Below are 57671 nucleotides of genomic sequence, written 5' to 3'. Positions count from 1 at the left end.
GCTGGAACGCGGTCCCCTGGTACCTCGGCCCGGCATCCCGCAAGCCCACGGCCGGCGAGCTCGAGGACGGCGGAGAGGCGCTGCAGCGCCTGATCGGGCTGCTGCCCGACCTGCACACGGTCGTGGCCCTCGGACGCGCAGCGCAGCGCGCGTGGCGCGATCACGCGCGCGTCGGCTCGGGTCGTGGCATTCGCACGATCGAGACGTGGCATCCGTCTCCGCTCGCCCTCAACACGGCGGGCCGCCGCGAGGACCTGGTGAGCGCGCTCGCCCGCGCGCAAACCGACTGGCGCGCTCAGGCGGCGCCCGAGGAGATGCACGTGGACGTCGACGCCGACGGCCGACGCGTCGCGGTGTGGTACTCCGACTTCCACGGCGACCGCATCGACGTCAATCCGACGTGGTGGGACGTGCTGCTGAAGGCGAGCTGACCCGGCCGCACGGCTGCGGTGCGGTGGTTGGGCGAAATCCATCCCATCCGTTTCGCCCGGGGCTCCGAACAGGTGGTGGACGCGAAAACGTCGCGTCGTCACCGAAGGAGGTCGCCCCATGGGCTCGTCACCGAACCGTCTCGTCGCCACGATCTTCGGCGCCGTCTACCTGCTCGTCGGAGTCCTCGGCTTCGCTGTCACCGGCGGCGTCGGGTTCCTGGCCACCGACGGCGGTCTGCTGCTCGGCGTCTTCGCCGTCAACCCGCTGCACAACATCGCCCATCTGCTGATCGGCGGCGCGCTGCTGGGCGCCGGGCTCGCCGGCGCGCGGGTCGCACGCGGCGTGAACACCGCCGTCGGAGCCACCTACCTCGCGCTCGGGGTCGTCGGCTTCTTCCTCGTCGGCACGCCGGCGAACATCCTCGCGCTCAACGTGCCGGATCACTTCCTGCACCTGGCGAGCGCCGTCGTGCTGCTGGGCGTCGGTCTCGGCACCGAGCGCGCGGCCACGCGGCCGGCGACGGCATGACTCCGCGGCGCCGGCCGGGGGCGACCGGTGCGGCCGGGGGGCTCGCACCGTCGTGGCCGGCGCCCGCGTCATGGGGGGCAGGGCTGGTCGCGGCGGCGGTGGGGGCCGCCGCCGCGACCGGCGTGCCCGACGCCACCCTCGGAGCGCGCGGTGTCGGGGTGGCGCTCGTCCTCCTGGGGGTGGCCGCCATCGCGTGGGGTGCCGCGCTGCTCGTGCGCGGTCGCGTGCCGCTGCCGCGCACGGCGACGGCATCCGCTCTGGTTGGGGTGTTGCTGCTGGCGACGCTCCTCCTGCTCGAGCCGATCCGCACGAGCGTGTACGCGGTGGCGCTGGGCGGGGCGCTCCTGGTCGCCACGGCGCTCGGGATCACCCGGGCGACGCGACGCTCGCGAACCACCGCCCCGCTGCGCATGCCGGTGCTGCTGGCGGCGGCGGCACTCCTCGCCGTCACGGTCACTCCCGCGCTCGGGGCGACGCAGGACGCGGTGCTGCGGCAGGACGACGGCTCGGTGGTCTCGGTGCCCGCCCACGAGGGGCACTGAGACGAGGCGCGGCGATGTCCACCCGTCTTCGCGCCCGGTCGTGGGGCATGCTAGGGGGCATGGTCGTCGACGGGGTTGAGGTGCCCGAAGACGGCGACGTGCCCGCCGATCACGTCGGCGAGCTGCTCGACCAGGTCGCCGGCGGCGACCAGGATGCCTTCGCCCGCCTGTACGACATGCTGTCGTCGCGGGTGTTCGGGCTCATCCTGCGCGTGCTCATCGACCGGTCGCAGAGCGAGGAGATCCTGCAGGAGGTCTTCTTCGAGGTGTGGCAGTCCGCGGGCCGGTTCCGCTCCAGCCGGGGACAGGGCCGGGCGTGGGTCATGACGATCGCGCACCGCCGGGCCGTGGACCGCGTGCGGTCCTCGCAGGCGACGACCGATCGGGACATGCGCGTCGGGTTCCGCGACCTCGACGTCGCGCACGACGGCGTGGCCGAGCAGGTCGAGCTGCGCATCGAGGCCGAGCGCGTCTCGGATGCCGTCGCGGCCCTGCCCGACGCCCAGCGCGAGGCCATCACGCTGGCCTACTACGGCGGATACAGTCAGAGCGAGGTCGCGGCGCTGGTCGGGGCTCCGCTCGGCACGGTGAAGACACGGATGCGGGACGGATTGGCCCGCCTGAAGGACGGGATGGGGGTGCCGCGATGACCGAGTCGGAGTTCGCCGAGCTGGCCGCCGGCCACGTCCTGAACGCGCTGTCGGATGCCGACGAGCGCCTGTTCCGGGCCGAGCTCGAGCAGCATCCCGAGTGGGCGCATCACGTCGAGGACGCGTTCACGTCCGTCGACGTGCTGGCCGAGTCCGTCGAGCCGGTCGCTCCCCCGCCCGCCGTGCGGTCGGCGCTGCTGGAGCGGATCGCGGCCGAGCAGCGCGAGGCGGATGCCGAAGCGACGCGCGACGAGGACTTCGCCGCCGCGGGCCCCGCGCCGACCGATGCTGTGCCGGTCCAGGCCGAGCAGTCCGTGCAGACCAAGCAGCCGGTCCAGGCCGAGCAGTCCGTCCAGGCCGAGCAGCCCGTCCAGGCCGAGCGGTCCGTGCCCACCGAGCAGCCCGTCCAGGCCGAGCAGTCCGTGCCCACCGAGCAGCCTGCGCCGGGCGGCGAGCACACGACACCCCGCCTGCGCACGCGCGGGCGCCGCGGACCGCGACGGCTGTTCGTCCTGGCCGCCTCGATCGTGGCCGTGCTGGTGCTCGGCTTCGGCACGTTCGTGGTGACGCAGCAGCTCGTGCGCCCGGCGGCGGTGGTCGCGCTGGAGCGGATCGACCAGGCGGGCGACGCGCAGACGGCGACGGTCGAACTCGCCGACGGCGGTCAGGTGACCGCGCACTGGTCGGTATCCGAGGGTCAGGCCGTGCTCGTCGCTGACGGCCTGCCGGTCGTCGCCGACGACGAGACGTTCGAGCTGTGGTTCGTGCGCGACGGCGGCGCCGTCTCGGCCGGCACGTTCGCGGCGGGCACCGACGGCGACGCGACCACGCTCCTGGCCGGGACGTACGAACCCGGGGACGTCATCGCCGTGACGGTCGAGCCCGAAGGCGGGTCGCCGACCGGCGCCCCCACGTCTGACCCGATCCTCGCGATCACCACCTGACGGCCCCGCCGCCGGCGCGACGCGCGCGATGCGATGCCGAGGAGGGGGCGGCGGGCGGATGTCCCCTTCCTCTTGTCACGCGCGCCGTTTCGCGCTTCTCTATACCCAGATAGCAGTTGATGTACCCAGTCCAACCAGCGGTGCTCCTGTGCTCGTTGGATGCTCCATCCCTCCCCCGAACACGAGCATGAGCACCGAGAGGCACCACCATGAAGCTGCTGCACATCGTCGCGAGTCCCCGCCTGGACGGGTCGAACACCCTCCGGGTCTCGACCGCCCTGCTGGAGGGCCTCGCCGAACGCGTGCCCGACCTCGAGGTCGAGACCCTCGACCTGTTCCAGCGCGACCTGCCGGCCGTCGCGGGCGACAACATCGAGACGAAATACACCCTGATGATGAACCAGCCGATCGATCGCGCGCACACGGAGTCGTGGGCGCAGATCGAGCGCGAGATCGAGCGATTCCGCGCCGCCGACGCCTACCTCGTCACGGCGCCCATCTGGAACTTCGGCATCCCGTACACGCTGAAGTACTACATCGACTGCATCGTGCAGCCGGGGTACATGTTCCGCTACAACGAGCAGGGAACTCCCGAGCCCCTCGTCCTCGGCAAGAAGATGGTCGTGTCGCTGTCGTCCGGCGGCGACTACTCCGATGCCAGCCCGATGCGCGCGCTGAACTTCAACGAGCCGTACCTGCGCACGATCTTCGGGTTCATCGGCATCACCGACGTCACCTTCATCAACGCGTACGCGATGGACATCGCGCCCGACATCCGATCGGCGTCGCTCGACGGTGCCGTCGCCGACGCGCGGCGCGTGGCCGAGGACGACACCTGGCTCACCGTCGGCGCCGCCGCATGACAGGGAACATCGTCCAGCTTCCCAACCCGCGATCGAGGACGCCCGCGGTCCTGGCGCTCGTCCTCGCCGTCGCCGGCCTCGCCCTGTCGACGGTCGTCACGATCGCCCTCGCGTCGCTCATCGAGACCGAGGACCTCTACACGCCCGCGATCGGCGTGCTGCAGCAGATCGTGTTCTTCGTCGGCGTCGCGGCGGTCGCGGCATCCGTCGTCCTCGCCGGCATCGCGCTGCTGAACCCGCGGTTCGGAGGCCGGGCTGCCGGCGTCGCGGCGCTCGTGATCGTCAGTCTCGGGGTCGCGGCTGCCCTGGGGATCGCGGTCGTCGGGGTCGCCACGTCCGCCGGCTGAGCTCCCTTCCGACGGGATCGGGGCGACTCGCGGGGCAATCGGGAATGCGAAAACCCCCCGATCGCATTACCTTTAGTCGGGCGTGTCAGCACCCGAGCCGACATGCGGCGCACTTGCGCCCGATGAGAGGAACACCCGTGCACCACCGTTTCGATGCCATCACCGCAGACGACCTGCGTGACGTCGGCAGCGTCAAGTGGACGCGCTTCCCCGACACGATCGGCGCGTTCGTCGCAGAGATGGACTTCGGTGTCGCACCCGCGATCCGCGAGGCCGTGGCGTCGTCGATGGAGCGCGGGCTGACCGGGTACCTTCCGGCGGGGCTGATCTCCGACATGGCCGCGGCGACCGCGCAGTGGTACACCGACAACTACGGCTGGGACGTCTCGGCCGACGCCGTGCGCAACCTTCCCGACGTGGTCACCGCCTACCAGGTCGCCATCGAGTCGTTCACGCCCGAGGGCTCGGCGATCATCGTGCCGACGCCCGCGTACATGCCGTTCCTGACGGTGGGCGCCATGATGGGCCGCGAGGTGATCGAGGTGCCGAGCATCGAGGTCGACGGCCGCATGACGATGGACCTCGACGCGATCGGCGACGCGTTCGACGAGGGTGCCGGAATGGTCGTGCTGTGCAACCCGCACAACCCGCTCGGCACCGTCTTCACGGTGGACGAACTGCTCGCCCTCGCCGAGGTCGTCGACGCCAAGGGCGGACGCGTGTTCTCGGACGAGATCCACGCGCCGCTCGTCTACCGGCCTGCGCAGCACATCCCGTACGCGTCGCTGTCGGAAGCGGCCGCGTCCCACACGATCACGGCCACGTCGGCCTCGAAGGCCTGGAACCTGCCCGGCTTCAAGGCCGCTCAGGTGATCCTCTCGAACGAGGCGGATGCCGAGGTCTGGAAGACCGTCGAGATGCGCGCCCAGCACGGCACCGCGACCGTCGGCGCGATCGCCGCCACGGCCGCGTACCGCGGTGGCAAGGAGTGGCTCGACGAGGTCGTGGCGTACCTCGACGGCAACCGCACGCTGCTGAAGGAGCTCGTGGACGAGCACCTGCCGAAGGCGCACGTCACCGAGCCCGAGGGCACGTACATCGCGATGATCGACTTCCGCGCCTACGGCATCGAGGGCGACCTCGCCGAGTGGTTCCGCGAGAAGGCCGGCGTCTCGATGACCGACGGCGCCGCGTGCGGCCACGCCGGAGTGGGCTTCACGCGCTTCGTCTTCGCAATGCCGCGCCCCCTCATCCGCGAGGCCATCGAGCGGATCGCCGCCGCGCTCGCCGAGCACGCCGTGGCCGAATCCGCGGATGCCGATGCCGGCGAGCACACCGATGCCGACGCCCCGGTCGACGAGGCCGAGGTCGCAGCCTAGGCGGAATCCCGCCTCTGCCCCGGCGCGACCGTCTGGCTCACCTGACGTCTGCCGCGCGGGAGCCGGTGGACTCACCATCCACCGACGCCACCGCCACGCTCAGCTGCGGAAGAAGTCCGTCGCGGCCTTCGTCCACAGCAGGATGAGGCCGATGACGGCCAGCAGCGCGTTCACCCAGAACGACCAGACGCTCGCGCCCGTCGCGTTGAAGGCGCCGACGACGGCATTGATGAGGTTGAGCGAGAACACGATGGTCGCGATGATGCGGGCGGCGCGGTTGCCGCTCCACAGCCCCGCACCGACGATGATCGTGATGAGCCCGAGGATGCCCAGGATCCAGCCGGTGATCGCGAGGACCTGCCCTTCCGTCCCCGTGATGAGCAGCAGGATGCCCGTGATGACCTGCAGCAGGCCCGAGATCCAGGCGAGGATCGAGACGAGGGTGACGCCTCCGGGGCGGCGGGACGTGGCCATGAGAGCTCCTATCGGATGCGAGTGAGGCTCACGCTAGCGGGCTGACGCGCGGTCCGCCCAGGGTTGGCACGGCGTGCCGCGCGCTGCGAGCGGCCCACACCCTCCGGCGGCGGGCGATTCGGCCGTGCAGGGCATGGCAGACTCATCCGCGTGGGCGCCCGTTCGCCCGCCGGATCGCGTGCGAAGGAGCCGCCGATGACCTCACTGCCACCCACGTCCACGACCGAGGTCGACGTGTCGACCGGGCGCATCCGCGGGACCGCGGCCGACGGCATCCGTCGCTTCCTCGGCATCCCGTACGCCGAGCCGCCGTTCGGCGAGCGCCGGTTCCGGGCACCCGAGCCGCGGGCGCCGTGGGAGGGCACGCTCGACGCGATCGTGTTCGGGCCGGCGGCGCCGCAGACGCCGTACCGGGGTGCCGTGAGCGAACTGCTGCCGAGCGTGGAGGCGTGGGGCGAGGACTGCCTGACGGTGAACGTGTGGAGCCCGGATGCCGCGGCCGCTGCGCCGGTGGTGGTCTGGATCCACGGCGGAGCGTTCGAGCGCGGCGCCCCGAGTCTCGCCGGCTACGACGGCACGCCGTTCGCGCGCGACGGCGTCGTGTTCGTGTCGATCAACTACCGGCTCGGGTCAGAGGGCTTCTCGGTGCTCGACGGGGCGCCCCGCAATGTGGGCCTGCGCGACGCGGCGCTGGCGCTGGAGTGGGTGCACCGCGAGATCGCGGCGTTCGGCGGCGACCCCGACCGCATCACGCTCATGGGCGAGTCGGCGGGCGGCTCGATCGTCGCGGCGCTGCTGAGCATGCCCGACTCGGCGCGCCTCGTCGCGCGCGGGGTCATCGAGTCGGGGCCGCTCGAGGTGCAGCCGCCCGAGAGGGCGGGGCGCGTCACGCGCGACCTCGCCAAGCGTCTGGGCGTGGAGCCCACGCGCGCCGGGTTCGCGTCCGTGCCGCCCGGGCGCCTGCTCGAGGTGCGCGCCGAGCAGGCGGCGGGCTCGAACCCACTGCAGGGTGCGCCGGGCTTCCAGCCCACGATCGACCCCGACTCGCTGCCGGTGTCACCCCACGAGGCGCTGGTCATGTCGGACGTGCCGCTGCTGATCGGCGCGAACACCGACGAGTACCGGCTGTGGTTCGCGCCCGAGGTGCTCGCCGGAATCGGCGGGCTGAAGTCGTGGGTCGCGCGCACCGCGCTGCGCATCCCGCGCGCCGCGACGCGCGCCGCTCGGGCGGAGTGGCCGGATGCCTCACCCGGCGAGCTGCTCGGCCAGCTCGTCACCGACCGGATGCTGCGCGCCCCGCTCACGCACCTCGCCGGGGCGCGGTCCGCGCCGACGCACGTGTTCGAGTTCGCGTGGCAGAGCCCCGTGCGCGACCTGCGCGCGGGGCACGCCGTCGAGCTCGGGTTCGTGTTCGACGCGCTGGCGGAGTCGACGAGCCTGAGCGGGCCGGATGCGCCCCAGCACCTCGCCGACGAGATGCACCGCGCGTGGGTGGACTTCATCATCGGTGGCGACCCGGGGTGGGAGCCGTACGGAACCGGACGCGCGGTGCGCGTGTTCGACGTGGAGTCGAGCACGGTGCCGCAGCCGCGGGCCTCGATCGTCGACGCGCTGAGGTAGCGGACCCCGGCGCCGAGTCTCGGGCGGCGTTGCGCGGTCGAGCGACCCGGCGCCGGCAGCGGTGATCGGGCTGCGCCCGCGTCAAGGCAGCGCGGGCGCAACCCGGCCAGGTGTCAGGGCGCGATGTTCTGGTTGAGGTGGAACAGGTTGCCCGGGTCGTACTCCCGCTTCACTGCACGCAGCCGGTCGTAGTTCGCCCCGTAGCTGGCCGCGACCCGCGACTGGTCGTCCTGCGACAGGAAGTTGACGTAGCCTCCGCCGAGCCCGGTCTCTTCGATCGCGGCGTGGTAGTCCTTCACCCACGCGATGTTCGCGTCGTTGTCGACGGGGTCGGGCCACATGCCCGCGATGACGAGCGCGAACTCGGCATCCCGGTGCCCCCATGCCGTGGCCTCCGGCGCGACGTCGTGGCACGCCCCGTTGATCGGATAGAAGTGCACCGTCGAGTTGACGATCGGCACCTTCGAGCCGTGCTCCATGTGCAGGGCGATGGTCTCGGCGGTGAGCCCGTCGAGGAACGCCGCCTTCCAGTAGTGCTGCATGCCCGGGGGAAGCAGCGGGTCGAAGGCTCCGCACAACGCGTCGTACGGCATCATGCCCACGCCGTCGGCGACCGGGGACGCGACGTCGCGGAAGGTCTGGACGAGCCTCTCGCCGTCGGCCTCGGATCCGTTGTGGCAGAAGACGACCGCGACGAAGGGCTCGCCGACGCGGTTGGCGGGGACGAACGGCAGCGGCGGCGCGATCTGGAAGGCGGCGAACAGGCCGAACTCGCGCGGTGCCGTGCGGACGAACTGATCGTAATGCGCGAGGATCGCGGGACCGTCGTCGAGTTCGAAGAACATCGGCCCGCCGTAGATCTGCGAGACCGGATGCATCGCGAACGTGAACTCCGTGACGACGCCGAAGTTGCCTCCGCCGCCGCGGAGTGCCCAGAACAGGTCGGGCTCCTGATACTCGCTCGCGGTGACGACGCGTCCGTCGGCGAGCACGACGTCGGCCGAGACCAGGTTGTCGCACGTGAGGCCGTACGCCCTCGCGAGGTAGCCCATGCCTCCGCCGAGCGCGAGCCCGCCCACTCCCGTGGACGAGACGACGCCGGCGGTGGTGGCGAGCCCGTGCGGGGCGGCCGTCCCGTTGAACTTGCCGAGCGTGGCGCCGCCGCCGACCGTGGCAGTGGAGGCATCCGGGTCGACGGTCACATCGTTGATGCCGCTCAGGTCGACGACCACGGCGCCGTCGCCCGTGCCGAAGCCGGGCACGCTGTGGCCCCCGCCGCGCACGGCGAGGTCGGCGCCGGAGTCGGATGCCGCACGGACCACCGCTGCGACATCCGCGGCGTTTCGGCAGTGCACGACCGCGGCGGGCCTTCGGTCGATCATGCCGTTGAAGACGCGGCGGGCCTCGTCGTATTCGGCATCCCCTTCCTTCGTGATGATGTCTTCCAGGGCGCGCGGCAACGCGTCGATGACGGATGTGGACATGAGTTCCAACTCCCCAGTCGGGTTGACAGCCATGGCGGCGGCGCATCCCCCCAAGAACGTCGTCGTCCCTGGCGCTCACGATCCTCGTCGGGTGCGAACGTGTCAAGAGGTCCCGCGTGCACCTCGAGGGGCCGTGGAGCTCTCCGCTCTGCGGCCCGATGAGCGGAACCTGCCGCGCGTGCCGACCCCGCGCGGCGGTCGCCGAAATCAGGCGTCCGGTACGGGCACGGCGCGCAGTTGCAGCGCGTCGATGCCCTCGAAGTCCGCGGGGTTGCAGGTGTAGAGCGGCACGCCCTCGGCGAGCGCCGTCGCGGCGATGAGGGCGTCGAATGCCCGTGCTCGTCTCTTCCTGCCCGACCTCCGGAGGTCGGCCGCGATTCGGCCGAAGGCCCGAGCGGATGCCGCATCGAACGGCAGCGGATCGAAGTCGGCCTCAGCCTGCTGCAGGTGCAACTGGCGTGCCGCGCGCTCGGCCGGGTCGTCCGTCACCAGCGGACCGACCGAGAGTTCGGCGATCGTCACTGCGCTCACGAGTGGTTCGTCCGGCAGCGTGGCGGGATCGAGCCGCCCGAGCAGCACGACCACGTTCGTGTCGATGAGCCCGCGGTCGTCGCTCACAGCGACATGTCCACGGATGCATCGACGTCGGCGCGCAGGGCGTCCGGATCGATCGGCGGCAGATGGCGGCGGCGCACCACGAGTTCGGAGGCCGAGAGCCCCTTCTTCGCCAGGGGCCGAAGTTCGGCCACCGGAGCGCCGTCACGTGTGACGACCACAGCCGAGCCCCGTGCGACGTCATCCAAGACCGCGCCCCCGTGGTTGCGCAGGTCTCGCACCGTCACCGTCTTGCGTGACTCCATGGCGGGGATAGTATCACCGGTGAGACAGTGCGCGTCGGAGCACGGTCGTCGGTCGCGCCGCGCCTCGGCTAATTCCGCACGGGACAGGCCACGCATCGTTCACTCATGCAGGGAGCCTGGCGCAGCACGAGTCGGATACTCCTCGGCATCCGCCATTCGGTGAGAACATGCCCGGAGCTCGCATCTGGGGAGAATCGGCCGCAAGTCGCGGAGATCATGACGGGCACCGAGGGCTCGAGGCAGACTCCGCGCGCGCCCGTCACGCCGTAGTCTGACCCGCGTGAGCGACTACGACATCATCGAGATCGGCGCCCCCGACCAGTGGTACGACTACTTCGGCGGCTTCACTCCCGACCGATCGCGTGACGGCCGCCGCGTCGTCGACCATGACATCGACACGCAGTTCATCGGCATGACCGCGAACACCTACGAGCCTGGCGAAGAGGCGGGTTACTGGCACACGCACGCGCAAATCGAGGAGTTGTACGTGTTCCTCGCCGGCACCGGCCAGATGGGACTCGACGACGAGGTCGTGGATGTGCGCGCCGGCTCGGTCGTGCGCGTGGGCCAGGGAGTCTGGCGCACGTGGCGTTCGATGCCCGACAGCCCGGGCCAGCTGCGGTGGCTGTGCATCCGCGCGGGCGGTGGCCAGATCGCGCACATGCCCGACGACGCCGAGCGTGATGTGGATCGCCCGGCTCCGTGGTGAGCTGAGCGCCGTACTGCCTCGTATCCGTTCGCGCCTCGCAGAAGCGCCCACGGCCACTCGTCGTCGGCCGGGCACACCGAAGCCACCACGATGGGGCACGGGTCTCGTAGCGTCAGGCTCGGTTCAGAAGGGTGCGTCGCTGGCGTCCGACGGCCGGAAGACCGGGACGCGTCTCTCGGGTTTCACGACGTACTGCCTGCCGGAGGGGGAGGTCCATTCGATCGCTCCCCCGCTGCCGGGGACTTGTCGTATTCGCCACCCGCCGTGGTGCTTGATCGTGTGATGGCCTTTGCACAGCGGCGCGAGATTGTCGAGCGAGGTCGATCCGCCGTCGGCCCACGCCAGGGTGTGGTCGATCTCGCACCGCGACGCCGGCATTCCGCATCCGGGTCCCATGCACCGATCGGCGCGCCACTTCACGAGGTCACGGATCATCTTCGGCGGCTCGTACCGGTCCCGACCGACCGACAGCACCATCCCGGTCTCCGGATGAGTCAGCACCCGAGTCCAGTCCCGGGCCTGCCCGCAGAGCTCCCGCGCCCGCTCGAGCGGGATCGGGCCGACACCCTCGACCACCGCCGGGTCGCCGCCGCCGGTGTCGCCGGACAGCACCGACAGCGCCGGCACCGTCACCACGACAGTCGGCCGGATCCCCCGCGCGCTCCGCGGCAGACTGTCGGTGTCGCCGTCGATCAGCAGGTCTCCGACCACGTCGGCACGTACCTGGTCGAGGGTGCGCTCCTCGCCGGGCTCTGCCGTGATGGCCTTGGCCTTCGCCGTGATGCGTCCCTCGATCGCGCGTGCCTCGACCGCCGGCATGTACGTGTGGAGCCACGCCATGCTGTCCTCGACGTACTCGACCGCCACACGCCGGCTCTTCACGGCCTCGACGTGGCGTTCCGCAAGCGTCTGCGCCCGCTCGGTCTCGATCAGCTTGTGCAGCGCCCGCCGGAATTCGGCGACGGTCTTCGCTTCGGCGATCGCGAGGGCCCGCGGCACGATCTTCTCAGCCAGCACGGGCTCGAGCACCTCGACAGCCGTGACGAGACAGCGGGCGTGGGCATCCGTGATCAGCCCGTACCCGAGCGAGGTGAGTACCGCCGGGTACCGATGCACGAGCGCCTCGGCGACGGCCATCATGCCACCGGCGACGGTCTCGCTCACGCGCAGCGCGGCCGACAGCTCGAGCCGCACCGACCGCTCGACCACCGCCGCGATGGAGTTGCCGTACCGCGCAGCATCCGCAATGGCACGAACACGGAGCTGTCGATGCGGTGGTAGCGCTCGGCGGCGTACACCGACTCCATGCTCGCTGTCTCGACCACGAGACTGATGTCGTCGGGGATATAGGGCTCATCGTCCGAGGACCGACGGGCGGCGAAGTGCACGCCGACATCGCCGGCAGCGTGGGCCTCGTCGAATGCCTCTTCCTCGGTCATACTCTGACTCTAGAACATACCTACGACATTGAAACGAGGTCTCCAGCCCCGCACCGGTCAGGTGGGCCGGCGCGGCACGGACTCATGAGCACGTCTCGACGAGACCATCCGCGGACCCCGAGCGGGAGACATGAACGTGCGGAACGCCGCCCGGGCGACATGCGCAGCTTCTCCGCCCTGCGGCATGGCAGGCGGATGCCGCCCGTCACGCGCAGCCGGCATCCGCCCGGCATCCCGCGCACCTCGAGAGCGCTCACTCCTCGGTCACGGTCACCCCGAGGCCGCCGCGATCCCCGCGAGCCGCTCGTCGTCGCCTGCTGCGGCGAGCCCCACGGTGTCGCGGAAGGCCACGCGGACGGTCGCGAAGACCATCTCGACGCAGTAGTCGAACGGATCGCTGGCGACCATGAGCCAGGTGCCGCGGGTGCGCCCGACACCTTCCCCGATGATCTCGAACGCGATGCGGGCGAGCCCGTCAGGGTCGGTGGTCACGCCGAGGTCGGCGAGGAGCCGGCGCCCCACGGCCGGCGCGATGCGTCGGCGCGCCTCGCTGATGAACGCTTCGCGTTCGTCTTCTGAGACGTAGCGGACGGAGCCGGCGGTGTAGACGGCGGTGAGGAAAGCGCGGAGGCGGTCGTCGCTCCACGACGATTCGTAGGTCATGAGATTCTCTCGCGAGGCCCCGGCACGCGGCGGTGCGGGGAGGTGTGAACGGAACGGGAGTCGATCGGCGGATGCCGAACGGGGCGGCCGGCGGGCGCGCCGACGAGCGCCGAGGCCTCAGGCCAGGCGCAACTCCCATTGCCTCGCGGTGAAGAGATCGCACCGCGCGCGAGATGTGACGAACACGAGGGAGAAGTTAGAGGATCGGCCTCAGCGCGGTCAAGACCTCACGGCGAGCTCGCAGGCAGACGGGACCAGCGTCCGAGGCGCGGTTTGCGCGCCGCGAGCGGGGTGACGAGCCGCGCGCGCGATCGCCCATCGGCTCGTCGGATGCAGATGCGGTCTGCTCGATCGACGTACCGGAGCGTATGCCGCCGGCGCAGGAAACTCTGCATCCGGCGGCACTCGACGGCGTCCGCGATCCGGCTCCGGTCTCGTCCGCGCTACTCCTCCCCGACCTCCCCACCCTCGAGCGCGGGGCGGGAACTGGCGTTCGCGATGCCGGAGAGCTCGTCGTCATCGCCGACGCGACGCACCGATTCGCCGTACGCCCGGGTCAGTTCCCGTGCGACGAGGTCGGTCAGATAGGCCCAGGGGTCCGAGCTCGCGAGCAGCCAGGTGCGGCGGCTGCGGTCTTCCCACCCGGTGTCCTCCAGCACTTCGAAGGCCACGAGGGCGACCCCGTCGGCGTCGACGGATGCGCCGACGCCCGCGAGCACGCGGCGCTGCACACCGGGAACGAGACGGATGCGGGCCTGGCGCAGGAACTCGTCGCGCTCGGCGTCTTCGATGGGAGGCGCGAACATCCCGCCGCGCAGGAGGGTGAGGAACTCGCGGAAGCGCTGGTCGCTCCACAGGGAATCGTGCATGTCGTGTCGTCTCTCGCGTCAGCCGTGCGCGAGCGCGCACGGACAGTGAACAGAACAAGGACGGCCGACGGCGTCGACCGCAACACTCAGCAGGTCGCCGAGCATTGACTCCTTGGATCGCCGGCGCGAAGGGACGCGCGCGAGAGGTCGTTCACGAGTGACACATCCGCGAGGCTACGGCACGCCTCTGACATGCGGCAAGGACGTCCCGCGGAGCCGCAAGCCGCCACTCGCTCCACCCCACTCCGACCGCGTTCAGTCCGAGCTCGCCCAGGGAGACGGCAGCCCAAGGATGTCGAGGGCATGCTCGTACTTCGTCGCGAGCTTCTCGCGGTCGTCCTCGCGGAGTTGCGCTACGCGATCGGGCTGCGCGTTGTGCGTGATGTGCGCGTACTTGACCCGCCGCGCCACCTCGTCGTCACGGATGCGCGCGTAATACGCTTCCTCGTCCGGGGCCCGGCGCGTGAGTAGCTCGACAACCTCGACGATCTCCGAATGGATGCCGGCATCGAGCAGCGCCTGCGGCGAGAGGATCGTGTCTTCGAGCACGTCATGCAGCCAGCCCGCGCAGTGTTCGACCGTTTGGGTGTCAGTGTCGAACTGCGCGGCGACCGCCTTCGGATGCTCGATGTACGGCACACCCAGCTTGTCCTTCTGGCAACGGTGCGCGATCGTCGCGATGGCGCTCGCACGCTCGACCTGGGCCAGCCGCTCGTCGAGGGGTAGCTCGGCGACGGGCACGCGGCTTGCGGCATCCGGCCAATTGGCGTCCGCCAGAGGGAGAAGGTAGTCAGTCACCTGCTCCCAGGTCTTGAACTGAGCGTGACCGAACCGGATCAGCTCGCCCTCGAACTCGCCGGCACCGTTGTGGAGCCGGTCGTCGATGAGGAAGTCACCGTGGTTCAGGTTCTTGTGGTGCGACAGGATGAGTCGCTTCCACGCCGGCGACGTCTCTTCGTCGCCCAGGTGCAGGTGGACCCACTCGATCTTGTGTTGCCACGCAGACGGGTTCTTCCAGGGCGCGGTCGACAGGATGTAGGTGTCGAACACCTTCGACAGCTTGCGTTAGGCGTCGATCGCACCGGGCACCGGAGGCATGACGGCGAACAAGCCAGGGATCTCGTCGTAGCGTCCGTGATACTTCTCGAGAATTGCGGGATCAATGCCGTCGAGCTTGGCTCCGAAATCCACCAGTCTGTTGTCCATGTCGATGTACAGGATCTTCTTGCGCATGCGCGTTTCCTCCCCCTCCGCCCCTCAGTGCGCGATCTCGCGCAGGGCGAATCTCTCGGCGACGCTTCCGCGCAGCCATGTCCAGATGATCTCGGCGACCTCGGCCGGCGTCACGACGACATCCCGCGGTTCGTAGATCGCCATCAGTCGTCCGTCGTCGCGCGCGTAGCGGCGACCCCGTCGCATGCCGGCACGGATGCTGTGCACACGGCGCGCGTAGCATTCCGGCCCGGGCATACCGTTGACCTCGACGATCCAACCGCCCGGCACACGCATGCACTGCGCCCACGTGGAGCCGTGCCGGCGCCGCACGACCGCCCAAGCGCCGTCGTCCGCGAGTGTCATGACATTGGCAGCGAGCTCGTCAACCCCCCTGAGTGTGTTCTCGACGCTGCCCCGCGGGCACCACAGGACCGGTGCGCTCGTGCCGGGCTGGGCGTGCAACCACGCCTCGACGTCGGCGCCGACTTGCCCAGCCTCGAGCGGCGCAAGCCCTGGGGGCGCAACCTCAGCCGGGGAGGGCTTCACCGGTGCGGGCCCGATCGGCGACATCCGTGCAAGCCCAGCCTCCTTCACCGCCGTCTCGACGTTCCGCGCCGTCGGCACGCCGCTGACGCCGCGCACTGCGCCCCTGGGTGCGACACCCACCGGCATCCACATCTCACTCATCCGTCTCTCCCCGTCATCCACCCGCCGCCGGACGGGCCCCCGCCAGCCGCGCAACGGCCTCGCGCAGGAACCCCGCCGGATCGAAGTACGGCAGCACCCGCTCCACGCCCGCCCACGCGTCGCCCAGCGCGACGCCCCGGTGCCGCGCCGCGTACAGCGCCGCGACCGCCGAGGTCCGCGACCGCGCCTCGGCGCAGTGCACGAACACCTCGGTCCCCTCGGCCCGAAGTTCGGCGATCACGTCCGCGGCTTCGCGCAGCGTCACGTCGACGCCGAGGTTCCGATCGGGCTGATCCACGAGCCACACCCGCACCGACTCGAGCCCCTCGGGCACCTCGCGCACCCCGACCCGGCAGAGCGAGACGACCGCGCCAACCGAATCCGGAAGCATCCCGAGCGCACTCTGCGACCCGAGCCACACCCCGGAATCGTGCGGATGCCGCACCGGCGCCGTGTGCCGGAACCCCGGCTGCAACGCCGTATCCCCCGCCGGCCACCCCGCGCTGTCCGACCCGCCGCGCCGCGCCGCGAGCACCGCCAGCCGCACCAGGTCGTTCGCACGCAGCCCCGGCCACCCGTGGATGCGCCGCTGCCACGACGGCGGGATCTGCGACACCCCGAATCGCGCCCCCGCGAGCGCCCCGGCAATCGCCGCGACGGTGTCGGTGTCACCGCCGCCGCGGATCGCGCGGTACACGGCATCGGTGAAGTCCCGCGCCCCGAACACCGCGGCGAGCGCCGCCTGGAACGCCTTCACGACCCACCCGTTCTGCGCCTGGAAGTCACGCGGGTGCCGCCCGCACGCCTCATCGACAAGCGCCGCCCACCGCACCTGCCGCGGCGACCCCTCGCCGAAGAACTCCGTGAACCCGTCCAGCTCGAGTTCCCCCGTCAGGACCGCCGACCGGATCATCAGCGACCAGATCACCGTCGCGTCGACGTTGTCCTGCTCCCAGTGCGTGAGCTGCGCGATGCGCCCCGCCGCCTCGGCGAGCCGCCGCTCGCGCCCGTCGGCGAGGTACCCGAGCGCGACGGGTCCCGTGCGCATGAGCGACCCGTTGCCGCCGCTGCGTCCCGAGCGCGAGTGATGAGCCTCGGATGCCGCACGCGCCGCCTCCTCGGTGTGCACGCCGCCCATCGACCGCAGCACCTGGCGTGTCTGCGCGCCGACGTCCTTCGCGGTGCGCGACCAGGTGTCCCACTCCCCCGCGATCCACCCGAGCACCGCGGGATCCCGCAGCGACTCGCCCCGCGCGAGCGCCTGCAGGATCGGCATCGCCATGGACGTGTCGTCGGTCCACTCGCCGACCCCGTGCCCGAACACCCCGACCCCGAACTCGGGCACGAAGTCGTCGCCATGCGCGGGCCCGAACTCGTACTGCGACCCGAGCGCATCCCCGATCGCCATCCCGACCACCGCGCCCGCGGCCCGGTCGAGCTGCTGAGCGCTGAGGTGCGCGGGAGCCTGCCGCCCGTGGTGCTTCGCCCCGACGAGCCCGTCACGGCGAGCGGATGCCGCCCCCGCCGTCCCACCCGAACCCGGCGCCGACGACGCGGATGCCGCAGCATGCGCCCCCGCCGCCTTCGGCACCGGAACCCCCGCCTTCCGCAGTTCCGCCGCGAACGACGGCGGCAGAGCGACGTTCGCCCCGGCGCCCGCGAGCAGCGGAGCGACATCCGACGGCTGGTACGGCCCGATGCCGCAGCCGAGCTCGGTGACGAGGAACGTCAGCTCGGGATGCGCGTCCGCGAACCGCAGGAACGTGGCGATCTCGGACGCCATGGTGGCGGCATCCGTCATCGTGTCGACCGCGTACGACTGCCCCTGCAGGCCGTGCCCCTGCCCCCACACGGCCCCGAACTTCTCGTGCGCGATGCGCGCGGCGCCGCCGCCGTGGCGTCCGCCGGAGTTCGAGCCGAACACGAAGATCTCGTCGGGCGCGAGGGTCTTCACCCACCCGGCGAGGACTAGGCGCCCGGCCTCGTCGTGGGTGGTGTTGGCGGTCATCGCTGACCTCCTGTCTCGGGAGCGCTGAACCGCTCGCGCGTGCGGTGGGGGCGCTCTTCACGGTACGACTCGCCGTTCGGCCCCGTGGTCCGGTCGTAGAAGAAGACGAAGTAGCCGCCGACCGGCTCGTCGCCCTCGCGCAGGTAGTGCGCATGCGGGCTGGTCTCATGCGGCTCGCGCAGCGGCGTCGAGAACCCCGTGGGGATGCCGTCCTCGGGGAACACCGGGAGCTTGTACCGCTTGCCGTCGATGGGCCCGCCGAGCATCACCGCCGGCACGTGGTCCAGCTCGCTCTCGTGGTAGCTCTTCTTCATCGTCATGGCATTCCCTAATTAGATCAACTCTCGCCAATATCTCTTCCACCATCAGTATGCACCCAACCTCCGACATTTGCTCACCCTTCGCCTAAACTCGTGCCCGTGACCTCCGCCCAGCCGTACCGCGACAGCCACGGAAAGACCCTCGAGGACTACCCGCACCCCTCCGTCGCAGTCGATACCGCCGTCCTCACGGTGGTCGACGGCGCCCTCGCGGTGCTGCTGACGAGAACGACGGATGCCGTCGCCGACGGCCGCGACGAGTGGCGGCTTCCGGGAACCTTCCTGCACGAGGGCGAGACCCTGCGCAACGCCGCGCTGCGCTCCCTGCGCGAGAAGGCCGGCGTCGCGGGATTGCACCCGCGGCAGCTGCGGGTGTTCGATGCGCCGGACCGGGACGACCGCGGGTGGGTGCTGTCGGTGGCGCACGTGGATGCGGTGCCGGTGGAGCGGGTGCCAGGGTCGGACCGCACGCGCCTCGTGGGCGTTGACGACCTACCGCAACTGAAGTACGACCACGACGAGATCGTGGCGACTGCTGTCACCGACCTACGCGAGCGCTACGCTCGCTTCCCGGATCCCGCTGGCCTCCTACCGCCCGGGCCGTTCGTGATCCGAGACCTGCGGGCGCTACACGAAGCGGTGGCAGGCCGACGACTGAACCCAGATACGTTCCGGCGCTCGGTCATCGAGCAGCTGCGCGCGACCGGCGAGATGCGGAAGGGCGTGCGGGGGAAGCCGGCCGAGCTCTTCGAGCGCGTCGGGTAGCCGACGTCAACTGAACTCGAACGTCAAAGTGGCATCGGGCGCAATACCGCTCACGATGCCCTCATAGAAGGCCTTGGCCTGCTCCTGAAGGAGCTCTCGATTCGTCTCGATGTACTCGTCACGCGCGTCATCACTGAGAATCCTGTTGATCATGTCCGCTTCGTCGATCTCGGGCGTGACCCAGCTCAGCGCGCCGGCACTCTCGACAACCAGCTTGAACGGCTCACCATCGTCGCTGACGAATTCGTGTCCGATGAAGATGAACTTCGGAATCGAGACGGTGTACTCGTTCTCAGCGGTCTCGACAATGTCGACGTCGCCGCCCTCGAAGCCCAGCTTGGCTTTGAACTCGTAGCGCATGAACGACGTGCGCTCGCTACCGGGCACCGCCATCCCGAAGAACGCACTGTTTGCACTCTTCTCCTCGATGCCCTGAATGCCGAGGCTCACGAGCACAACCTGCTTCTCGCTCGAGACCGCGTCCATCACCTGCGAACTGCGGCTGGATTCCTCCACCGACACCGGGCTCATGTCGAAGAACGGCTTGACCGCACCGGTCGCCAGGAGCAGCACCAACGCGCCGAGACTAGCGGTGACGAGCACAACGAGCGCAATCGCAGTCCCTCGGAAGAAGGCCTTCACTCCCCACCGCCCTGAGACCATTGCGTCCCTGACACGACACTCTGATCCGGCGTCCTGCCGGCGCTCACAGTCTGCTCCCCATTGCGCATTTCCCCCCCTCGAACGAACAAGGTCCAAGCTAGCCGAACACGCGGGGCCATGAGACGCGCTGTCCACAACGGCGGGCGACGTACTCATTGCGGATGTGATCGCAGACAGCGGCTTCTTCCTCGCGGGAACCCTGAGTGCCAGGATCAGGACATGCCCGACATGGACTGGCCAGATGCCGCGGAGCTCTTCGCCCCTTTCGAGACCACGATCCATGACTGGACCTCATTCCAGGAGCATGTGAATGACCTTGTCGGAATGCACGGCGGTGAACGCTTCGTGTGGCGCGGGCAATCGGATGCGAAGTGGGGCTTGCGGAGCAGCCTGTACCGCAAGCTTGCTGACCAGCTTCTCAGCACGCCGACGGAAGACCAGGTCATCGCCGCAGAGAAGAAGCTCTTGAAGCTCGCTCGCATCGAATGGAGACTCGACGGGATCCCCGCGCTCCAGCTGTTCGCGCAGATGCAGCACGTCGGTGTGCCGACGCGCCTCATCGACGTCACGTTCAACCCATTGATCGCCGCATGGTTCGCGGTCGCACGAAACGACTCCACCGATGATCTGCCGGGGCGACTCCTTGCGTTCACCCAGAACAACCGCCCGCTCCAGCTCCACACTGGCTGGAACACGAACACGCCCCGCTGGCACCGGCTCGGTAGTGATCAGGAACGCCGCACGGTCAACTGGGGTACCGGCCTCGGGCGCAAGATCTGGCGCCCACCGGCGCTTCACGGACGAATTCCGGCACAGAACGCCGCCTTCATCGTCGACGGCCTTCCGATCGATGCCCTCGATGTAGATGGCAATCTGCCGACACGGCGATCACGCTGGTTGGCATCGGAGCTGAGGTGGCATGCGTCTGTTCCCATGCGTCTTGCGCGTGTCGAGGAAGACCGCCTTCCGCGCAAGGCTCCTGTCTTCACGTTCTTGATCACTCCGAACGCGAAGCGGGAAATCCGCTTCCAGCTAGAGGAGAACTTCGGATACAAGTTCGCCACGGTCTACGCCGACATTGAAGGACTCGCAGAATACGTCAACAGCTGGCCAGCGGACGCGCTAACCGGCACCTATCCGTAGGACTGCACCACTCCGTCCAACGCATCGTCGACGTCCGCCCGACAAAGCGCCACGCCGCTCCGGGCGGCAACCCCGCGATGGATCGGACGATGGGAGTCGTCCACCCCGGGGCGTGAACGGATGCTGACACTCCAGACCGTAGCGCCGCCATTGCATGCGGGTCAGAAATTGATCTCCGTCTCGATGTCGATGTCGCGAATCGACTCCAGTGTCTTCGTGAACTTGCCTCCGAGCTGAACCCCGAGAGCCTCAGCGGCCCCGGCGAGCTTGAGTCCTGCACTGAAGTTGGAGGCCGACTCGCGGGTGCCGCTGAAGGTCATCTTGTAGTGACTGATCGGATTCGTGCCGGTGCGCATCTCAATCAGGTCTCGCATCTGCTGATCGCCTTGCAGGTTGCGCTTTGTCAGATAGGCGGTTGCGCCTTCGGTGTCGGGCGGCGAGCCGGGAAAGACCATTCGAGCCTGAAGTTTCTCCTTGAGCTTCTGTTTCATTTCCTTGCTGGCCTCTGCGTCAGCGCCGAGTTTGGGCAGGTGGAGCATCGCGTTCGCCACCCAGTTCGCCGATTCGTTCGACATCCTCACCTCGACGAACTTGATCTCACGCGCGCCCAGGAGCCGAACGACGTTCGCGAGCGCGTGATACTTCGCGACTGCGAAGGCCTCGATGGCCGTCTCCGCGGATTCGTAGGTCTCCCCTTCGTAGGGGTTCTTGATGAGGAACGCTCCCTGGACGAGTTGCCCCGACTTCACGAGGACATCTCGAACTCGCGCAACTTCGGATTCGTGCACTGCTGCATGACCGGCGTAGGGCACAACCATCGCATCAAGGTCGTCGATCAACGCGACCGCCTTCGGGTCCTGGATGATCTCGAGATAGACCTTGTCGTCGACGACGGTGATCGAGCGCGGCATCGTTCGCGCACTGCCTTCGGGAGTCACTGCTGGGTCTCCATCTCGTTCGACTGCTGGCTCTTTGTCGGGGCCGGAGTCGACACCAGGCGTTCCCCGAGTTGCTCGCGGAGCCACGCTGCAGCGTCGGGTTCGGAGAGATCGCCGACCACCAACCGGGCGTTCTTGAGCGTCAGGCGGTTCAGCCTGATCACCGGCACCGCGTCGACGCGGCCGCGAAAATCCTCTTGCGGTGCAGACTCATAGTCGGGGTGCCGTTGGGCGGACGTGCCTACGAGCACGTACTGTTTCGGCTTGCCCTTCTTCTTCGACATCCACCCCTGCAACATGAGCAGGTCCTGCTTCACCCTCGCCGTTTCGTTCTCGTCTCCGCTCACGAGTAGGTCGGCGCGGAAGAGGTAGCAGACGATGTCCGCGCTGCTCACCTCTTCTTTCCACTGAGGGAACCCCAGGACGTCATCTCCCGGCACGTCGCGCGTCACCAGGAACGTCTCGGAGCCGATCGACGAATCCAACTCGACGATTGCGCCCTCGCTGGGAGCTTGTGTGGGAGAGACGCTCTTCGGAAGCCGCTGATCCCGTAGATAGCTGATCAGCGTGGTCTTCCCCACCCCTCGGCGGCCGATGACTGCGATGGTCTTGGGCGCAGGAGCATTCTTATGCTTCTTCTGCCACTCGATGAGAGCCGTCGTACCGACATAGATGCCCGCACCGACGAGCCCAAGAGGTATCAACGGGAGAAGCAACGGAATCGGCATGTCAACCTCTGGATCTCTCCGCCTGCGGGTGTTCCGGTCAGTGGCGGCCGTGCCACGTTCGACATAACTGCCGACCGCGCTAGAAGGCCAGCCTATCCGCGCCGCCAGCAATCGATGACGCGGGCCGGGGCCTGCGATCGGAACCCTCGTGCGTTGACGACAAGCATCGCTGTCGGGTCCTGGCGCTAGAGTCCGACTATGGTCACCGAAGATCGTGAAACGCTGCCCGTGGATCCCAAGCGCTTCACGTTGCGCGCAGAAGACCTCCGGAAGCGTGCGATCGAGGTGCGCAACGGTCTCGAGCACTTGACTCTCGCCGAGCAGCGGGAGAGCGGGGCGAGCCTCTCGAGCTCGTGGAACTCACTTCTCGACCATTGCCTTCGAGCTGAGCTCAACATCAAGACCCTGAGACACCTGGACACTGTTCAGCGCACGATCGAGAAGACACTCGCTGCAGTATTCCGCTCGCTCGGCGAGCCACTGCCACCGCCCCGCCCGCGTCTCGCGCCCAGCGCAACGCCCGCAGCGAAGGAGAAGCTCGGCTCCAACCTGCGCGCAACTCGACGCGCGACCGGCCGGCCTTCGCCCGCGCAGGCGCCGCCCAAGCTGAACGGGCCAATGAGCGACAACTACTACATGAATCCACTCGACTCGAAGTAGTGCGCCGAGCCTCGGAGTGAACGCCGTGCGCCTTTACCCGGTGATCCCTGGACGACCGCACCCACGTTGCCGGAAGATCTCAGAAGCGCCAGCTCGACCCTCGTTCGACTGAAGTCATCCGATAGAAGTGAGGACATGGGCACACGATTGATTGTCGGTCGCCGAGTAGGCGCGCCGCACCGGCTCGCCCTGTACCGGGTGAGCAACGGCAACATTCTGCGCCGCGATGGCGCGTACTGGGTTGACCCCGCCCGATTCGCCGCCACATCCTCCGCATGGTACGACGTAAGGCCTGACCGGGAAGCGGACGTCATGCAGGTCATCGGAGCCCGTCGTCTCTCGGCACTCGACTTCCTCAACTACTTCACACCGTCGACCGCTGGCCTCGGCGCCCCGCTCGAAGTCGCAGCTGTGTCCGAAGTGCGAGAGGTGGAGTGGAGCGATTGGCTGACCGAGCCTCCGCTGACGCGCCGGGCAACCCATCTCCTGGCCATGAGGGAGCCGGCGGTCGAGATCGTCCCCGGATGGTTCGTCGGCAATGCGGAGAAGGCATTCTCAGACGTCGCAATGCTCGACACGCGAAACTGGCTGAGGACACCTCCCTACTTCGGGCAGGCCGTGGTTGAAATCGATCCCGCCATGCTCGGCGATGCCCTAAGCAAGTACGATGCAGCGTCGGTCGACGACCACCTGCCGGCGACGATCGACATTCCGGGAGGCACGCTTGCCCGGCGCGCAATCGAGATCCATCCCGACGCCGCAACCGAAACCTGGGGTTGGAGACTTGCCACCGCTATCGCGATGTCACCGCGAGCGATCCGACCCCGGGTGCGAGTGGTCGAGTCGAGCCATACGCATCCATCAGACGAAGACGAGGACACCGCCGCCCTCACTGCCGGTCTTGACGCACCACAGGTCGTCGTCGTCCAGTTGATCGGAGAAACCGACGCGAGCCAGCCCGACGACGAAAATCAGCCCGCAAGCTACGAACAATCGACTCGCTTCGTGTCTGTCGGCGTCGAACCGGGCGCGTACACCCGTGACGACTCCCACCCCACCTCTTGGGTAAGCGAGCTCCGACGCAGCGGGTTCGAAGCCGCGGCGAGTGTGATCAACGAAAGCATCCTGTACAGCGACTTCGAAGTTGCTGGCCGTGTAGTCGACCGCATGCAAGTGCTCGGTTGGGACGACGTCTACTCCGCCGAGGAACTAGCGCGCCAGGCGGACGAGTACCGGATCACACTCGAAGTGACAGTGGACCCGAACTCGATGGTGGACGCAGCTTCGGCCGCGCTCGCGGATGCAGTAAGCCGAACTCCGATGCCCCGAAGGCAGATGGTCGCCAACGACTGGGATGCAGCGTGGGAGGAAGCACTGATGATGTGCGACCCGGACACCGAGGAGCTTCTATCCTCGCTGAGCGTGAGGGGACTGCCAGCGCCATCTCTGGCTTACCCGGTTGACGCTTCCAAGTGGGAGCTGGAGGCTGCCTGGCCGGCGCATCGCGTCGCGATCGTCAGTTTTCGTAGTGCCGAGCGGGACGACTGGCTCGCAGCGGAGGGCTGGTGGGTCGTGGGCCCTCAGCCGGCTCACCTGCTCGAGACGGACGCGCAACAGTTGGTAGTGCGACTGAGCGGCCCCCCTCACGAACGGCCGAGTCCCCCGCACGAAGTTGCGCAGCGAGGCTAGCGGGCCGCCGCGACAGGGATCCATCAATCCTCCATGAACGCCCGCCCTTGGCCGCCGTACACGCGATACCCCGCGTCACGGAGTTCGTCGGCGGTCCGTTGCTCCCATTCGAGGGCCTCGTCCCGCGACGAGAATGGTTGGCCCGGCGGGGCGAGCTCCGCGCGCAGCATGCGCCCGCGTCGAGTGACGACGCGCGCCGCCGTGCGCGCACCGGAGAGGTGTTTGGCGAACCTCTCCTCTGGGGTGAGCGCAGTCTCCCCCACGTAGACCACGCCCACATGCTGGGACTCCCATGGCTCAGGAGCGAGCTCGATGACGTACACCCAGTGGTCCTGTTCGGTCACGCAGCCTCGCTATCTGCCAGCGCCAGTCGCCATGCCACCACTACCGCGGCCCGAGTTCGGATTCAAGGGGCCATTCACTCAGCTATCGCCCCAACGAGACGCTGCGCCCACCGCACAAGATGTGCGAGACCCCCGATACGGTGCTGATGGGGAATCCCGACGAGCGCCAAGGACACCGATGTCCGACGCCTTCGATAGCCTGTAGGGCTTTGCGCGAAGCGAGGGCAAGGCGTGACTGGGGATGGAAAGCGCACGAGACATGGACGTCGAAGAATTCAGGGCACAAGATCGAGAGTGGCGGCGACGGCTTCAGGGCCTGTCGCTCGTAGCAGAAGCGAATGTCGACGCTGAGGATTCCATCGCCGCTCTGAGCACGCTATTCGAGCGCGTGCGGCGCATGGAGTCAGGAAAGCAGCGAGTCCAGCTCCTGAAGCGCTACGCCGCAACCACTCTCGTAGGTCTGGCTGGTGTCGCTTCGGTCAAGTACGAAGAGGGGACGTTCTGGCCCCGGATCTCGGACGTTGCCGAATGGGAGATCACGCAGCCGTGGCAGGCGTTGCTGTCGAACACCTTCCGCTACGGGCTCGACCTTCTCGGCCTTTCACGTTTCGATACGCCGCTGCGCAATCTCGGAGAGATCCTCATGCACGCGGGCATCCCCGTGGCGAGCGTGGGCAGCTTTCTCCGAGCGCTGCAGAAGAAGGACACGGGCACCTATGACCTGTCGGGATCGGACCTGTGCGCCTGGGCATCCTCGCTTACTCGCTCGAATGCCGCGGCCAAAGGTCTGGATGCACCGACCTGGCGGTTCCTGGCGAACGGAGGCGACGTCTCTGCAGACCTCGTAGACCGCTTCCTGGCAGTCCTCGATGCGAGTCAGGGCTCTTCATCAGTCGATGAACTCCCCCTCGAAGCGTTGCCCACTCACCTCGGTGACGAAGTGAAGAGGCTCTTGCTCACAGGCGACGTGGGCCGCGCACCCGGGCGCCGCCGAAGCAGGGAAGCTCGGCTGATTCCACGGCTCATCTACGCGGACGGGGAGCTTCAGATCGATCTGCCAGCGTTCGAGCGACGACTCGGGGCTGACGTGACCTGGCAGATCACCGCCGCCGGGGAGTCGAAACTGCGGCGAGTTCGGGCTCCCTGGCCCGGCGACATCGCCACACCCAATCGGGAAGCCGTTCAGCGCCCTGCGACGAAAGTGGTCGTTGCGCTGCAAGGGCGAGAACTCGAGTGGGCCATTCCCGTGGTCGACACGACGAGCCCGCTGCTCGTCTTCGACGCGAATAGCGGAGAGGCCCTCGCGTCGGGTAGTCAGCTGCCCAAGGGGCGCGCTTGGGTGGCGTTCCCCAACGAATCGGACCGAGACATCTCCGATGCGCTCGAGCACGCCGGAGAACTCACGATTGTCGAGCACGTCGATGCGCCGTACGGCTGGGACGGATGGTCGTTCGCGCTGGTCGACCTGAGCAAGACGCACAAGTTGCGGCCTCGATCAGATGGCGACTTCCGTTGGCGCTACGTCTCCTCGCTCACTCGACCGACCCTCGAAGACGTGCCGACTCTGTCCCACCTTCGCGCGGCATCGGGCAGGTTCATTCTCAGCGAGCGCCCTCGCATCGTGCTTCCGGCAGCGCGAGCGGACTCCGAGATCGGCGTTGCATCGACGCTCTGGACGATCAGCGTGACGAACTCCGAGGGCGAAGTCCTCAACACGGTTCACCACGAATCCGCGCTCGAACCGGTGGCGATCGACCCATGGCCCGACGAGGCGGGAACGCTGGTCGGCGAGTTCCAACTCCGCGCGCAGGGGCCACTGGGCCGTGGCGCGACACACGACATCGCCATCGCTGAGGGCGTCTCGACATCATCGACGACGGGTTTCCGATGGTTCTCATCCCACTCCGGGCTGGATGACTGTGCTGTCCGCATCGAATCGTCGGGCCACGTCGACACAGTCGTACTCGATGGTGCGACGCGGGGTACCTCGGTCACGATTCCGGATTCGCTCGGCGCACCCGCTCTCAGCGCCGCCACCGACATCGACTTCATGTGGGTGGCAACGGCCACCGGCACCCAGACGACGAAGCCCGGGATCGGTCCCGCACAGCTCGAAACCGAGAGCCTTCCCGACAGTCTCATCCGTTTGAACACCGTGCCCCGCCTGCAAGGGACGATCACAGTGGCCGCTGGCGGGGCGGACGTTCAGGTGATCCCAGCGGACGCGAACGCGACGGGGATCGCCCTCGTGAACCTTGCGACCATCGCCGACACCGCCGAGCGCCACGGCGCGGTGACTCTCCGGTACGACGCAGCTGATCGCTCCACTGCTGTCGCCGTCATCCGCCCGCGCCAGCTGATCGCGAATCTGTTCGTCGAGGACGGTCAGCTCCACGTCGCCAAGAACGGTGAATCGGTTCCGCTCGACCTCGGTGTCTATCTCGACTTCGCGCCCTGGCGAACGCCCGAGGCCCTGCACATTCCTGCAGACTCCGACATGGTCGCTGCACCGAGATCGCTTCGCGGAAGAGGGCCAGCAGTCGTCGTCGCACGGGTCGATGATCCGTGGACTTCCGACGAGTGGCCCCAGATGCCGCCGAAGGCCGATGGGAACCTGCACCACCTCGAGCTTCCCGTCGAAGACCTCGAGACGTTGGACGACGCGTTCCTGGCATGGGTCGGAGGCGAGCTCCCGCTCCCGTCCCTGCCCGAGGCCGTCCCCTTCGCCATCGAGATCTACGGATCACTCCGACGAAGCCGCACTCCCCGTCCACGCTACGAGCTGTTCTCCGACATCGCCCAGCTCACCATCGACCATGGCGACACCTTTCTCGATGCTGTGCGAGCGAGCTCCTGGTCGCGATCCACGCACGGTCGGCTCATCGCCGAGGGGTGGGCGGCGACCGCAGCGGCCGGCGACCTTCCTGTCGACAGCACGACGTGGACCCTCTCGCCGTTCCTCGGCGTCGTCGAATCGATGGGACGGTGGCGCAGCGAACGCGACGAACTCGCCGATCAGGTCGAGGCGACGCTGGGGGCGTCGGCACGAACCATCCTCGAGGATGGGCGGGATGAGCATGCATCCGTGGGCGCATTCCGCCACGAAGCGGAAATCCTCTCCGACTGGCCGGCAGAGCGGATCGATGCCGTATGGCGGGCAGCCGCGCCGGTCCCCGGGGCGCTCCTCAACGGCGATCAGCGGATGCTGCATGCGAGAGAACTCTTCGATAGCAGGATCTCACCGCGCACACGCGACATCGCGCGAACGTCGCACGGTGTACTTCGACGGACCCATGCGGTCCTCCAGGACACGCTCGGCGATCGCGTCCGCGGCCCGATCGGCGCGAGAAGCGGGAGCGATGGCTGGCCATCGCTCCCGTGCCTCAGCATCTCGATCGCGCTCCTGGCCCGGCTCGCTGCCCGCGGCTACGAATCCGCCATCGAAGCGTTCGGCAAGTACCGGTCGGGCTTCGCGGATATGGCCGAAGCTGCACCCAGCTTCATCGAGCAGGACCTCGTGCTCGCTGAGCTCTGGATGACTCGTTGGGAGAACGAATGACCACCATCGATCCGATCGCCGTCAGCACTGCGCTGACCGACGCCTACCGCCGGTATCTGGGCAGCCTGATTACGCCCAACGAACCGGCGATCGCCGACGCGCTCAGCAGCGAGATCAACCGAATGGCTCGGTCCAAGCAAGGTCTCGCCAAGGGTCCCTACCTCGAACTCACCCCTGCATACGAACAGGCCGCGACTGCTCGTCAGCTGATCGATCAGGGCGAACTCGATCCAGCATTCGCGCGACTCGAATTTGCGCATTTCTCGTTGGATCGTCCGTGGTACTCCCATCAGGTCCAGGCGCTCGCTCAGATTCGTCGCGGACGCAATGCAGTAGTCGCGACCGGAACCGGCTCCGGAAAGACGGAGAGCTTCCTCCTGCCGATCCTCGATCGCCTCCTCCGTGATCTCCCAGCGGGCGAAGCGACTCCGGGAGTTCGAGCACTCTTGCTCTATCCGATGAACGCGCTCGCGAACGACCAGCTCAAGCGTCTGCGCCAGGTGCTCGCTGCAACACCCGAGATCACCTTCGGTCGCTACACCGGTGAGACTCTCGAGAGGCGAGAAGACGCCGAGGCGAAGTTCCAGCAGCAGCACCCGAACGATGAGTTTCTTCCGAACGAGCTGATGAGCCGCGAGGAGATGCGCGCGCATCCACCGCACCTTCTCCTCACGAACTACGCCATGCTCGAGTATCTGCTGCTGCGGCCTGAAGACAGCGAGTTGTTCGGCGAGCCCGGCGCGAACACCTGGCAGTTCGTTGTCGTCGACGAAGCTCATGTCTACGACGGAGCGAACGGCGCTGAGATCGGCTATCTCCTGCGCCGCCTCCGCGAGCGCGTCGCGCCCCACCGACAGTTCCAGGCGATAGCCACGAGCGCCACAGTCGGCACCGACCTCGAACGCGCAGCGACATTCGCCTCCGATCTCTTCGGCGCTCAGTTCAGCGCGCACGAAGGCGACATCATCACAGCCACCCACAAGCAGCTCTTTCGCAGCCCTGCGTGGGGCGAGTTCCCCGCTGCCGCACTCGAACCGGGCCAAACGGTCGAGGGTCTCGAAGCGGCGGCACGCGCCGCAGGGGCAACCGGCGACTCGGGCTTCGACCTGTTCACCGGTGAGAAGACGATCCGCAAGTTGCATGAGCTCGGACGGGCGAAGCCGCGCACCGTGGACGAAGTCCTCGAGCGGTTGGGTCGCCCCGATCTGGCACGCGACCAGCTCACTACCCTGGTCGACCTCGCCGCCAAGGCACACGATATCGACGGAACGCCGGCCCTCTCAGGCAAGTATCATCTCTTCGCCCGCGCGACCGAAGGTGCGTTCACCTGCCTCTCGCCGAGCGGTCCTCATCTGTCACTCGCTCGCCGCGAGCAATGCGACTGCGGCTGGTGCGTGTTCGAGATCGCCGCATGCCGCCGTTGCGGCGGCGTGCACCTCGTCGGCTCGGAGCAGATCATCGATGGCCGGCGCGTCTTCCTCCCGAAGGAGTCGATGGCTGGGGCCAACGTCTGGTTGTGCTTGTCCAAGGCCGACGACAGCGACATCGATGAAGACGATGCGGTCCTTGAAGAGGCCCTCGCGACCGATGACGCCACGACGATCGGACTTTGTGCTCGATGCGGCACCGTCGCCACGAACCCTCGTGGAACTTGCTCGAACGCTGCCTGCGGCGCCAACCTGATTCCCGTTTCACGCAAGGTCCGCGACTCCCTTGCGCGCTGCATGCAGTGCGGCGGATCGAGTCCGCGCATCATCCGCCGGTTCGAGAGCGGAAACGATGCTTCCGTCAGCGTCCTCACCACTGCGCTGTACCAAGCGATGCCGCCAACAGAGGGTCGAGGAGCGCACTTGCCAGGCCAGGCACGCAAGCTCCTCGTGTTCAGTGACAGTCGCCAGCAGGCGGCCTTCTTCGCTCCCTACCTGGAACAGTCCTACGAGCGGCTCATGCAGAGGCGCATGCTCTTCCGAGCCATCGCCGGGGCCCAGTTCGAGGACGAGGCCGCCGCATCGACGGACATCGCCGCGACTGCTCGCAAGATCGCAACCAGGTCGGGCTACTTCCCGGACGCGATGACCGCGCTCAAGCGCCAGACCGAGGCCGAAACGTGGGTGCAGGCCGAGATCGTCACCATCGACGATCGGCAATCTCTGGAGGGAGTCGGCCTCGTCAAGTGGCGGATGCGCGAGCCGCGGGTCTCGACGTCCCTCCGACCCCTCCACGCCATGGGATTCACCGAGCGCGAGGCGCTCGATCTCGTCCAAGCTCTCGTCAGGACCGTGCGTCTTCAGGGCGCCGTCGCACCGCTCGAGAACGTCGATGTGAAGGATCCGATCTTCGAGCCGCGGCTCGGCCCTATCTATGTGCGGAGGAATGGCTCAGACCCGAAGCGGAAGGTGATCAGCTGGACTCCGACAGCGACCGGGGCGACGACGCGAAAGAACACACGCTCCGACTTCCTCACCCGGGTGCTGGCGAAAGCGGGAGCCGAGGGGGCGGTCTCTGACACGTTGGACGGAATTTGGGGACTTCTCGCGAACCCGAACGGAGAGTTCGGGCACTGGCTGGTGCACCCGAACGCGGGAAGCCTCGGAGCCGTCGCGCAGCTGAACCCCGAATCCATCGAGGCAGTGGTCCTCACCGACGAGGATCCCCTCTGGCGATGCGACACCTGCGGAACGATCGCGAACATCAACATCCGCGACGTCTGCCCCCGCTATCGCTGTGTCGGCACTCTGAGCACGTGGGCAGGTCGCGAAAAGGCAGCGGACCATGGGCACTACGGTCACCTGTACCGAACACTCGAGCCGATTCCCCTGGCGGCGAGTGAACACACCGCGCAATGGACGAGCGAGGAAGCCGCCCGCATCCAGCAGGAGTTCATCGACGGGAAGGTGAACGTACTGTCCTGCTCGACGACATTCGAGCTCGGCGTGGACGTCGGTGAACTGCAGTCGGTGGTTCTTCGCAACGTTCCGCCGACCGTATCGAACTACATTCAGCGAGCAGGTCGAGCTGGACGTCGCAGCGACAGCGCGGCGCTCGTCATGACATACGCGCAGAGGCGTTCACACGACCTCACCGTGTTCGGCGACCCGGCGAAGCAGATTGCCGGCTCCGTGCGAACGCCGGTGGTGCCGACGCGCAACCCTCGGCTGGCTGAGAGGCACTTCTTCTCGGTCGCGCTCGCAGGATTCTGGCGCGACGAGGCTCGACTGCACGACAGAAGGTACCGGTACGCCGTCGACTTCTTCGGCGGAGAGGGTGAGGGACCGACCGCCGCAGAACGGGTCGCTCCGTGGCTTCGATCTCGGCGTGACGAGCTTCAAGAGTCGATTCGTCGCCTTGTCTCCGGGACAGGGCTCACCTCCGACGACTGGGCATGGGATGGCTGGGCGGAACACCTCATGGCCCTCCTCGAAGACGTCCAACGGGGCTACCGCGAGGAAGCCTCCGTGTACCGCGAGCTCATGGACGAGGCATACGCCGCGAAGAAGGGCTCGAAGGGCGACTATTTCGGCCGCGTTCTGAAGACGCTCGAGCGGCGGAATCTCCTCGGGTTCCTCGCGAACCGCAATCTGATCCCGAAGTACGGCTTCCCTGTCGATACCGTCGAGATGAAGATCCCCGGTGGCGTCGCCGGCGCAACGCAACTCGACCTCGCACGCGATCTCTCGCAGGCGATCTTCGAATACGCACCCGGTGCAAGGGTCGTGGCCGGCGGCAAGATCTGGAAGTCAGCGGGCATCGCCCGCCAACGAGAGCGGGAGAACCCGCCCGTGTACTACCGGGTCTGCAAGCAGTGCGACTCGTACGAGGAATCCGCGGCCGAGGACCACGGCCCCTGCAAGACCTGCGGCGACGCTCCCACCGGCGCCCCGCACAAGTACATCGAACCGCGCTTCGGCTTCCTTGCCTCGAGCGAGACCGAGCGTACGGGTGACGCCGCACCTCGAGCGAGCTGGCGTGGCCAGACGCGAATCGCCAAGGACGGCGCCGTCGCGGACTCCGACACGATCGCAACGCCTCACGGAGAAATCGCGTTCCAGGTCATGGAGCGCGCCTCGATGGTGCGGATCAACGCGGGAAGCACAGATCGCGGCTTCAAAGTATGCAACTTCTGCGGGTTCAGCGTCGCCGGATACGAGGAGTGGCCGTCGAGCCACAACGATCCGCTCAAGTCGAAGTACTGCAGCGGTGGCTCGTCGACCTTCTCGCTTGCACACAAGTACGAGACCGACGTGCTCCGGGTGATCTTCCCTCAAGCTTGGAGCGGCGCTGACCCGCAATCCACCGCGCAATCGGTTCTCTACGCGGTGCTGCAAGCCGCTGCGAGCGTCCTCCAGATCGCCGCAACCAACATCGACGGTGCGGTGTCGAGCTACCACACCGCAGCGCCGACGATCGACATCGTCGACACCGTGCCCGGCGGCGCGGGCTATGCACGCATCATCGCCGAGGCTCTTCCGGCCGTGCTGCGAGGAGCACTGCAGTTGGCTCGCGAGTGCGAGTGCGGACCCGAAACGAGCTGCTACATGTGCTTGCGGTCGTTCACGAATCAGCGCGTACACGACCAACTCTCGCGGGGCGCCGCCGCGGACTTCCTGGCCGGCCTTCTGCTGGACCGTGGCGCAACTTCCACCATCGTGGCCGACCCCGGCTCCGAGCCGCGCTCGACGCAAGCGACCCCCGGCGACGAATGGGATGAAGCGAGCCTTCTCGCCGATCCCCGCATCGGCAGTCTGCTCGCGAAGCTCGAAGAGGTCGGAGCGCCGGCGCCGGTGGTCGGACTGGAAGTCGGTCCCGGTGGGTGGCCCGTCGAGTGCGGGTGGCCTGTGGAGAAGCGGGCGATCGTCATCGACGAGGACGCCGCGCGTGCCGACTGGCTCGAAGCCGATGGCTGGCGCGTGGTCGCTGCCCATGGAGGCTTCGACGAGGACGAAGCCGTAGCGATTCTCACTGAATCGGGTGACCTGTGACAGCAGGATGGAACGGAATCGCAACTCACATGTCAGCACCCTCACTCGTGTCAGCGCCCCGGGTAGCCTGTACCCGGAACCTCGGAGAACGTGCATGCCCAACATCGTGATGACGAAGCTGAAGAATCAGCCGAAGGACAAGACGGTCCGACTGAAGATCTTCGACTTCTTGGAGAAGCTCGCCGAGGACGACTCCACGTACGGCCTCCGCGTCAAGAAGATGAATCAGGCAGTCGATCCCCGCGCGCGCACGGCCCGGATCGACAAGAGTTGGCGCGCCGTGCTCTATCTCCTGGAAGACAAGCACCTGGAGCGCACCTGGGTGTTCGCCGGCGCATGGGAGCACGACGTCGCCATCGAGCGTGCTCGCACTCTCAAAGTCAACCTCAACGAGGTCAACGGTGCCGTCGAACTCATCGCAGAGACGATGCCCACCGACTCGCCACCGTCGGCCGGTGTCGCAGTGCCGACCACGAACGCTCCGAAGTCACTGAGCTTCCTCGAACAGTTCAACTACTCCATGTCGAACCTCGTCGAAGAGCTGGGTTTCGCACAGTCGATCGCGCAGCAGCTTCTGAATGCGACGACTGAGGACGAGATCCTCACCCTCGCTGAGGGGTTCGAAAACGCATGGGAGCAGGATGCGGCGATCAGCCTCGCTGCGGGCGCGTCGATCGGCGATATTCAAGACGAGCTCCGCCTGCAGGCACCCGCCGACGATGTCGATGCCAGCGAGGACGAGAAGATCCTTCGAGCTCTCGAGAGCGACGTGTCGAAGATGCAGTTCACGTTCGTGGACGACAACGAGGAACTGCGGAAGATCATCGAGGACGGCGACTTCGCGGCGTGGCGCGTATTCCTCCACCCGGAGCAGGCCCGGTACGCATCGGGCGACTATGCGGGCCCGTTCCGGCTGAGCGGAGGTGCAGGGACAGGCAAGACCGTTGTGCTCCTTCACCGAGCCCGACAGCTCATGGCGCAGAATCCGGAGGCCCGGGTCGTCCTCACGACCTACACGCGGGCCCTCGCCGAGAACCTCAAGCGAGATCTCCTCGTTCTGGAGCCCGACATCCGCATCGCCTCCGGGCTTGGTGCCCCCGGAGTGCTGATCCGGGGCGTCGACCAACTGGGTGCAGCGGTCCGTCAGAAGGCCGGTCCGGCATTCGGACAAGCCGCGGCGATCATCCTCGGAGAGGCTCGCGGCGGCGTCGGGCAGATCTACGGCAACCGTGACGGCTGGTCGGCAGCCGTTGGCGCGGCATCAGCTCTCCCCGCCGAAGTGGTCACTGACACGTTCCTGGAAGCTGAATACCTTCACGTCGTTCTGCCCGCACGCGTCACGTCGCGCGAGGAGTACTTCGCAATTCGCCGGCCAGGGCGGGGTATTGCGCTCGATCGGAAGAAGCGCGACGCGGTGTGGTCGATCATCGAGCGCTATCGGGAGAACGCGCGATCGACGTCATCGCTGTGCTACGCCGAAGTCGCCGAGATCGGCGCGGCATGGCTCGACCTGTACGGCGATGATGCCGGTGTCGTCGCCGATCACGTGCTGATCGACGAGGGACAGGATCTCTCGCCTTCGCAGTGGGCACTGTTGCGTGCGCTCGCGCGTCCCGGACGGAACGACATGTTCATCGCAGAAGATGCGCACCAGCGCATCTACGGGCATCCAGTCGTTCTCGCACGTTGCGGCATCGCCATCGTCGGGCGATCCCGTCGCCTGACGCTCAACTATCGCACCACGGCCGAGAACCTCGCATTCGCCGTCCGTTCGCTTGAGGAAGCGGAGTTCATCGATGCCGAAGGCGGCACCGCGGACGTCGCCGGCTACCACTCGGCGCGTCGCGGACCGACCCCAGTCGTCCTCGGCACGGTGAACGAGCAGGAGCAACTCGCTCGTGTCGGCGATCTCATCGAGAGCTGGGTCGGCGACGATACCGTCGATGCCGGAACGATCGCCGTTCTCGCACGCACGAACGATCGCGCGCTTGCCGTTCGCGACGCGCTCGTCGGTCGAGGGATCCCCGCGAATCACGTGAAGAGCGCACAGTCGTCGAGCGATCGCGTGCTGACGCTGACGATGCACACGGCGAAGGGCATGGAGTTCAGTCGCGTCGTTCTCTACGACATCAGCGACGGCGTGGTCCCCAGCAAATGGATGCTCGACAACGCGGCCCCCGAGGAGCGCGAAGACGTCATGCTCCAGGAACGATCGCTGCTCTATGTCGCCGCCAGCCGCGCGCGAGACGCGCTTGCTGTTACCTGGAGAGGATCCCCCAGCCCCCTCCTACACGCGGATGCCCGAGACCATGCCTCATCGGACCAGGAGTATTCCGTTGCCTCAGCCTGATCACCCGCTGCGAGCACGGACGCGCCCGGCGTTCGACGAGGGCGCCGGAGCGACGCGGATCGTCGACCTGTTCGCTGGTTGCGGCGGCATTACCCTCGGTTTCGCTCAAGCGTGTCACGCGGCCGGTCGATCTCTGCAGATCGCGCTCGCGGTGGACTTCGAGCCTCTCGCGACCCGCGTCTACCAGCAGAACTTCCCTTCCACCGAGCGCGTCGAGACAGCTCCTGTCGAGGCGTACTTCGACGGCGAGCTCGGCGACGAGCCCACGTTCGTGGAACAGCGCACCGCCGCATCGGTCTCGACAGTCGATGTCCTGGTCGGCGGGCCACCGTGCCAGGGCCATAGCAACCTGAACAACCACACCCGTCGGGTCGATGAGAAGAACGCCCTGTACCTGCGAATGGTACGAGCGGCGGAGATACTCCGCCCGCGCCTCGTCTTGATCGAGAACGTGCCCTCCGTGCTGCGCGATCGCCACAACGGCGTCGGAGTCGTGGAGAGGGCCGTCGAGCACCTCGGGCGAATCGGCTACCGAATCGAGCACCGTGTCGTCGCCCTTGCTCGATTGGGCGTGGCTCAGACGCGACAGCGACACCTCATGCTGGCAACTGCTCCGAATGAGCCGGCGCCCGGGGATCTCTTCGATGCGATCGAGGCTTCGGCGACCTCGCACGACCTGCGGTGGGCGATCGGGGATCTGACGGATACGACGTCAACCTCGATGCTGGACCGCCAACCGCAGGCTTCACCGACGAACGTCGAGCGGATGCAGTACCTGCTCGACAACGACATCTACGACCTCCCGAATGCGCAGCGCCCGACGTGCCAGCAGGGATCCCACTCATACAAGTCGATGTACGGCCGCCTGCGATGGGACCAGCCGGCGCAGACGATCACCAGCGGCTTCGGCAGCATCGGTCAGGGGCGCTACATGCACCCGGACCGCACCCGCGCTCTCACGGCGCACGAAGCGGCGCGCATCCAGGGCTTCCCCGACTACTTCGATTTCACTGCGTGTCCCACGCGGAACGCCCTGGCGACGATGATCGGCAACGCCGTCCCCCCGCAGCTCGGCGCTGCGGTACTCACCGCCTTCCTGACGAGCGCGGCGCGGTCGGATGCGGCGCGAGGCACGGACGAGTTCCGATCAGCTTGACGTGTCGGACGCAGGCGACATACTGGAAGGCTTTGCTCTGGGGAATGAGGATGTGACGATGAGCTCGAGCGTGATCGAGAACACGGCGACCGGCAACACCGAAGTGCCGGAGATCGGCAGCTTGGTCAACGTGCGGGGCGCGCGCTGGTCTGTCACGGACGTGATGGCGCAGTCGCTACCGCGCAGCAGTGCTGACGACGGCCGCGCCGAGCTGCAGCATGCGGTGACCATGCAGTCGGTCGAGGAGGACTACTACGGTCGTGAGCTCTCCGTCATCTGGGAGCTCGAGCCGGGTCGCAGCGTGATTCACGAGCAGGGCCTGCCCGCCGCCCTCCGCCCCGACCAGTTCGACGAGCCGACGACGTTCGCCGCATACGTGGATGCGCTCCGCTGGGGAGCGCTCACGAGCGCCGACCCCAAGACGCTTCAGGCTCCCTTCCGCAGCAGTGCGTCTGTCGAGGCGTACCAGCTCGAACCTCTCCGTCGCGCGATCGATTCGCCTCGCGCCAACATGCTCCTCGCCGACGACGTCGGGCTCGGCAAGACGATCGAAGCGGGACTCGTCATCCAGGAGCTGCTGCTTCGGCACCGCGCCCGCTCGGTGATCGTGGTCTGCCCGGCGGGCCTCGTCATCAAGTGGCAGGAGGAGCTGCGCGACAAGTTCGGGCTCGACTTCGAGATCGTCAACTCCGAGACGATGAAGACGTTCCGCCGCACGTTCGGCGTCTACGCCAACCCCTTCCGGGTCTACCCGCGCGTGATCGTCTCGATGTCGTGGCTCCCCTCGCCGCGCGCGGAGCGCATGCTCGAAGAGGTGTACGCAAGCGTCAAGGATGCTCGCACCGCCGACCGTCGGGCGTTCGATGTTCTCGTCGTCGACGAGGCGCACCATGTCGCACCGGCGACACCGAGCCGATCCAGCGCAGACAAGCCTCGCTATGCCGTAGACAGCCAGCGAACGATCGCCGTGCGGCGACTCGCCGAGCTCTGCGAGCATCGCCTCTTCCTCAGCGCGACGCCGCACAACGGGTACACCGAGTCCTTCACCGCCCTGCTGGAGATGATCGATCCGCAGCGTTTCGCACGTGGCGCCGACCTGGACGAGACGGCGCTGAGGCAGGTGGCGGTGCGCCGCCTGAAGAGCGACCTGCCCAATGAGGGCTTCCAACTGCGGCAGGTCCGGCCGCTCTGGTTCGATCCCTCGGACGGCGAGTCCGAGGCATACGAGAAACTGATCGCCTTCACCCGCCGGCGCAACGACGCCGTGCAGAAGGAACGTGGCAGACGCGCGTCGGATCTCGCCACCATCATCCTCAAGAAGCGCTTCTTCTCCTCCCCCGTCGCCTTCGCGACGACTGCTGAGGCCTATCTCGAGGCACGCGGCGACGAGGACGTGCAGCTTCCCGAGTACGACGACGTCCTCGGCGACGAGGCGTCCGACGAGGAGGAGGGCCGGTCCGAGCAGCCCGAGCTCGAAGCGCTCCGCACCGCGAAGCGCGCCCAGGTCGCGCTCACCCCTGGCGACATCTCCGACCTCGAAGATCTCATCACGTGGGGCCGCGGCTACGACGGTCGTCCCGATTCGAAGCTCGACGCGCTCCTCCGACTCATCGAAGGCGAGCTGCTCGTCCCCGGCCACGGCTGGGGCGACGAGCGCATCGTCGTCTTCACCGAGTACGTCACGACGCTGGAGTGGCTCCGCGACGTCCTCGAGTCGCGCGGCCTCGGTGGCGAAAGGCTCGCGATCATCGACGGGTCGACGGATGCCGAGACCCGCGAAGAGATCCGTGCGCGTTTCAACGCGCCTCCGCGTGACGAGCCGGTCCGCATCCTCCTGGCGACGGATGCTGCCGGCGAGGGAATCGACCTGCAGAGCTACTGCCACCGCCTCGTGAGTTTCGATATCCCGTTCAACCCGAACCGTCTCGAACAGCGCATCGGCCGCATCGACCGCTACGGCCAGACCGAAACACCCCTCGTGTGGCACCCGCGCGCGTCCAAGCACAACACTTCCGACTACGCGAAGGACAATGACCTGCTGGCTCGCCTCGCGAGCAAGATCGCGAATTCGGAACACGACGGCATTTCCGCGAACGAGATCATCGCACCCGATCTGCAGCGAGATCTCGGCTACGGCGACGGTCCGACTCGTAAGACGCAGACGGATGCGGGCGGCAAGGTGATCAACCGCGTGCTGCAGGCCGAGCACACGCTCGGCGCAAACCTCACACGCCTCGCCGAGCGACTCGAAGGCTCGCGCGACCGCATGCATCTTCACGAGGGCAACCTGCTCCGCGTCTTCGAAGAGGGGCTCCGGATCTCAGGGCAGCCCGACCTCATCGAGGTTGGCGACCCCCGCGAGGAAGCTCGGCTATTCGAAGTCCCGCCTGGGCTCTCGCGCACCTGGGTACCTGCACTGACTGGCCTCAATACGCGCCTAGCGCCAGACGTCATGCGGCCGATCACCTTCGACGAGGAACGCGCGCGCCACCAGACGGACGTCGTCTATGCGCACCTCGGCCACCCGCTCATCCAGCGCGCGGCTCGCGAACTCCGCGGGCAGGTGTGGACGCGCACCGAGCACATCCGCGGCGTGAGCGCCGTGGTCGTCGACGGTCTGGACCAGTCGTTCGCGGCGGGTGTCGCCCGCCTCGTACTCGTCGGCGAGGGTGGCACGCGCCTGCACGAAGAGATCTTCCTCGCGGGCACGCGCCTGTCGCGCCGCCAGGAGCTGGGCATGGAGAAGGCGGAGGATCTGCTGTCTTCCGCACTGGACGGCATTCGCCTGACGCAGCCGAATGAGCGGGTGCTCACTGCCCTCGCCGCCGACTGGAACGCGGAGTCGGATGCGGCCGACGGCCTCCGCAGTCGCGTCAATGCCGCCATCCAACGGCGGGCGGAGCGCCTCCGCAGCGGCGTGGAGTCGGATCTGCAGGCGCGTCGAGACGCCGACCTCGAAACCGTCGACGAGATCTTCGCGCGGTTCCGCTCAACGCTGGAAGGCACCCTCGCCGCCGCTGAGGAGGCACGTCGTGCAGGCGAGGAGACTCTGTTTCAGCTCGCGGAGGAGAAGAAGCAGCGCGACGACGATCTCAAACGTATTCGCAGGCGCCTGTCGCACCTTGAGGACGAGCTGCATGCCGAACGCGACGCCGTCGAGCGCAGGTACCGCGATGTGCAGCCGCACACGTTCGTCGCCGCGCTCGTGTTCGCGCTGACCCCCGAAGACGCCCAGAAGCTGGAGGCCGCCGGTGCCCGTTGATGTGTGGGAGTGGCTGTCGCTGATCGACCATGACGGCCCCTTCCTGTCGAAAGCCGCGTTGAAGTCGTTCTATCCCTCCGGGCTGCCTCGGCCGAGCGCAGACGACACCAGCACGGTCTTCGTGGATGAGTTCGTCCGTTGGTCCGCCGCGTGGTCCGCGACGGAGGATGTATACGAAGCGGCACGGGACCGCTGGGTGACGGCCGTGCTGCGCCGCCTGCTGGATTGGTCCGAGGACCTGCAGCTCTCCCCCGCGGATCTTTCCGCGGAATCGCCCAACGGTGCGGTGACGGTGACCCCGTGGGCAACCCTGGCCGGGCACAGCGGGCCCACGGCGCTGGTCACGATGGTGGATCGCACCGACGATCTACGGAAGACCGGGACCGACGGTTGGTCGGCGAACGCGATCGATCGGATGGCGGTGCTGCTTCGCGAGACCGGGGTGACAATCGGCATCGTCACTGATGGCCGATGGTGGGCTCTGGTCTCGGCGGCCAAGGACGTCACGACCGCCAGCGGCGTGTGGGATGCCCTGCTCTGGCGTGAGGAACGCCCGAGCAGGGATGCGTTCCTCACCCTCGCGAGCTACACCTCGATCGCGGGCGGGGACGACAAGAAGCGGTTGCCGCTCGTATTCGCCAAGAGTGTCGCCAGCGCCGAGGAGATCACCGAGGCGCTCGGTGACCAGGTGCGCCGAGCTGTAGAACTCGTGCTGCAGTCCATGTCGGATACCCACCTGCGTGCCCTGGCCGAGGGTGAACCTTCCCCGCTGCCCGAGGATCCGAAGGCGGCCTACGAGGGAGCGGTAACGGTACTCATGCGTATCGTCTTCCTCCTCTTCGCCGAAGAACGCGGGCTGCTTCCCGAGCACGACCTGTACCGGTCGTCGTACGCGATCTCCAGGGTGCGGGAGCAGCTGCAGCGCGATGCGACGGCGACTTCGGTGGAAGCGCTCGACCACTCGTGGGAGGCGTGGCACCGTCTGCTTGCCGCGAGCAACGCCGTCTTCGGCGGGGCGTCTTTCCAAGACATGCGGATGCCGGCCTATGGCGGTTCGCTGTTCGACCCCGCCCGGTTCCCGTGGCTGCATGCCACCGACGCGCAGGGCCGCCTGCGGGTGCGACTGTCCGACCGCGCCATGTTCGCTGTCCTCCGCGCTGTGCAGACGATCGAAGACGGCGCGATGCAGCTGTCGTTCCGCGACCTCGACGTCGAGCAGATCGGCTACGTCTACGAGGGCCTGCTCGGCTACTCCGCGGAATACGTGTCCGACGTCACCGTCGGGCTAGAGGGAAGGAAGAGCGGGTTCGAGCCCGAAATCGCACTCGTCGAGCTCGAAGAGATCGCGAACGCCGCAATCACCCCCTCCGACTTCGCCAAGCGCCTCATCGAGCACCTGAAGAAGACTCAAGAGCAGTCGAAGCCCCGCACCGCGAACCAGATCACCAAGGCCTACGGGGCCGATGACCAGACAGCCACCGCCGATGCCCGCACTCGCCTGCGGCACGCGCTCCTCGGCGATGACGACCTCGCCGCACGGCTGGAGCCGTTCCACGGACTCATCCGCAACGACCTGCGCGGGTTCCCCTACGTTGTCCCCGCGGGTGGGCTGGTCATGACCGAATCGCCGCAACGCGCGAACACCGGCACTCACTACACGCCCCGTTCCCTCGCCGAAGAAGTGGTGCTGCACGCGCTGGAGCCACTGGTCTACTCCCCCGGCCCGCTCGACATCGAAGACCGCAGCCAGTGGAGGCTCAAGTCGTCGGCGGAGATCCTCGACCTGAAGATCGCCGACATCGCCGCCGGCTCAGGCGCGTTCCTCGTCGCGGCTGCCCGGTACCTGGCCGACCGGCTCATCGAAGCACGCGCGAACGAGGGCCTCGATGTCAGCCACGAGTCCGACCTGAAGCGGTGGGCCGTACGCGAGATCGTCGCCCGCTGCCTCTACGGCGCCGACATCAACGGCATGGCGGTGGAGATGTGCAAGCTCTCGCTCTGGCTCATCTCCATGGACCCCGGTAAGCCGTTCTCCTTCGTGGATGACCGCGTCTTCCACGGCAACTCCCTCCTCGGCGTCACCACGGAGGAGCAGCTGAAGGCACAGCACATCTACCCTGAGCGGCGCCACGGCCGTGAGCAGCTGCTCTGGTTCGACGTCGACAAGGACCTCGACGATGCCGCACGCATCCGACGTGAGCTCGCCTCCGGGCAGGTCGACGACGCCGACCGGATGCGCTCCACCAAGGCGAAGCACGCCCTCCTCGCACAGGCGGAGCAGGTCACCGCGAAGCTCAGCGACGTGGCCGACGGCATCATCGCCGCCGGTCTCCTCGAAGGCGGCAAACCCGGCAAGAATCTCGACGACCGCTACGACGACCTCGCCGACGCGCTCCGCGCTGCCTATCCCTCCGATGAGAACGCCGCGCCCGACCGCACCGAACTCGATTCCATCATCGCCGCGGGCCTCACCCCCACCGTCGACACAGGTGAGGCACGTTGGAAGCCCCTCCACTGGATCCTCGAAGCCCCCGATGTTATCCATACCCACGGCGGCTTCGACGCCATTATCGGGAACCCACCGTTCCTTGGAGGCAAGAAGTTGTCTCCTGCCTTGGGTGTCAACACGCGAGAATTCCTAATCGAGGCGATCGCTTCGGGGCAACCCGGTAATACCGACCTCGTGGTGTTCTTCCTACTGCGCAGCTACGGCATGCTGAACCCGCGCGGCCGTCTCGGTGTGATCACAACAAATAGCGTCGCCCAAGGGGACAATCGCGAGGTCGGCCTGGATCAGCTCGAAAAGAGAGGAGCGGTACTCGATAGAGCGGTTCAGAGCAAGGCTTGGCCGTCTCGCAGCGCCAACCTCCAGTACGCGGCAATGTGGCTCGGGCAGCGCTCATCTGTAACCATGCCGTGGCTCGATGGTGCACGAGTCGTGCGAATCTCGACGCTGCTTGAACCTGAGGGCCGCGTCCTCGGTGTACCGCATCGCTTGGCGGAGAACAGGAACACTGCGTTCATTGGCTCCTTCATCAATGGGGTGGGCTTCACGATGTCGCCGTCCGAGGCCAGCAAGATGCTGGCTGTGCGAATAGCCAACCGCGAGGTGCTCGCACCGTACCTAGTCGGCAACGACCTCAATTCCAGTCCCAGCGCCGAAGCTTCGCGGTGGGTTGTCGACTTTGGCGACCGCACCGAGGCGGTCGCGCGCAGCTTCGTAGAACCTTGGCATTGGATCGAAGGAGACCTGCGGTCGCATCGCATGACAATCAAGAACAAGCCTCGCATCGTGGACGAGTGGTGGAAGTTCGAAGCTCGCGCGCTCAAGCTATATGCCGCGATTGACGGCCTTGAGCGAACCGTAGCCATGGCAGTGACGAGCAAGACAGTGATGCCCCTGATGGTGACAACCCGGCAAGTGTTCAGTCACGCAGTGGTCGTGTTCGCGACGGACGATACGGCGGACTTCGCATTCCTTTCCTCAATGCCGCATCAGACGTGGGCAATCAAGTACGGATCAGGTATGCGAAACGATCCGCGCTACACCCCATCGGACGTCTTTGAAACGCTCCCGCGACCGGCGAATAGCGACGAGATGCGGCTACTCGGCAACCTCCTCGACCGGAGTCGACGTGATGTCATGCACCGGAGGGGACTTGGCCTAACAGCGCTCTATAACCTCGCAAATTCTCCGGACGTGCTTGGGGACCCCGATATCGAATCCATCCGATCTCTCCATAGCCAGATTGACGAAGCCGTGATGGAGGCGTATGGCTGGGCCGACATCCCGCTCGGACACGGGTTCCACACCTACCGCCAGATGGAGCGGTGGACGGTGAGCCCAGCTGCTCGAGTCGAGATCCTCGACCGCTTGCTGGAGGAGAACCACCGGCGAGCGAAGCTAGAAGGCGAGTCCGCTCCGACAGCCAAGTCGAAGCGAGCCAAGAGCTTCGAAGAATCCGCCGCGCCCGAAGGAGCGATGTTTTAGTGTCCACGGAATCCCCGACAAACTCTGCGCAAGTCCGCGAAGAGCTAGTCGATCTGATCAGTCGCGACCTCGTCGGCCCGTGGGACGGACCCGACGAGACGATCGTGGGCACACCCCGCGCCCGCTACCTCGCCGGCGCGCTCGCCCCGATCTCGCTCCTCGATGGCGGCACACCCGCCGCCGAATCGTCGACCGACGCCCTCGACGCCACGCTCGCCGACGTTCGCGCGGACGAGTCCCTCGCCGTCGCCGATCTCAGCGGCGTGCGCGATGTTCACGGCCTGCCCGCCGATGAAGAGGAGCCCATCGCGGAAGCATCGCCGAGCGAACCCGACGAGGATCGCGGACCCGAGTCGAAGATCATCGCCCCGTCGTCGATGGGCCTGCGATTCCAGGTGCCAGCGGACAATGGGCTGCTCCGGTTCACCGCACGCTGGGGCAAGTACGCTGCTCGGCGGGACGTGGACGACCAGGGCCGGACACAGACGTACTACGACCGGACGCCCTTCGAAGAGCTGGCCGAGATCGACATCTCCATCCTGCAGGACGGCAGCTCGACGAGACGAGTCTTGCCCGGAGACGTCGAGATCAGCGTCGAGGTGTTCGACGTCGAGGGACGTCGTGTCGTCGAAGCGGCCCTCCTCAACACGGCGATCACAGGACGTGAGCTGCCGCCGAAGCTGTGGATGTTCCAGGCCGAGCTCGAGGTCACCGCGCCGAGCGGGGACGCCGTCTTCCTGCCCGCTCGCGATGCGATGGTGTCCGATCGCGGCTCTCGAGACCTGGAAGTGCGCCGTCTCGACCTGCTCTACCGCGACCGCCTCGAGTTCGCCGTCGGCCGCACAGCCTCTGTGGACTGGGACCTCTCCGAAACCGACACGCGTCGGGCGACGGCGGTCAGGACGACCTGGCTCCCCACCGCAGAGGTTCCGCAGACGCAGGCTCCCGCGGTTGAGGGCGCGGTACTCAGCATGCGAGCGCTCATGGATGCATCCCCGGCAGAGCTCGAAGCGGGCCTGCAGCCGCTCATCGACGGGTACGCCGGCTGGCTGAAGGAACGGGAGGAAGACAACTCGAGGCTTCCGGAGTGGCTTCGGGAGCAGGGGCGCATCGGGCTCGAGGACGGCGACGCAGCGCTCGTGCGGCTGCGTGCCGGCCTCAACCTCCTCACGTCGAACGAGCAGGCGCAGCACGCGTTCTGGTTCATGAACCGCACGATGCGCGATCAGCGCCTGCGCTCACAGGTCGCGGCACTCCGAATCGAGGATAAGGATCTGTCGATCGCCGATGCCGTCGCAGCAGTCGATTCGCGCGGCGAGAAGGCGGCGTCCTGGCGCGCCTTCCAGCTCGCGTTCATTCTCATGCAGCTCCCCTCGGTCGTCGACCCGACTCACGTGCGGCGCTCGACCGATTTCGCCCGCGCCGAGCTGCTGTTCTTCCCCACCGGTGGTGGTAAGACGGAGGCCTACCTTGGCCTGGCCGCGTTCACGTTCGGCATCCGGCGCCTGCAAGGAAAGGTCGAGACGCCCGAAGGGCTGCTCGACGGCGGCGACGGCGTCGCCGTTGTCATGCGGTACACGCTGCGACTGCTCACATCGCAGCAGTTCCTGCGCGCAACCACACTTATGTGTGCCGCCGAGGTCGTCCGTCGAGAGGCTCCGGAGACGTGGGGCGAGACACCCTTCACGATCGGCCTATGGGTGGGCTCGAGCGTCAGCCCGAAGCGGTACACCGAGGCGGCAGAGCAGGTGAAGGATGTCCGCGAGCGGGATGGGAGCTCCGCCTACGGTCTCACCGTCCTCCAGTTCGACCACTGCCCCTGGTGCGGTACCGAGATCAACCCGAAGGCGAACGTCGAAGCCGACGACGTCGAGAAGCGCATCCGTGTGTATTGCGGCGATCGTCGAGCCCGTTGTCCGTTCGCCACCGGCGGGTCTGCCGAAGTCGGGCTTCCCGTTCTCACCGTCGATGATGAGATCTACCGGCATCCGCCGACCTTCCTGCTCGCGACCGTCGACAAGTTCGCTCGGCTGGCTCGCGAGGGCGAAGCGGCGAGCATCTTCGGCTATGTCGCGAAGAAGTGCCCGCGTCACGGCTACAAACACCTCGACACCGACGGCAGCGTCTGCGGCGCCGACACGCACAACACCAAGACCGCGAATGGACGAACCTACCCCGCGACGCAAGTCACGACGGTGGGCCGGCTGCGCCCGCCCGACCTGATCATCCAGGACGAGCTCCACCTCATCACCGGAGCACTCGGCACCGCGGTCGGGCTGTTCGAAGGCGCGATCGACGTCCTGTCGAGCTGGGAACTGGGTGCGCCCGGTGCAGCGAAGCCGGTGAAGCCGCTCGTCATCGCATCGACGGCTACCGTTCGGAAGGCGGCCGCGCAGGTCCAACGGCTGTATGCCCGAGACGTCGAGGTGTTCCCGCCGCAGGTGCTGAGCGTGAGCGACACCTTCTTCTCGAAGGAAGTGCCGCTCGACGAGGCCCCGGGACGTCGCTACCTCGGTGTGTGCCTTCACGGCGCTCGCCTGACACTGGCAGAGATCCGCCTCAGCGAGATCCTCCTGCTCGCCGGTCAGAGGTTGTTCGACGCGCATGGCGCGGCAGCGGAGCCGTACCTCACCCTCGTCGACTACTTCTCGGCGACGCGAGAACTGGCCGGTATGCGCCGGTACCTCGAGGATGACGTGACGACACGGGTGAGCAACCCTGACAAGTCGACCGGATATCCACGACGGCGCACACCGCTCAAGCTCGGCGAGCTGACTTCTCGCATCTCATCCTCCGAGATCGGGAAGACGCTCACGCACCTGGCATCGCCGTTCGACGCCGATACTGACACGACCGCCGGAAGGGCCGTCATCGCGGCCAAGCTCAAGGCCGGCGAGCAACTCGCCCCGCGCGAACTGCCGTACGACGTCGTGCTCGCGACCTCGATGCTCCAGGTGGGCGTGGACGTACCTCGACTCGGCCTGATGATGATCGTGGGTCAGCCGAAGAACACCGCGGAGTACATCCAGGCGTCCTCCCGCGTCGGACGAGAAGGAGCGAAGCCGGGGCTCGTGGTGACGCTAGCTAACCGTGCGCGACCGCGCGACATGGCTCACTACGAGCAGTTCGAGCACTACCACGACACGTTCTACGCGAACGTCGAGGCGCTGTCTGTCACGCCGTTCTCAGAAGCCGCGCTCGAGCGCGGGCTCACCGGCCTCATCGTCTCGGCTGCGCGTGTGATCGACGCAACAGCGACACCCAGCGAGTCGCTCTCTGCAGAAGCCAACACCGGCGCCGGCCGCATCACAGTCCGACGCTCGACTGTCGATGCCATCGTCGACAAGCTCGTCGCGCGTGTCGATATCGCAGCCGACACCGGGGCGGCATCGAGCATGAAGAGCAAGATCGTGCTGCGGCTCGACAAGTGGACGGACCGGGCGACAGCGACGTCGGGCGCGCTCACGTACTCGAAGAAGACACTCCCTCACCAGATCGTCGAACCTCTGCTGATCAGCCCCGAGGACTCCATCGGCGAGGAAGGCGATCGCCTCTTCCAGGTGGCCAACTCGATGCGCGAGGTGCAGCCCGAAATCGATCTGCTCGTGTCGCCCTTCCCCGGCAAGCTCGCCGAACCCGTGACCGCGACGACGCCGAAGTGGACATTCACCGTCAAGGCGAAGAAGGATGCCAAGTGACTGAAGAGAACGGTTCCGCCGCGCAGGCGACCGCCGATGCGGAAGACCCTGTTGTCGGCGTCCCTGGTGACGTCGCGGACCCCTACGCGGGCGCAGGGCAGCCGAAGAATCGCGCGCGGATCGGTTCGATCCGGCCGAACGCGATGCTGTACACGTCGGGCATCGGCGCGACCGTCGACCTCCCTCAGATCGCCGTCATGCCCCAGGGGATCGACTCCTGGGACAAGGCGTACGCGAGGATGGGTGGCGACCCCCCGCTCGTACTCGTTCCGCGTCTGGTCGAGGCTGTTCGCCGTCAGCTCGGTCAGCAGGTCGGCGAACTCCGCCAGCCGCCGTGGTTGCCCGACGAGCGCGGCGGCGACACGACGCCCATCGGCATTCCCACCCGGGTCTTCCCTCAATGGCTCCGCTGTACTGGATGCGATCTGCTCGCGCCCGCGTCCGCCGCGAGTACCTTCGAGTTCGAGAACACGCGCAAGCACCGCCCCGATCTGGCTCGGTTCGTGCACAAAGGGTGCAAGGGGCGCCACAGCGGCGGCAAGGCCCGTGACCGCGTCGCCGTACCGGCCCGGTACCTGATCGCCTGCACGAATGGGCACCTGGACGAGTTCCCGTACGTCGATTGGGTGCACGGCGCCGACGGCCACCGCACAGAGTGCGTTGCGCAGCCGAAGATGCGAATGCTCGAATGGCGCTCGAACCTCGGACCACAAGTATCGATCAAGTGCGTCGCCTGCGGCACATCCCGGAACATCGTCGAACTGACGCGGGCCGGCGGCGCGGACTCGCTGCCGAACTGTCGCGGGCGGCATCCGCATCTTCCGTCGTACGCGTCCGCAGACGACCCGTGCCAGGGTGAAGTCCGACTCATGCTCCTCGGTGCGGCGAACCAGTGGTTCCCCGCGACCATCAGTGTTCTCGTCCTGCCTTCACGCAAGGTGCCGCAGCCTGCCGACACGGTCACGGAAGTCTTGGGCCTGCCGCCCATACAGGTGTCGAAGCTGACATCTCTTGCGGCGGTCAGCGGATGGCGAATGTACGCACCCGAGAGCATCACCGAGCGGTTCGAGGGGATCTCCGACGAGGATCTCTGGACGGCCGTCCAGGTCGCTCGCGGCACGCTCCCGCCTCTTACGCCCGAGGCCTCCGGCCCGGTCGGATACGACCCGAACCACCTTCTCGTTCCCGAGTGGGAGACGCTGACGCATCCGACGGAGTTCCTCGCCGAGGACCGGCGCAACGGCTTCAAGGTGCATCCCGTTCCCGTCGCCGCGACGCTCGGCTCGGCGATCAGCGATGTCGTGGCGGTGGACCGCATCCGAAAGGCCAACGCGTTCATCGGCTTCACCCGCATCGACGCACTCGACCGCGTCGGGGACGACGCGACGCGCATCGCTCCGATCGCTTTGTCGGGCAAGCCGAAATGGGTACCCGCGACCGAAGACCGCGGCGAGGGAGTCTTCGTTCGCTTCGACGAAGCCACCGTCGAGGCCTGGGAGAGTGGCGTCCTGAACAGCGAGGTCTGGGCTGACCACTGCGCGGCCCACGAGCGGAACCTCGCCCGCCGGCAGAGCACGACGGCAGTGGCCGTCAGCGCCGATGACCGGATGCCGCCGCCACGCTATTGGGCCCTCCACACGTTGTCGCATCTGCTGATTCGAGAGATGGCCATGTCGAGCGGGTATGGGTCCGCATCACTTTCCGAGCGCATCTACGCATGGCGTGGATCAGACGGACGGGATCCGGCCGCCGGCATCCTGATCACGACCACATCGCCCGATAGCGAAGGAACGCTCGGTGGCCTGGTGGACTTGGCTCGTACCGAGCGTCTGGAGTCCGTGATGCAGGATGCGGTGCATCGTGCGCAGCGGTGCTCATCCGATCCGATCTGCGCGCACCGTGTGCCCAAGAACCAGGAGGACTTCCTGCACGGCGCGGCCTGCCATTTCTGCGCATTCCTGTCGGAGACGTCATGCGAGCGAGCGAATCGCTTCCTCGACCGCCGGTTCATCCTCGACCTCCACGCAGGATCGTTGGACGTGAAGCCGCTACTCGCAGGCATCTCGGCGAGCTTCAGCTGATGGCCGAGCCGTTCGTCGAACTCGCCTCGACGCTCACCCCAGCGGCAGCGCTGAAGGTGGCCTCGAGTTTGGAGATCGACGGACGACTATCGAAAGCGGTCGAGAAGCTCCCGCAGGGCTCCCCGGCTGCGACGCCGTTGAAGGCCGGGTACGAGGCGGTCGGCGGCCCGATGCTGGCGGCGGTGCTGCGCGGCTTCGCCACCGCGGCACAGACGAATGCGACCGACATCCGCGCGGTTTGGAGCGGCCCGACCTTCGATGGCGACGGTGATCACACCACGTCGGCGATCGCGCACCTCATCGACGAGGCCAATGAGGACGTCTTCGCCTCCACTTTCTCGGCGACAGCTGACTCGGAGTTCGTGAAGGCGCTGTGGCGGGCGATCGCGCGCGGTGTCCGCACGACCCTGCTCGTAGACTCCAAGCTCAAGGACGGGCAGACGGCAGCGATGCTGCAGCAGAAGCTCGCTGGTGCGAGGTTCTGGACGTACGTGCATCCGGACGGGCACTACTCCGCGCAGCACTCGAAGGTCGTGATCGTGGATTCACGGAGCGCGTTCGTGACGAGCGCGAATCTCTCGACTGCTGGAGCGGAACGAAACCTCGAGGCGGGTGTCATCGTGCACGACGCTGGGTTCGCCTCGCACATGCGGCAGCGGTTCACCAAGCTGCGGCAGGCCGGAGCAATCAGCGATCTGGGCTGAGGGTGAAGGATGACCGAATCCTGGGCTTCCTCCGAAGGAACGCGGAAGTCGATGCTCGCGAACAAGCGTCGCGACACATCGACGGAACTGGCGGTGCGCCGGGAGCTGCACGCGCGCGGTCTTCGATATCGCGTGGACTTCGCGCCCGTTCCCAATCTGCGACGACGTGCAGACGTCGTCTTCACCCGCGCACGCATCGCGGTCTTCATCGACGGATGCTTCTGGCACGGATGCCCTGTTCACGGGACCACGCCCAAGCGGAACGCGGACTATTGGGGGCCGAAGCTCGCCGCGAACGTCGAGCGGGACCGCGACACGGATGAACGGCTGCAGAACGCGGGCTGGACCGTCATGCGTTTCTGGGAGCATCAGGATCCTGCGGATGTCGCGTCGCGGATCGAGGGCCAGGTGAGGAGCATCACCGGACGTTGAGACCCGGCCACGGCTATCGACGGGGCCGGATGGCGGAATTGACGTGCTTGAACTTCAGATGCCAGAGCCATTCGAGTGACTCCCGGCTCGGACGAGCGCGAAGATGGGACACGTCGAACCGAGTGATGCCGATGTACGCGAGGTCCCTTCCCGGTCGCGGCACAACACGCAACCCCTCCGGATCGATCCGCCACAATCCTGCATCCATTGCGATGTGGTGGTTGGCGCAGAGAACGAGACCGTTGGCAGGGTCATCCGTCCCCTTCGCGAATCGCGGGCGCAGGTGTGCGGAGTTGAGAAGCTCGCGCTCCCCCATCTCGCACACAGCACATGCCGGCCCGTACCGCTCGACGACCTCGAAGGCGAAGCGACGATCATTCGGCTTCGACACCACGCGCTCCGCGATCCAGCCGCGCTGGGTGGTCGAGACGGACACAGAGAGGGATGCGGGTGCTGCGATCGGCGCATCTACGAACGTCAGAAGGAACTCGTGAGCCTCGTCGTTGCAGGCTGCGATATACGCCAATCGCGCGTCCCTCGTTGGCGCGTCCTTGTGCCCGCTGACCACGAAGATCGGCAGGCCCAGACGCATTGCGGTCCGTGTCGCTTCCACCTCCATCTCGTCGTACCCGGGCACCTCCGTCTCGGGGAACTTGTAGATCAGCCCCGTCTCAGACAACCGGTCGGCGTAGCTCGAACCATCGTGGCGTACGCCGATCGTGATGCCGTTCGGTGACCACACCGATGCCGTGCGCTTCTTATCGACCCACACGCCGCGGTAGCCCTTGTAGAGTTCGAGCTCGCGAATCGTGGCGGCGGGAGCGACGGCGGTCGGGTGACGCGACACAAGGGCGCGCCATGCCGACGACCTCCACGCAAGCTCGGCCGCGAGATCCTCCTCCGGAACCCCGCTCAGCACAGGCGGACGGAGGGTCGACCCGAAGTCACTGTTCATCGAACGCTGCCTCGGCAAGCTCGTCCTCGATACTCATTTCCGCGGTTGTCGCGCTCGCGGGCGCGGCCACCTCGGCCTCGTGGCCGGCATTGAGGGTGCGCTCCAACAGACCGCGTAGCATCGTCCGGCGCTCCTCAGCGAATTGTGCGAAGTCAGTCGCAGACGCGGGCAGCCACGGCAGGGCGTTTCGTGCCTTGTAGGCCTCGAGAGCATCCTGCGAGTCGAAGGTCTCGGCGGCCCATGCCGCCGGCGAACGGTCCGACTTGGAGATGTTCTCAGGCCCCTCGAGCAGCTGGAGGTTCGGGAGCAGATCCTTCGCACCGATCAGGTTCTCGATGTCATCGCGCGCGATGCCGGCATCTTTCAAGGCCCCCCGACTCAGCAACGCTTGCGGGAAGACGTGGTCCACATGATGCACGTTTCGCGTGTTGACGTGAGGGAAGAGCGTCGCGAGAACGGCGAACGTGCGAGCACCGCCATAGGCGAGCGCAAGAATGTCCTCGATCTGCTCCGGGCCGAATAGCAGCGACTTTCCGCGGGCGGCCATACGGCGCTCGATCTCCGCGACCGGGAACGCGGTCGCGCCGTGGTCGAGGATGGCCTGCCGCAAGTCGCGGAGAAGCGAGTCCAGCCCTGAACCCCAGATCCCGCGCATGATGAGCGAGCGGAGCACCCACGACTTCACTGCTGCCCGGTCGCTTGCCTCGGCCGGTGCGGTTCGGTAGGACTGGGTCAATCGGCGGCGGTGGATGTAGTACGCAACCGGGATGAGGACGCTGTTCGCCGACAAGGTTGCGCCGGACAGACCGAAGTCGCTGAGGAGTCCCGCCGCCACCTTCAAGGAGTCGCTGATGGCGTCCCATTGCTCGTCGAGCCTCGCCATGTTGTCGGCGGTGAAATTCTTGACCTGGAACCCGATGTCGTTCACGCCGGCGAGCACGAGTCCGGACTTGAGCACGACGTCGCGCGAGAAGCTGAATCCTCCGCCTGTCGTGTTCAGCGTATCGACGAGACCGTGGATCGCAGCACGCGCGTCGCGCTCCTTCCATTGCGCCGTCGCAATCGAGAGGAGAAGGTCGCTGTACGACAGCACGGTCCCACCCGAGTTCACGCGAATGAAGATGTCGAGCACGCGCTCGACATCCTGCTCCGCCTCCTCGTAGAAATACAGCGACTGCGTGCTGTGGACCGCCTTCCACAGCTGGCTGAGCATGCTGCGCGCCGACTTGGTGTTCGCGAGGCCCGCTTCTCCAGCGAGATCCCACAGGTCGCCTAAGTCATCGGTTTCGAAGACCTTGGAGACCGGAAACCACACGCGTGTCGGGTCTTCGGCGGCCGCAGCCTCCTTGACGTTCGCGTCGGTGAGGAATCGGAAGTCGTATCGGAGCCCGGCCTCGTTGTCTCCCGCTTCCGTCATGACGTTGAGGTAGAGGCGACGCGTGGGGTAGTTGTCGGGGTTGTTGCTCCAGGCGCGTGCGTTCTTGAACGCGTACGAGCCGCGAAGACCGACATTCAGCGAAGTGAGTCGCTGCTGCCCATCGAGTACTGCACGCACCGCCTGGCCTGGGGCAAGGTCCAGAGTCGGATTGTGCCGGTTGCTGAACTCATTGAAGTCGCGCATGAATCCGTAGAACCGGAACTGATCGACGGTCGCGGGCTCGACTCGCCAGGAAAGGAATCCGCCGATGGGATAGCCGCGCATGATGGAGTCGAACAGCGCGATGATCTGCTTGGGCCGCCAGACATACTCGCGCTGGATAGCCGGGAGGATCAGCTCGCCCTTCTGGATCGAACGGAGTGTCTCGGCGATCGTCAGCGGCGGCAGATAACCCATATTCCGACCCTATCGGGCGCGTCGCGCAGCTCCACGAGACTGCTTGTGGTCTCGCCGCTCTCAGCACGGCGCGGCATCCGTTCAACTCGCGAGTCCACTGCGCGGTCGATCTCAGCGCGCGCGATCCCGCGACGTGATTCGCCGGGGTCCTCCTATGAGTCTCCTAGCTGATACTCGTACGCCTGCCGCACAAGACCCATGACGTATGTGAAGTCGCTGGTTTCGTCCAGTGGCACCTCGTAGTCACCGTTGCCCCACCGCCCCATTCCGCTGACGTCGCGCGCGATCCCGCGCTCGTCAACCAGAGTGTTTGCCGGGATGTTCAGAGTGAGGAGCAACCGCGCTGCCTGCGGAATCACGTCGACGAAGTTCGTCTCGACCTTGAATGCGACATAGAGCTTCAGAAAGTGAATCGTGACGGATGGATCAAGTGCGACGATAGCCGTTCGTAGTCGCTCGAAGTCGGCGCGGCGGGCTGGGCGCATCAGGTATGTGTGGTCCTCGATGGAGTACCCCGAAATCGCGCGGGACTCCTGGTACTTCGAGAGAACCTCCGGCGAGAGCACCGGCCTCGACCAGATCGCGATAGCTTCACCGGCTAAAGCCCGTGCGCGCTCCTCGATCGCTGAGGCGTTCCACGTAGTCAGCTGCCCGAGACCGCGGTTCAGTCGGAGCGGGCTATCGCGGAATCCGCCCTCCATGTCACGTTTCTCGCTGAACGGTCGATCCGAGTACTCGGAGTTGTATCCGGTTAGCGTAAGGTTCCCCAGCGTGTGGAGATACTTTGCCTGCACTTCGGTCCACTCTGGCCCCAAGTCCTGCCGCCATTCAGCGCGAAGGTGAGGATTCTGAGGAAGAATGTGCTCGATGGTGTACTCCTCAATCGACACATGCTCCTTGCGCCCATGATTCTCAAGTAGCCGGAGGAAGTACGAGCGACGCTTGAAGTGATACAGGTCTATTGACCGCAAGCTCTCTTCGAAATCGGAATCTTTCGGGAAGACGCGATAGCCCTGCATCTTCAAGAAGTGGGCTTTGACGCTCTCGACGTATGCGTCCTTGCGAACAGCACGTGAGAAGGTCTGAAAGGTTGTGTTCAGCGAATTCGTTGCGAGTCCGACAACCGCGCGGCGGAAGACATAGGACGCGACAAGTCGGACGATCTCGAGAAGCTCGTCGGCACTCAGGACCCCGAGGTCGCGATCTGTGTACGCCTCGAGAAGGAAGGGATACACAACATCTGCACGAATCTGCGCGAGGTCCGCAAATGCCGATTTCAGCCCAGGGTGCGTTTCCATGCCAAGAGCGATAGCACCGTAGCGGACCGAATAGTCGCGCAACTCGATCACCAACTCGTCTATGGACTGACCCTCCTGGGCTCGGGCCCTGGCGTGTTCCTTGAACGCGTCGTACACATCCGCGAGCCGGGGAATGCTCCCTGTCATCACAGTCAAGTAGTGCCGAACGAAGTCGTCGAATCGAGAGTCCTGTCCGGAGCGTCCGAAATCGAGTTCCATCGGTCGCCAGTAGTTCCGATAAAGATGAGACTGATGATCGGGCGGCAGATCCATGAGCACGAAATTCCTGATCAGGTCTGCCTGCGAAAGCTTCTTACCCGTCGAGTTCATCGCCTCGAACACCAGTTGCGGATGATCGACTCCGAGCTGCAAACGCACGTCGACAACAGTGAGCTTTGCCAGCCCGGCGCAGAGCGCGGCCAGATTGAGCTTCTTGTCTGCGATCTTGGAAACGAAGAAGTCGTAGTTCTCCCATACCCTCCCAACGCGACGTACATCAGGCCGCTCGTCTAGCACTGCCATGAGCGCCTCCCGATCACCCTGGGAGAGGAGGAGTCTGTATCTTCTGTCATCTGACTTGAACCGATTGACCAAGTAGGAGACGCGGATCTCCTCGGGCGAAAAGCCTTCGAGTGGTTCCTGACGGTCAGCCGGCTCACGGTCCAAGCGGTGAACAAGGGCCGCGAGAATCAGGGTCAGTGTCGTCACCCGCTGTTGGCCGTCGATGATGAGATTGGGGGCTTGGTTCGTGCTCGTTCCCGCTGCCTTCTCTACATAGACGACAGAGCCGGTGAAGTGCGCTCCGAGCTCGTCGCTTGCTCCAGCCTGGAGGATGTCCCTCCACAGCTGGTCGCACTCGTCCTCGCCCCAGGCATACGCTCGCTGGTAGATCGGCACTTCAAACTGGCTCGTCACCTTCAACAGATCCAGGAGGTTCGCGTCCACTGCCTTCATCGATGCTCCGATCTGCGCTGCAAGTGCTCCAGCTGCCAACCTAGTTGAGACCCGAACAACGATCAGGGCGCCATGCGCGGATCCCCACCCTCTGCCCACGAAGCCGCAGTGATCCCGCGGGTCGAGCTGGCCGGGCTGCGGATCGTCGAGGAGCCCCACCGTGGCAGCCGCAATGTGCCGGCCGCTCCCCCGGCATCCGGGCGGCGGGTCGTGGATCTCAACCACCCGATCCGGGCAGGGCTCGGCACCTACCCGCGCCTCCCTGCACCCTCGATCACCCGCACCTCACGCGCGAAGACTCCCGCTCGCGCTACGCGCCGGGCACCGCGTTCGCGATGGACGTCATCACGTTGCTCGGCAACACCGGCACCTTCGTCGACTCTTCGTTCCGCCCCTGTGACGACGGGACCGACCTCGCGAGGCTCGTGCTTGACGAACTCCTCGGGGTTCGCTCCGACGATCCTAAATCTGAAGCGACCGAGCGATCTGCTGGACCGCCGCGGCGCCGTCTGAGCCACCCGCGACAATCACGTCCACTTCGGATTCGAACCGCGAGTCGGTTATGGCGTTCGGCCACGCGATGTACTTCTGAGCGAACCGCAGCAGATCGCAAACATAGATGGTCCGCTTGCCCTTCTCTGTCTTGCCGAGATAGACATGTTGCTGCCGAAATATGTGGTCCGCATACTCGTCAAAGTGCGGATGAAGGATCAGGAAGTCGGTCGACTTCGTCGGATACTTTTTCCGTCGGTTGTTCTTGAGGACCCGCTGGTCCTTCTTCGCACGGTTGCAGTCGGGGCAACATGCGACGAGGTTCAGCGGCTCAAACATGAATCTCGGGTGCGTCGACCGAGGAACAACGTGGTCAATATCCCATACGCGGTGATTCTCGGAAGCGAGGTGGCGCTGACAGTAGCAGCAGGTGGTGGCTTGCGCATGAATGTAGTGCGACTTGATCGTCGCCTTGAGATCTTTGACCGAGTCTTCAGCCCACGCGCTCGGCGCGCACGGCTCCGCGCCACACAAGTCCTTTATCAACGCAAGCTGATCAGCGGAGAAACTCACGACCTCCATCAGTCTGCGCTACGCTCTCGTGCTTTGCGGAGCTGCTCTATCAGTCCAAGCGTCGGAGAACCAGGATCGAGGCGAGGTGCTATCTCCAATAAGGGCTCCATCGCGGCTCTGAATTCTGGCGATGCCGCGGCGCCGTCTGCCGCCAAGCGCAGCGCTTCCACCAATCGTTGCTTGAGGTAGAGATTGTTGTTGCCCGGCACGTCGAATGCGCGAACCAGAACTTCATCGACTGAGTCGCCCGCATAGTCAGCGCCCGGCTCAGCGACCTGACGCTTCGGATCGAAGGAAGCGACATTCGCGGCATCAGGGGAAACATCGGAGACAACGAGTGGCGAATGGGTGGCGACAACGAAGTGGCAACCTGAGTAGCTCGAGAAGACC

At 66.8% G+C, this 57671-nt stretch carries 46 protein-coding genes (2 of these 46 running past the window's edge); 24 read left to right on the top strand and 22 right to left on the bottom strand.

Translation table 11 applies throughout. The features are described from left to right. The 8 genes from P0L94_01035 to P0L94_01000 form a co-directional block, all read left to right on the top strand. On the top strand, positions 1–431 hold the 3' portion of the coding sequence (locus P0L94_01035) for a uracil-DNA glycosylase (GenBank protein ID WES64669.1). Its footprint begins 328 nt before the window's first position; the window shows 431 of its 759 coding nt (coding positions 329–759); its start codon lies off the left edge, out of view; the stop codon is at positions 429–431. A gap of 118 nt (positions 432–549) precedes the next feature. After that, positions 550–960 carry a DUF4383 domain-containing protein gene (locus P0L94_01030; GenBank protein ID WES64668.1) on the top strand — a complete coding sequence of 137 codons (411 nt, stop codon included), beginning with the start codon at positions 550–552 and terminating at the stop codon, positions 958–960. After that, on the top strand, positions 957–1502 hold the full coding sequence (locus P0L94_01025) for a hypothetical protein (GenBank protein WES64667.1): 546 nt from the start codon (positions 957–959) through the stop codon (positions 1500–1502). The genes P0L94_01030 and P0L94_01025 overlap by 4 nt, the downstream gene beginning before the upstream one ends. Before the next feature lie 14 nt (positions 1503–1516). Further along, complete coding sequence (gene sigK / locus P0L94_01020) at positions 1517–2152, top strand: ECF RNA polymerase sigma factor SigK (protein ID WES64666.1); 636 nt, start codon at positions 1517–1519, stop codon at positions 2150–2152. After that, entirely contained in the window at positions 2149–3096 is a 948-nt protein-coding gene (locus tag P0L94_01015) for an anti-sigma factor (GenBank protein ID WES64665.1), read from the top strand. Before sigK ends, P0L94_01015 begins: the two co-directional genes overlap by 4 nt. A 209-nt stretch (positions 3097–3305) precedes the next feature. After that, positions 3306–3959, top strand: a complete 654-nt coding sequence (locus P0L94_01010) for an NAD(P)H-dependent oxidoreductase (GenBank protein WES64664.1) — start codon at positions 3306–3308, stop codon at positions 3957–3959. Continuing rightward, positions 3956–4306, top strand: coding sequence for a hypothetical protein (locus P0L94_01005; protein WES64663.1), 351 nt, complete (start codon positions 3956–3958; stop codon positions 4304–4306). Before P0L94_01010 ends, P0L94_01005 begins: the two co-directional genes overlap by 4 nt. 137 nt (positions 4307–4443) lie before the next feature. After that, entirely contained in the window at positions 4444–5685 is a 1242-nt protein-coding gene (locus tag P0L94_01000) for an aminotransferase class I/II-fold pyridoxal phosphate-dependent enzyme (protein ID WES64662.1), read from the top strand. A gap of 99 nt (positions 5686–5784) precedes the next feature. On the opposite strand, the gene P0L94_00995 is transcribed toward P0L94_01000, so the two are convergent. After that, positions 5785–6159, bottom strand: coding sequence for a hypothetical protein (locus P0L94_00995; protein WES64661.1), 375 nt, complete (start codon positions 6157–6159; stop codon positions 5785–5787). Between the two features lie 195 nt (positions 6160–6354). On the opposite strand from P0L94_00995, the gene P0L94_00990 reads away from it, so the two are divergent. Continuing rightward, positions 6355–7779, top strand: a complete 1425-nt coding sequence (locus P0L94_00990; GenBank protein ID WES64660.1) for a carboxylesterase family protein — start codon at positions 6355–6357, stop codon at positions 7777–7779. Positions 7780–7892: 113 nt separating this feature from the next. Here the strand turns inward: P0L94_00990 and P0L94_00985 are convergent, their stop codons facing one another. The 3 genes from P0L94_00985 to P0L94_00975 all read right to left on the bottom strand — a co-directional run bounded on the left by P0L94_00985 (position 7893) and on the right by P0L94_00975 (position 10123). Further along, positions 7893–9263, bottom strand: coding sequence for an FAD-binding oxidoreductase (locus P0L94_00985; protein WES64659.1), 1371 nt, complete (start codon positions 9261–9263; stop codon positions 7893–7895). Positions 9264–9470: 207 nt separating this feature from the next. Then, on the bottom strand, positions 9471–9881 hold the full coding sequence (locus tag P0L94_00980; protein WES64658.1) for a type II toxin-antitoxin system VapC family toxin: 411 nt from the start codon (positions 9879–9881) through the stop codon (positions 9471–9473). Beyond that, entirely contained in the window at positions 9878–10123 is a 246-nt protein-coding gene (locus tag P0L94_00975; protein ID WES64657.1) for a type II toxin-antitoxin system prevent-host-death family antitoxin, read from the bottom strand. The genes P0L94_00980 and P0L94_00975 overlap by 4 nt, the downstream gene beginning before the upstream one ends. 280 nt (positions 10124–10403) lie before the next feature. Here P0L94_00975 and P0L94_00970 point away from each other — a divergent pair, with 280 nt between their 5' ends. After that, on the top strand, positions 10404–10832 hold the full coding sequence (locus tag P0L94_00970) for a cupin domain-containing protein (protein ID WES64656.1): 429 nt from the start codon (positions 10404–10406) through the stop codon (positions 10830–10832). Positions 10833–10955: 123 nt separating this feature from the next. On the opposite strand, the gene P0L94_00965 is transcribed toward P0L94_00970, so the two are convergent. The 9 genes from P0L94_00965 to P0L94_00925 form a co-directional block, all read right to left on the bottom strand. Further along, positions 10956–12041: a DUF222 domain-containing protein gene (locus P0L94_00965; GenBank protein ID WES64655.1), complete on the bottom strand. Its 1086-nt coding sequence runs from the start codon at positions 12039–12041 to the stop codon at positions 10956–10958. Next, a complete protein-coding gene (locus tag P0L94_00960; GenBank protein WES64654.1) occupies positions 11993–12271 on the bottom strand; it encodes a hypothetical protein in 279 nt (92 codons plus the stop codon). The genes P0L94_00965 and P0L94_00960 overlap by 49 nt, the downstream gene beginning before the upstream one ends. Positions 12272–12541: 270 nt before the next feature. Next, positions 12542–12934 (bottom strand): hypothetical protein, encoded by a 393-nt coding sequence (locus P0L94_00955; protein WES64653.1) that lies wholly within the window; start codon positions 12932–12934, stop codon positions 12542–12544. Between the two features lie 443 nt (positions 12935–13377). After that, the gene (locus tag P0L94_00950; GenBank protein WES64652.1) at positions 13378–13803 is read right to left on the bottom strand and encodes a hypothetical protein; all 426 of its coding nucleotides are present in this window, start codon (positions 13801–13803) and stop codon (positions 13378–13380) included. 255 nt (positions 13804–14058) lie between these two features. Further along, positions 14059–14853 (bottom strand): hypothetical protein, encoded by a 795-nt coding sequence (locus tag P0L94_00945; protein WES64651.1) that lies wholly within the window; start codon positions 14851–14853, stop codon positions 14059–14061. A 15-nt stretch (positions 14854–14868) separates the two neighbouring features. Then, positions 14869–15036 carry a hypothetical protein gene (locus tag P0L94_00940; GenBank protein WES64650.1) on the bottom strand — a complete coding sequence of 56 codons (168 nt, stop codon included), beginning with the start codon at positions 15034–15036 and terminating at the stop codon, positions 14869–14871. 24 nt (positions 15037–15060) lie between these two features. Then, positions 15061–15381, bottom strand: a complete 321-nt coding sequence (locus P0L94_00935) for a hypothetical protein (protein ID WES64649.1) — start codon at positions 15379–15381, stop codon at positions 15061–15063. A gap of 337 nt (positions 15382–15718) precedes the next feature. Further along, a complete protein-coding gene (locus P0L94_00930) occupies positions 15719–17713 on the bottom strand; it encodes an ADP-ribosylglycohydrolase family protein (protein WES64648.1) in 1995 nt (664 codons plus the stop codon). Then, positions 17710–18033 (bottom strand): hypothetical protein, encoded by a 324-nt coding sequence (locus P0L94_00925; protein WES64647.1) that lies wholly within the window; start codon positions 18031–18033, stop codon positions 17710–17712. The genes P0L94_00930 and P0L94_00925 overlap by 4 nt, the downstream gene beginning before the upstream one ends. Positions 18034–18132: 99 nt before the next feature. Here P0L94_00925 and P0L94_00920 point away from each other — a divergent pair, with 99 nt between their 5' ends. Continuing rightward, positions 18133–18798, top strand: coding sequence for an NUDIX domain-containing protein (locus tag P0L94_00920; protein ID WES64646.1), 666 nt, complete (start codon positions 18133–18135; stop codon positions 18796–18798). 6 nt (positions 18799–18804) lie between these two features. Here the strand turns inward: P0L94_00920 and P0L94_00915 are convergent, their stop codons facing one another. After that, positions 18805–19440, bottom strand: a complete 636-nt coding sequence (locus tag P0L94_00915; GenBank protein WES64645.1) for a hypothetical protein — start codon at positions 19438–19440, stop codon at positions 18805–18807. A gap of 240 nt (positions 19441–19680) precedes the next feature. On the opposite strand from P0L94_00915, the gene P0L94_00910 reads away from it, so the two are divergent. Continuing rightward, positions 19681–20604: an FRG domain-containing protein gene (locus P0L94_00910; protein ID WES64644.1), complete on the top strand. Its 924-nt coding sequence runs from the start codon at positions 19681–19683 to the stop codon at positions 20602–20604. A 161-nt stretch (positions 20605–20765) separates the two neighbouring features. Here P0L94_00910 and P0L94_00905 read toward each other — a convergent pair whose 3' ends face one another. Next, on the bottom strand, positions 20766–21515 hold the full coding sequence (locus P0L94_00905) for a hypothetical protein (protein ID WES64643.1): 750 nt from the start codon (positions 21513–21515) through the stop codon (positions 20766–20768). Positions 21516–21538: 23 nt separating this feature from the next. Further along, complete coding sequence (locus tag P0L94_00900; GenBank protein ID WES64642.1) at positions 21539–22270, bottom strand: GTPase domain-containing protein; 732 nt, start codon at positions 22268–22270, stop codon at positions 21539–21541. Positions 22271–22468: 198 nt separating this feature from the next. Between P0L94_00900 and P0L94_00895 the strand changes: the two genes are divergently transcribed. Further along, positions 22469–22930 (top strand): hypothetical protein, encoded by a 462-nt coding sequence (locus tag P0L94_00895; GenBank protein ID WES64641.1) that lies wholly within the window; start codon positions 22469–22471, stop codon positions 22928–22930. A 135-nt stretch (positions 22931–23065) separates the two neighbouring features. Then, positions 23066–24619, top strand: a complete 1554-nt coding sequence (locus tag P0L94_00890) for a hypothetical protein (protein WES64640.1) — start codon at positions 23066–23068, stop codon at positions 24617–24619. A 23-nt stretch (positions 24620–24642) separates the two neighbouring features. On the opposite strand, the gene P0L94_00885 is transcribed toward P0L94_00890, so the two are convergent. Then, positions 24643–24963 carry a GIY-YIG nuclease family protein gene (locus P0L94_00885; protein ID WES64639.1) on the bottom strand — a complete coding sequence of 107 codons (321 nt, stop codon included), beginning with the start codon at positions 24961–24963 and terminating at the stop codon, positions 24643–24645. A 259-nt stretch (positions 24964–25222) separates the two neighbouring features. On the opposite strand from P0L94_00885, the gene P0L94_00880 reads away from it, so the two are divergent. The 10 genes from P0L94_00880 (at position 25223) to P0L94_00835 (ending at position 51175) form a co-directional block, all read left to right on the top strand. Next, the gene (locus tag P0L94_00880; GenBank protein ID WES64638.1) at positions 25223–28522 is read left to right on the top strand and encodes a hypothetical protein; all 3300 of its coding nucleotides are present in this window, start codon (positions 25223–25225) and stop codon (positions 28520–28522) included. After that, the gene (locus tag P0L94_00875) at positions 28519–33501 is read left to right on the top strand and encodes a DEAD/DEAH box helicase (protein ID WES64637.1); all 4983 of its coding nucleotides are present in this window, start codon (positions 28519–28521) and stop codon (positions 33499–33501) included. The genes P0L94_00880 and P0L94_00875 overlap by 4 nt, the downstream gene beginning before the upstream one ends. Positions 33502–33595: 94 nt before the next feature. Beyond that, a complete protein-coding gene (locus P0L94_00870) occupies positions 33596–35851 on the top strand; it encodes a 3'-5' exonuclease (GenBank protein WES64636.1) in 2256 nt (751 codons plus the stop codon). Further along, the gene (locus P0L94_00865; protein WES64635.1) at positions 35799–37007 is read left to right on the top strand and encodes a DNA cytosine methyltransferase; all 1209 of its coding nucleotides are present in this window, start codon (positions 35799–35801) and stop codon (positions 37005–37007) included. The genes P0L94_00870 and P0L94_00865 overlap by 53 nt, the downstream gene beginning before the upstream one ends. Positions 37008–37065: 58 nt before the next feature. Further along, positions 37066–40269 carry a DISARM system SNF2-like helicase DrmD gene (gene drmD / locus P0L94_00860; GenBank protein ID WES64634.1) on the top strand — a complete coding sequence of 1068 codons (3204 nt, stop codon included), beginning with the start codon at positions 37066–37068 and terminating at the stop codon, positions 40267–40269. Then, on the top strand, positions 40259–44260 hold the full coding sequence (locus P0L94_00855) for a hypothetical protein (GenBank protein WES64633.1): 4002 nt from the start codon (positions 40259–40261) through the stop codon (positions 44258–44260). Before drmD ends, P0L94_00855 begins: the two co-directional genes overlap by 11 nt. After that, positions 44260–47958 (top strand): DISARM system helicase DrmA, encoded by a 3699-nt coding sequence (gene drmA, locus P0L94_00850; GenBank protein ID WES64632.1) that lies wholly within the window; start codon positions 44260–44262, stop codon positions 47956–47958. Before P0L94_00855 ends, drmA begins: the two co-directional genes overlap by 1 nt. After that, positions 47955–50039: a DUF1998 domain-containing protein gene (locus P0L94_00845; protein WES64631.1), complete on the top strand. Its 2085-nt coding sequence runs from the start codon at positions 47955–47957 to the stop codon at positions 50037–50039. Before drmA ends, P0L94_00845 begins: the two co-directional genes overlap by 4 nt. Beyond that, positions 50039–50743 carry a DISARM system phospholipase D-like protein DrmC gene (drmC, locus tag P0L94_00840; protein ID WES64630.1) on the top strand — a complete coding sequence of 235 codons (705 nt, stop codon included), beginning with the start codon at positions 50039–50041 and terminating at the stop codon, positions 50741–50743. Before P0L94_00845 ends, drmC begins: the two co-directional genes overlap by 1 nt. 9 nt (positions 50744–50752) lie before the next feature. Beyond that, positions 50753–51175 carry a very short patch repair endonuclease gene (locus P0L94_00835; protein WES64629.1) on the top strand — a complete coding sequence of 141 codons (423 nt, stop codon included), beginning with the start codon at positions 50753–50755 and terminating at the stop codon, positions 51173–51175. A gap of 13 nt (positions 51176–51188) precedes the next feature. On the opposite strand, the gene P0L94_00830 is transcribed toward P0L94_00835, so the two are convergent. From P0L94_00830 to P0L94_00810, 5 genes are all read right to left on the bottom strand, one after another. After that, positions 51189–52130: an HNH endonuclease gene (locus tag P0L94_00830; protein WES64628.1), complete on the bottom strand. Its 942-nt coding sequence runs from the start codon at positions 52128–52130 to the stop codon at positions 51189–51191. After that, the gene (locus P0L94_00825; protein WES64627.1) at positions 52120–53964 is read right to left on the bottom strand and encodes a DUF262 domain-containing protein; all 1845 of its coding nucleotides are present in this window, start codon (positions 53962–53964) and stop codon (positions 52120–52122) included. The genes P0L94_00830 and P0L94_00825 overlap by 11 nt, the downstream gene beginning before the upstream one ends. Before the next feature lie 152 nt (positions 53965–54116). Beyond that, the gene (locus tag P0L94_00820) at positions 54117–56441 is read right to left on the bottom strand and encodes a DUF262 and DUF1524 domain-containing protein (GenBank protein WES64626.1); all 2325 of its coding nucleotides are present in this window, start codon (positions 56439–56441) and stop codon (positions 54117–54119) included. Positions 56442–56678: 237 nt separating this feature from the next. After that, complete coding sequence (locus P0L94_00815) at positions 56679–57290, bottom strand: HNH endonuclease domain-containing protein (protein WES64625.1); 612 nt, start codon at positions 57288–57290, stop codon at positions 56679–56681. Next, on the bottom strand, positions 57290–57671 hold the final stretch of the coding sequence (locus tag P0L94_00810; protein WES64624.1) for an AAA family ATPase. The gene runs 716 nt beyond the window's last position; the window shows 382 of its 1098 coding nt (coding positions 717–1098); its start codon lies beyond the right edge, outside the window; it ends in the stop codon at positions 57290–57292. The genes P0L94_00815 and P0L94_00810 overlap by 1 nt, the downstream gene beginning before the upstream one ends.

It is taken from the genome of Microbacter sp. GSS18 (assembly GCA_029319145.1).
Taxonomy (GTDB): Bacteria; Actinomycetota; Actinomycetes; order Actinomycetales; family Microbacteriaceae; genus Microbacterium.
This window is presented reverse-complemented; position numbering and strand designations above follow the sequence as displayed.

Excerpts from the sequence above, each read along its gene's own strand:
- P0L94_01015 (WES64665.1), top strand. The coding sequence starts at position 2,149 with ATGACCGAGTCGGAGTTCGCCGAGCTGGCCGCCGGCCACGTCCTGAAC.
- P0L94_01025 (WES64667.1), top strand. The coding sequence starts at position 957 with ATGACTCCGCGGCGCCGGCCGGGGGCGACCGGTGCGGCCGGGGGGCTC.
- P0L94_00865 (WES64635.1), top strand. The coding sequence starts at position 35,799 with ATGCCCGAGACCATGCCTCATCGGACCAGGAGTATTCCGTTGCCTCAG.
- P0L94_00900 (WES64642.1), bottom strand. The coding sequence starts at position 22,270 with ATGCCGATTCCGTTGCTTCTCCCGTTGATACCTCTTGGGCTCGTCGGT.
- P0L94_01010 (WES64664.1), top strand. The coding sequence starts at position 3,306 with ATGAAGCTGCTGCACATCGTCGCGAGTCCCCGCCTGGACGGGTCGAAC.
- P0L94_00975 (WES64657.1), bottom strand. The coding sequence starts at position 10,123 with ATGGAGTCACGCAAGACGGTGACGGTGCGAGACCTGCGCAACCACGGG.
- P0L94_00955 (WES64653.1), bottom strand. The coding sequence starts at position 12,934 with ATGACCTACGAATCGTCGTGGAGCGACGACCGCCTCCGCGCTTTCCTC.
- sigK (WES64666.1), top strand. The coding sequence starts at position 1,517 with ATGTCCACCCGTCTTCGCGCCCGGTCGTGGGGCATGCTAGGGGGCATG.
- P0L94_00815 (WES64625.1), bottom strand. The coding sequence starts at position 57,290 with ATGGAGGTCGTGAGTTTCTCCGCTGATCAGCTTGCGTTGATAAAGGAC.
- P0L94_00925 (WES64647.1), bottom strand. The coding sequence starts at position 18,033 with ATGACGATGAAGAAGAGCTACCACGAGAGCGAGCTGGACCACGTGCCG.
- P0L94_00995 (WES64661.1), bottom strand. The coding sequence starts at position 6,159 with ATGGCCACGTCCCGCCGCCCCGGAGGCGTCACCCTCGTCTCGATCCTC.
- P0L94_00830 (WES64628.1), bottom strand. The coding sequence starts at position 52,130 with ATGAACAGTGACTTCGGGTCGACCCTCCGTCCGCCTGTGCTGAGCGGG.
- P0L94_00985 (WES64659.1), bottom strand. The coding sequence starts at position 9,263 with ATGTCCACATCCGTCATCGACGCGTTGCCGCGCGCCCTGGAAGACATC.
- P0L94_00930 (WES64648.1), bottom strand. The coding sequence starts at position 17,713 with ATGACCGCCAACACCACCCACGACGAGGCCGGGCGCCTAGTCCTCGCC.
- P0L94_00910 (WES64644.1), top strand. The coding sequence starts at position 19,681 with ATGCCCGACATGGACTGGCCAGATGCCGCGGAGCTCTTCGCCCCTTTC.
- P0L94_00880 (WES64638.1), top strand. The coding sequence starts at position 25,223 with ATGGACGTCGAAGAATTCAGGGCACAAGATCGAGAGTGGCGGCGACGG.
- P0L94_00950 (WES64652.1), bottom strand. The coding sequence starts at position 13,803 with ATGCACGATTCCCTGTGGAGCGACCAGCGCTTCCGCGAGTTCCTCACC.
- P0L94_01005 (WES64663.1), top strand. The coding sequence starts at position 3,956 with ATGACAGGGAACATCGTCCAGCTTCCCAACCCGCGATCGAGGACGCCC.
- P0L94_00825 (WES64627.1), bottom strand. The coding sequence starts at position 53,964 with ATGGGTTATCTGCCGCCGCTGACGATCGCCGAGACACTCCGTTCGATC.
- P0L94_00875 (WES64637.1), top strand. The coding sequence starts at position 28,519 with ATGACCACCATCGATCCGATCGCCGTCAGCACTGCGCTGACCGACGCC.
- P0L94_00905 (WES64643.1), bottom strand. The coding sequence starts at position 21,515 with ATGCCGCGCTCGATCACCGTCGTCGACGACAAGGTCTATCTCGAGATC.
- P0L94_00990 (WES64660.1), top strand. The coding sequence starts at position 6,355 with ATGACCTCACTGCCACCCACGTCCACGACCGAGGTCGACGTGTCGACC.
- P0L94_00935 (WES64649.1), bottom strand. The coding sequence starts at position 15,381 with ATGACACTCGCGGACGACGGCGCTTGGGCGGTCGTGCGGCGCCGGCAC.
- P0L94_00870 (WES64636.1), top strand. The coding sequence starts at position 33,596 with ATGCCCAACATCGTGATGACGAAGCTGAAGAATCAGCCGAAGGACAAG.
- P0L94_01030 (WES64668.1), top strand. The coding sequence starts at position 550 with ATGGGCTCGTCACCGAACCGTCTCGTCGCCACGATCTTCGGCGCCGTC.
- P0L94_00940 (WES64650.1), bottom strand. The coding sequence starts at position 15,036 with ATGCGCAAGAAGATCCTGTACATCGACATGGACAACAGACTGGTGGAT.
- P0L94_00890 (WES64640.1), top strand. The coding sequence starts at position 23,066 with ATGGGCACACGATTGATTGTCGGTCGCCGAGTAGGCGCGCCGCACCGG.
- drmC (WES64630.1), top strand. The coding sequence starts at position 50,039 with ATGGCCGAGCCGTTCGTCGAACTCGCCTCGACGCTCACCCCAGCGGCA.
- P0L94_00895 (WES64641.1), top strand. The coding sequence starts at position 22,469 with ATGGTCACCGAAGATCGTGAAACGCTGCCCGTGGATCCCAAGCGCTTC.
- P0L94_00960 (WES64654.1), bottom strand. The coding sequence starts at position 12,271 with ATGACCGAGGAAGAGGCATTCGACGAGGCCCACGCTGCCGGCGATGTC.
- drmD (WES64634.1), top strand. The coding sequence starts at position 37,066 with ATGAGCTCGAGCGTGATCGAGAACACGGCGACCGGCAACACCGAAGTG.
- P0L94_00835 (WES64629.1), top strand. The coding sequence starts at position 50,753 with ATGACCGAATCCTGGGCTTCCTCCGAAGGAACGCGGAAGTCGATGCTC.